The following is a 57,671-nucleotide window of genomic DNA, read 5'->3' as shown; positions in this document are numbered from 1 at the left end:
CGGCATGTTGCCGACGCCGCGCGCGCTGGAACTGGCGCCGCAAATCCACGCGGTGCTGACCGCGCTGGAGTCGGCGCTCGATCCCCAGCATTTCGATCCGGCGAGCGCCGAGCGCACTTTCACCATCGATACCAACGATTACATGGTCAGCACCGCCATGCCGGTGTTGATGGCGCGCCTCGCCGAACTCGCGCCCGGCATCGACGTGCGCGTGGTGCCGCCGGCCGGCAAGGCCTTCGAGCGCCTCGACACGCGCGAGGCCGATTTCGCGCTCGGCACCTATGGCGAGATCCCGGAGCGCTTCGGGGTCTCGATCATCGATGACAACAATTTCTCTTGCGTGATGCGCGCCGGTCACGCGCTGGCGCGCGGCCGCTTCGATCTGAAACGCTATGCCCAGGCCCACCACCTGCTGGTGACGCCGCGCGGCGATCCGAGCGGCTTCGTCGACGAGGCGCTGGCGCGCCACGGCCTGACGCGCCGCATCGCGCTGACGGTCAATCATTTCACCGTGGTGCCGGCGATCATCGCGGCCAGCGATCTCATCACCACCATCCCGCGCCGCATCGCCGAACTCTACGCGCCGCTGTACGGGCTGAAGCTGCGCCCGTCGCCGGTGGCGACACCGCCCAATTACGCCCACATCCAGCTGTTGTGGCACAAACGCTTGGGTCAGCACGCCGCCTACAGCTGGTTCCGCGAACTGTTGTTCGGCATCGTCGCGCGCGAGCGGGGCGGTGCCTGAAGTTGCGCGCGCAGCTCTGGAGCTGGTCGCGAAATGACCGCGATCGCTGAATTTCGAGACCGCTTGCAGGCCTCGCTCGGGTCAGCACAAACCCTGCAGTTGCGCCGCTTCCTCGCGCGCGCGCTCCGCGCTGCCGAGCAGCTGACGGTTCAGGCCGATGCGCTTGAACCAGTAGTGCAGGCCCAGCAGATCGGTAAAGCCCATGCCGCCGTGCACTTCGGTGGCGGTGCGCGCGATGAAGCTGCCGACTTCGGCTAGGTGGGCCTTGGCGTGGCAGGCGTAGAGTTCGGCTTCCGCCGGCAGGGCGCTCAAGGCATGGGCGGCATACCAGGTGAGAGCGCGGCACGGTTCGAGCGCGGCGGCCATCTCCGCGCACAGATGCTTGACCGCCTGGAACGAGCCGATCACGCGCCCGAATTGTTCGCGCGTGCCGGCGTAGGCGACTGCCATGTCGAGCATGGCCTGCGCCGCGCCCAGCGTGTCGGCGGCATGCAATACGCGGCCATGGGCAATGAGCGTCCTGGCATGACGCGCATCGTCGCTGCCGGGCAGCAGCTCGGCAGCCACGCCGTCGAAACGAAGTTCGCCGAGGCGGCGTGTGCGGTCGATGCTGATCAAGGCTTGACGCGACAGGCCCGCCGCATCGGCGTGCACCATGAACAACCGTGCCTCGCGACTCGCGACCAGGTAGACATCGGCCTCGAAGTCGAGCACGAACAGCGCGCGGCCGAACAGGCGGCCGCCTTCCAGTCGCACACCGGCGTCTTCACGCGCGCCGCATAGCTCGGCCAGCGCCGCGCCCGCCACCAGTGCGCCGCTCGCCAGTCGCGGCAACCATTCGGCGCGTTGCGCGGGGCTGCCGGCGCATTGCACGGCCAGCGGCGCCAGCACGGCGGTTGCCACGAAGGGCAGCGGCGCGACGTGCCGGCCCAGGCATTCCGCCACCAGCGCCGCTTCCAGCATGCCAAGGCCGCTGCCGCCGTGCGCCTCGTCGATGACGAGACCGGGCAGGCCGATGTCGGTGACGGCCTGCCACACGTCCTCGGCGCGCGCTTCCAGTTGTTCGGCGAAGCGACGCGTGCGGGTGAGCGGCGCGTGATCGGCGAGCAGTCGCGACACGCTGTCGGCCAGCAGGGTCTGTTGTTCGGACAGTCCGAAATCCATGGTGCTTGCCTCAGGCCAGTTTCGGTTCGCGCGGCATGCCGAGCCCGCGTTCGGCGATGATGTTCTTCTGGATCTGCGCGGTGCCGCCGCCGATGATGAGGCCCAGGAAATACATGTAATGCTGCTGCCACATGCCGTCGTCGCGCAGCAGCGGGCTGCCGCGGTACAGCGCGCCGATCTCACCCAGGGCGTCGATGGCGAGCGCTTCGAGTTCGTGACGGAGCTCGGTGCCGACCAGTTTCACCACCAGGCCGGCGAGACGCGCCGGTGTGTCGTTGACGCCGGCGGACAACAAGCGCAGATCGTTGGCGCGCAGCGCCAGCATGCGGCCCTGGATCTTCATCAGGCGTTCGCGCAGCAGCGGATTGTCGATGAGGCGCGTACCGTCGACGGTTTCGCGCTTCATGAGCTCCACCAGCGCGTTGAAGCGCATCAGCGTGTTGTTCGGATCGCCGAGCATGCCGCGCTCGAAGCCGAGCAGGGTATTGGCGACTTTCCAACCATCGCCGCGTTGCCCGATCATCGAATCACGCGGCACCCGCACATCGGTGAAGAACACCTCGTTGAAGCTCGCGTCGCCGACCATGGTGGTGAGCGGCCGCACTTCGATGCCGGGCGTCGACATCGGGAACAGCAGGAAACTGATGCCCTGGTGCTTGGGTGCATCGGGTTCGGTGCGCACCAGACAGAACATCCAGTCGGCGAGATGCGCGGTGCTGGTCCAGATCTTCTGGCCGTTGACGCGCCAGTGATCGCCTTCCAGCACGGCATGGGTGCGCAGGCTGGCGAGATCGCTGCCGGCGTTCGGTTCCGAATAGCCCTGGCACCAGATCATCTCGCCGTACAGGGTCGGGCGGATGAACTGTCGACGCTGCGCCTCGCTGCCGAAATGCAGCAGGGTCGGGATCAACATCTTGATGCCCTGGCCGGCGAGTCCGGGCGAGACCTGCGCGCGGGCGAATTCCTCGGCGATGATGCGCGCCTCGAGGATGTCGGGCGGCGCGCCATGGCCGCCGTACTCACGCGGGATGGTGCGCCCCGCGTAGCCGTGTTCGATGAGCTCTTGTTGCCAGGCCAGGGTGCGCGGCGCGCGCAGGTCGACGCGCTCGGGCGCCTCGTGGCCATGTTGCTCGATGAAGGCGCGCAACTGCGCGCGGAACGCCTCGTAGGCCGGGCCGAATGACAAGTCCACCAACGACTCTCCCAAGGAATGTGCCGACGAGTGTAACCGCCGACCTTGCGCGACGCTAAAGCGCCGCCGGCGCACCGCCAGCCGTGGTGGTCTAAGGTCTTGCCAGGTGCCGGCACCGTGCGCGCCATGGCCGTCCAACCGCGCCGCTTGTCAGTGTGACAGGCGCTTGATACAAACCCTTTGCCAGGGCGCGATTGCGCGTGTATCCGTCGACCGCGCATCGACGTGCATCTCAGCGGGGAGGATCTCGACATGCGTGCAGCGGTATTCCATCGCGCCGAAGCGGCGCTCACCATCGAACAGGTGCCCGAACCGCGCATCGGCGCGCGCGACCTCATGATTGCCGTCAAGTGCTGCGGCATCTGTGGCTCCGACCTGCACATGGCCGACGTGCATGGTCCGGAAGGCGGCATGCGGCCGCTGCCGGCCGGCACGGTGATGGGCCACGAATTCTGCGGCGAAGTGGTGGAAGTGGGGCGCGACGCAGCACCGAAATGGAAGGTTGGCGATCGCGTCACGGCCCTGCCTTTCATCGGCTGCGGTCAATGCCAGCCGTGCCTGTCGGGCATGGGGCATCGCTGCGCGACGGTGCGCTACACGGGCTTGGGCGATCTGCCCGGCGCTTATGCCGAATACCTGCGCGTCGGCGCCAGCGAAGCCTTGCTGCTGCCGCCCGGCGTCGATTGGCGGCTGGGCGCCATGGTCGAGCCGCTGGCCGTCGGCCTGCACGCGGTGCACGTGGCGCGCATCGCGCCCGGCGAACGGGTCCTGATCATGGGCGCGGGACCCATCGGCCTCGCGGCGACGATGTGGGCGCGCTACTACGGCGCGCAGGCGGTGGTGGTGTCGGACAAGGTGCCGGCGCGCCTCGAACTCGCCATGAAGATGGGCGCGACCGCGACCGTCAACGCCGCCGTCGAAGACGTGGTCGGCACTTGCAAGCGCGCGGCCGGCGGGCGCGCCGACGTCATCCTCGAATGCATAGGCGTGCCCGGCACCCAGCAGCTGGCGATGGACTATGCGCCGTCCAACGGCCGCATCGTCATCGTCGGTGTATGCATGGCGCCGGACACCGTGCTGCCGCCCAAGGCCATCAGCAAGGAGCTGCAGATCAATTACGTGTTCATGTACCGCAAGCGCGATTTCGAAATCGCCATCGAACTGATCGACCAGGGCCGCATCGATCCCTCGCCGCTGCTGTCGGCGGTGGTTGGTTTCGAGGCCTTCCCCGCCGCCTTCACCTCGCTCAAGACCGACAAGAGCGCGTGCAAGGTGCTGCTCGAGCCGGGTTGAGCGTCGCGCCGTGCCGCAGGATGTGCTGGGTCTCGCCGGCGTCGCGGTGTGCGCCGTCACCGGCGTGCTGGAAGCCGGACGCAAGCACATCGACCTGTTCGGCGTGGTGGTGATCGCGCTGGTCGCGGCCCTCGGTGGCGGCACGCTGCGCGACCTGCTGTTGGCGCGGCCGGTGTTCTGGGTGGTCAATCACGATTACCTGGTGGCGGCCCTGCTGGCCGGCGTCGCGACCTTCGTGGTGGCGCGCCTGGTGCGCCTGCCGCAGCGCCTGTTCCTGATCCCCGACGCGCTGGGCCTCGCGCTGTTCACGATACTCGGCACGCGCATCGCGCTGGACCTCGACGCCCATTGGCTGGTGGCGAGCCTGATGGGCGTCATCACCGGCGTGTTCGGCGGCATCGTGCGCGACGTGCTGTGTAACGAAGTGCCGCTGGTGTTCAGCGGCGAACTGTACGCGACGGCCGCCTGGAGCGGCGCGCTGCTGCTGGTCTTGACCAGCGCCTGGCACATGCAAGGCACGCTTGCCGTGGCCGCGCCGACGCTGGCGGTGTTCATGATCCGCATGGCGGGCATTCACTGGCGTATCAAGCTGCCGAAATTTTCCATGCGCTGAACCGCGCGCCATCAAGCAATGGGCGAATGACTCGCGCCCCACGGATCTGGAATCGCTATGACCATCATCACTTCCCTCACCACCACGCCGGTGCTGTCACCCTTGGCGCGTCCCTTGAAAACCGCGTCGGGGCATATCGAACGTTTTCCGCTGGTATTGATCGATCTGCATACCGATGCCGGCATCACCGGTCATGCCTACGCCGAGATCTACCTGCCGGAACTGTTGCCGGCCCTGGAGAGCGCGATCCTGGGCCTCGGCCAGATGGTGGCCGGCTTGGAACTGCAGCCGCGCGACCTGTATACCTTCATGCTGCGGCGACTGCGCCTGTGGGGCGCGAAGAACCTGGTGGGGGTGGCGCTGGGTGCGCTCGACATGGCGTGGTGGGACGCCTACGCACGCAGCCGCGGCGAACCCTTGTACAAGACCCTGGGCTGCGCGCCGCGACCGGTGCCGGTCTACATGAGCGCCGGCATGTACGACGCCGCGGCAGTGGTGGAAGTCGCCCAGGCGGCGGTCGACGAGGGCCATCGCGCGCTCAAGATCAAACTCGGCTTCGACAATTTCGCCGAGGATCTCGCCGCCGTGCGCGCTGCCCGTCGCGTACTCGGCGATCGCGCGCTGATGGTCGACTACAACCAGTCGCTGACCCCGCAGGAAGCACGCCTGCGCTGCCGCGCGCTGGATGACGAAGGCCTGGCCTGGATCGAAGAACCGGTGGCCGCCGACGACTACGCAACCCACGCCGAACTCGCCGCGAGTCTCGATACGCCCATTCAGATCGGCGAGAACTTCAACAGCGCCGATGAAATGCGCGCCGCCATCACCGCGCGCGCCATGGACTACGTGATGCCCGACCCGCAGTTCATCCGCGGCGTGAGCGGCTGGCTGGAAGCGGCGGCGCTGGCGCGCAGCGCGCAGATGGAATGCTCCTCGCATCTTTTTCCGGAGGCCAGCAGCCATCTCTTGTGCGCGACGCCCACCGCCCACTATCTCGAATGGCTGGACGTGGCCAACGGCCTGCAGAGCGAGCCGTGGACCTTGGTCGATGGCACGCTGACGCCGCCGGCGCGGCCCGGCATCGGTATCGAGTGGGATGTCGCGGCCATCGCGCGCCATCGCCTGTGACGCCGTGAACGCCACCGCGCGCGCACGCCGCGGCATGCTGAGCGCGCCCCATCACCTGGCGGCCAGCGCCGGCCTGCGGGTGTTGCACGACGGCGGCAACGCCATCGAGGCGATGGTGGCCGCGGCCGCCGCCATCGCCGTCGTCTATCCGCACATGAACGGTCTCGGCGGCGACAATTTCTGGCTCATCCATGCGCCGGGGCAGGCGCCGATCGCGCTCGCGTCGTGCGGCGCGGCGGCGGCGCTCGCGACGCGCGATCGCTATCGCGAGGCGGGCTTCGATGCGATTCCGGCACGCGGTCCGCACGCCGCGCTGACGGTGGCGGGCGCGGTCGAGGGCTGGCGCGCGGCGCTCGCCGTCAGCGCGCAATGGGGCGGGCGCCTGCCGCTCGCGCGCCTGCTCGAAGATGCCATCGTGCACGCGCGCGACGGCGTGGCGGTCACCGCTTCGCAATTCGACAACACCCAGGCCAAGCGCGAAGAACTGCTGGCCGTGCCGGGTTTCGCGCACGCCTATCTCGACGCCGGAGCGGCGCCGGCCGTCGGCGCCTCGTTCAAGCAGGCGCGGCTCGCCACCAGCCTCGAACATCTCGCCCGTCACGGCCTGGACGATTTCTATCGCGGCGAACTCGCGCGCAGCCTCGCCGCCGATCTCGAGCAGCTCGGCAGCCCGCTGCGCTACGCGGACCTCGCCGCCCATCGCGCGCGGTGCGTGGCGCCGCTGTCGGTGACGGTCGACGGACATCGTCTCTACAACCATCCGCCGCCGACCCAGGGCCTCGCGTCCCTGCTGCTGCTGGCCATCTATGCGCGCATGCCGGCGGCGCGCAGCGAGGGCTTCGATTACGTGCATCGCCTGGTCGAAGCCACCAAGCAGGCGTTCCTGGTACGTGATGCAGAGGTCACCGATCCGGCCTATGCGCAAGGCGACATCGCACGCTTTCTCGACGACGCGTTCATAGCCGCATGCGCGGCGCGCATCGACCCGGCGCGCGCCCTGCCGTGGCCACGGCCGGCGTCCCACGGCGACACAGTGTGGTTGGGCGCGGCCGACGGCGCCGGGCGCATGGTCAGTTTCATCCAGAGCATCTACTGGGAATTCGGCAGCGGCGTGGTGCTGCCGCATAGCGGCCTGTGCTGGCAGAACCGCGGCATGAGTTTCGCGCTGGACGGCGCGGCGCTGAACGCGCTCGAACCCGGGCGCCTGCCCTTCCACACCATTCAACCGGCGCTCGCGCATTTGCAGGACGGGCGCGTGATGGCCTACGGCACCATGGGCGGTGAAGGTCAGCCCCAGACCCAGGCCGCGGTGTTCACGCGCCACGTGATGCACGGCATGGATCTGCAGGCGGCCATCGACGCCCCGCGGTGGCTGCTGGGCCGCACCTGGGGCGCTGACAGCACCACACTGAAACTGGAAGGTCGCTTCGACGCGGAGCTCGGCGCGGCGCTGGCCGCGGCCGGTCACGCGGTCGAAATGCTGCCCGACTACAGCGCGCAGATGGGGCACGCCGGCGCCATCGTGCATGGCCCCGACGGCATGCTGGCGGGCGCCAGCGATCCGCGCAGCGATGGCGCGGTGGCGGCTTACTGAGGGTGAAACAAGGACGCCGGCGCCAGGCCGGCGTTGCGAGGCGGGTGAGGGTGGTCGGTTGCTCGCGCTAGCGCACGATAAGCGGTGCGAACTCGAACTTGCGCGTCAACTGCAGGCGTAGCCTGGCGGTGTTGGGCTGCGTATTGCCGGCATCGCGTACGCTGACCTCGAGCTCGAGATTGGTGCGCGTCGGCAGGTGATCGGGAGCGTTCAACCACAACAGCGTCTTGGAGCGCTCGCCCGGCGCGAAACTGACATTGACGATGCGCTTGAGCAACGCGTGCTCGCGCCGCGCCACGTTCAACTCGACGGCCAGCGACAGCGGTGCGCTCAAGGCCACGTCCTGCTGACCGTCGGCCGGTTCCAGGATCAACTCGGCGTAATACTCGCCGACCTTGGGCAGGCGCAGCGGCGCGCTGAGGGTATCGGTGAGGACCTGGTTGAATACCAGTCGGCCCAGCGCCGGCTCGGCGTAGCGAAACAGGTCGGCGCCGGCCGCGCCCCACGACAGCAGGCACATCAGCGCAAGCGACATCAGGCGCATGATCGATCTCCGGGACGCTGAGAGGCGGGGCATGAATACCGCTCGCGCCCGTCAAAAATAACCATTGTTTACACTGTGCGGCGCCACGCGCGGAATCTCCGCGAGGCGCTGCACACATTGCGACATCGAGCGATCACGGCGCTTGCCGCGCCGACGCGGCGGCTCGATCATGTCGTCTTCGATATCATTGTCCTATCCCCGGCATCGGAGTTCCACCGCATGGCAACGCGACGCGGCACCGCACGCGCGGAGCGACTCGACGGCAGCGCCGCCGCCGACACGCTGTTGGGTCTGGCCGGCAACGACAAGCTGTTCGGCCTGGCCGGTAACGACGTGCTGGACGGTGGCCTCGGCGCCGACCTCATGAGCGGCGGACGCGGTAACGACAGCTACCGGGTCGACCATGCCGGCGACCGCGTCGTCGAGAAACGCGGCGAGGGCACCGACACGGTGCGCGCCAGTGTCAGCCACACGCTCGCCGCCGAAGTCGAGAATCTCATCCTGCTCGGCAGCGCGGCCTTGTCCGCCACCGGCAATGCCGGTGCCAACCAGTTGACCGGCAACAGCGCACGCAACCTCTTGACGGGCGGCGCCGGCAACGATGTCTTGAATGGCGGCGGTGGCATCGACACGCTGCGCGGCGGCACGGGCAACGATACCTACATCGTCAATGTCGGCGCGGTGCGCATCACCGAGGCGGCAGGCGCCGGCATCGACCTGGTGAAGAGCTCGGTGAGCTACACCTTGCCGGCCAACGTCGAGAAGCTCATCGTCACCGGCAACCTGTTCGTGCATGCCATCGGCAACGCGCTCGACAACATCATGATCGGTTCGGCCGCCAGCAACGTGCTGGACGGTAAAGGTGGCGACGATGTCCTCGACGGCCGTGCCGGCAACGACACGCTGAAAGGCGGCGAGGGTAACGACATTTTCTACGTCGATGCCGACGGTGACAGCGTGATTGAAGGCGTCGATGAAGGCCACGACACCGTGCGCACCGCGCTCGACGGCTACGTGTTGCCGGCCAATGTCGAAGACCTCGAGTTGAGCGGCGCGCAGAACCTCGCCGCCACTGGCAACGAACTCGCCAATCACATCAGCGGCAATGCCGGCGCCAACCACCTCGCCGGCGGCGACGGTGGCGATACGCTGGATGGCGCCGCTGGCGCCGATCTCATGGAAGGCGGGCCCGGCAACGATGTCTATTTCGTCGACCATGCGGGCGATGTGATCGACGAGGCCGCCGCCGTGACCTTGCTCAGGTTCAACTTCCAGAACGTGGCCGGTGACACCTTCGCCAACCCCGGCACGGCGCTCAAGGTCGATGCCATCAGCGACGTGGGCGCGTGGACCACCCAGGATGCCGGCACCTTGCTGCCGGACGGCTTGAAAGGATTCGACCTCGAACCCAACCGTGGCCTCGCTCTCGGCGCGACGGGCTTCGATGATGGCGATCCGCTGAGCAGCGCCGACGACGGCAACGCCTTGCTGTTCTCGTTCACGGTCGCGGCGGGGCAGCGCATCGACATCACCGGTTTCAGCTTCGCCGAGCAGTCGTCCAACGGCGCGCGTGGCAACGGCCCCAGCCTCTGGCAGCTGCATATCAACGGCGAACTGGTCGCTTCCGGCAGTGCGACGCTCGGCAATCCGGGCGGACAGCACGCTGGCGCCATCGAACTCGATGCGCTGCTCGGGCTGACCGGCGCCGTGACGGTGTCGGTCTCTGCGAGCGGCACCGATGCCGCCAACGGAAGCTGGCGCATCGACGATTTCATCCTCACCGGCACGGTCGGCGGCGGCGGCATCGATGTCGTCAACAGCAGCGTCGACATCACCTTGAGCAGCGGCGTCGAGCAACTGGTGCTGACCGGCAGCGCGGCGCTGCGTGGCACCGGCAACGAATTTGCCAATGACATCACCGGCAACGGCGCCGCCAACCTGCTGGACGGCGCGGGCGGCGCCGATCGTGTCAACGGCGGCGCCGGCGACGACGTCATCGTCTACGACGCGCTCGATACGCTGCTCGACGGCGGCACCGGCACCGACACGCTGCGCGTCGATGGCAGCGGCGTGACGCTGGACCTCACCCTCGTCGACGATGCGCGGCTGCTCGATTTCGACCATCTCGACATCACCGGCAGCGGCGCCAACGCCTTGATACTCGCGCTCAGCGACGTGCTGGCCATCGGCGCCGACCACGCCACCTTGCGCATCAGCGGCGATGCCGGCGACAGCATCACGTCCAGCGGCCAGGGCTGGATGGCCAATGGCGACGGCGTGCAGACCATCGATGGCGAGCAGTACCAGTCCTACAGTGCCGCCAGCGTGCATCTGCTGGTGGATCTCGAGCTCAGCGCCAGCTTGAGTTGAAGCGGCGCGCGGCGCTGGCTACAGTCGCGTCATCTCGGCGATGGAACGCCCGTCATCGAGTGATGAGCCATGACCAAGCATTCCGTGGATGGCGCCGCCCTGCTGGCGCCCCATGCCGCGTTCGTGACCAGCGGGGTCGCCATCGACCTCGCGGCACGCGATGAGCAGCACCGCCCGCAGCTCGGCGTCGGCGTCGGCTGCCGCGTCGATCTCGCGCGCGGCGAAGTCACGGTGCTGACCCATGTCGACCATTCGCGTGCGCTGCTCGCGGCGCTGGCGCGCGTGCCGTCCATCGCGGTGGTGTTCGGGCGACCGAGCGATCACCGCTCGCTGCAGCTCAAGGGCCACGATGCACGCATCGAAGCGCTGGCGCCCGACGACGAGGCCTTGATGCTGGCCTATCGCGACGCCTTCGCCGCCGACATGATCAAGGGCGGCATGTCGCGGCATCTCGCCCATGGCTATCTCAACATCGACGTGCGCGCCAGCGTGGCACTGCGCTTCACGCCCTACTCAGCCTTCGACCAGACGCCGGGCCCGGTGGCCGGCACGCGCATCGGCTGATGGCGGGCCTCGCTCTCATCGATCTGCGCGCCTGCCTGGAAGGTGGCTTCCCGGCGCTGATCGCGACCTGCGCGGCGGACGGCACGCCCAATGTCAGCGCGCTGTCCGACGTGCGTTACATCGACGAGCGCCACATCGCGCTGTCCTTCCAGTTCTTCAACAAGACGCGCGCCAACATCCTCGCCAATCCGGTGGCGCGCCTGCAGCTGACCGATCCGCGCGACGGTGCACGCTACCTGCTCGGTATCCGTTACCTGCGTACCGAGACCAGCGGGCCGTTGTTCGCCGCCATGCGCGCCAAGCTCGCCGGCATCGCCTTTCACAGCGGCATGAGCAAGGTCTTCGTGTTGCGCGGCGCCGATGTCTACGTGGTCGACGACATCGAGCAGAGCTCCGGGCCGCGCGCGCCGCTGCGCGGTCCGAGTCGCTTGCTGGCGGGGCTGCGCGATTCGCTCACCAGGCTCGCCGCCACGCCGGACCTGCCGCGCTGGGTGGACGCCAGCATCGACGCATTGAGCCGCGGCCTGGGCTTCGCGCACTGCCTGTTGCTGCTGGCCGACGAGCCGCACGCGCGTCTGTACACGGTCGCCAGCCATGGCTATGGGCGGGTCGGCGTTGGTTCCGAAATCGCCTATGGCGAAGGCGTGATCGGCATCGCCGCCGAACAGCGCACCGCCATTCGCCTGACCCACATGGCGCAGGAATACCAGTACGGCGAGGCGGTGCGCGCCGCTTACCTAGCCCGCCATCCCGGCAGCGACATCGAATCGCGCATCGCGCTGCCGGGCCTGGATCGTTCCGGCAGCCAGTTGGCGCTGCCGGTCATCGCCGGAGAACGCCTGGTGGCGGTGCTGTACGTGGAAAGCGCCGAGGATGGCGACATCGATCACGACGACGAGGATGCCTTGACGCTGCTCGCCGAGGCCTGCGCGCGCGCTTTTGGCGCGTTCAGCGAGGGCGACGAGGCGGACGAGGCAGCGACGGTCGATACCAGCGCGCCGCTGGCCGGACCGGCCATGCTGGTCAGTCACGATGAAGATGATCACAGCGTGTTCGTCGACGACGAGTACCTGATCAAGGGTGTGGCGGGCGCCATTCTGTGGCGCATGCTGCGCGACTACGTCGAGCTCGGACGCGTGGAGTTCAACAACAAGGACCTGCGGCGCGATCGCGCGCTGGGCCTGCCGGACGTGGGGGACAACCTGGAAGCACGGCTGGTGCTGTTGCAACGGCGCCTGCGCGAACGGCTGCCGGAACTCGCGCTCGATAAAACCGGGCGCGGACGGTATCAATTGCGCGTGGCGCGGCCCTTGCGTCTGGCCACGCCACGCGGCTGAAGCCCCGGCACACGCCGGCTGGCCGTCAGACGATGGTCGGTGCAATCAGCTTGCCGCCGACCGACACCACCATGTAGACCCAGCCGACCAGCGTGATGATCACGCTGGCAATCAGCGCGCTGCGTTCGGAAATCTGCTTGCTACTGTTCATGCTCATGCTCCTCGTTGGTTCGTCGGGCGGACCGCGTCATGGGTTTGGCGGTCCGGCGTCCGCCGCTATGGCCTGACGCGAGGGGAAGCATAGGCAGGGTGTCGACTTCCGTTTCTTAAAACTTCCGGAAGAAAACCCTAAAAGAATCTTAAGCGCGGAATATTACCGGGCGGGTGGCGCGCGCCGGCGGCGCGAGTGTGCGCGCCGTCACAGGCGCCGTGCCTTCATACCACCACGTAACGGTTACGACCGGCGGCCTTGGCCTGGTACACGCCGGCGTCGGCGGCGCGCAGCATGTCATCGAAGCAGTCGCCGAGCTGGGTGGTGGCGCCGACGCTGACCGTGATCGGAATGCGTTGGCCATCGAAGTCGACTTGCAGGCCTTCCACCGCCTTGCGCACCCGCTCGCACACGATGTCGATGTCGGCAGCGTCCTTGAGAACGGTCAGGCACACGAACTCTTCGCCACCGTAGCGCGCCACGATGTCGCTCATGCGCAGCTCGCGGCACAGGCACGATGCGATGGCCTTGAGCACCACGTCGCCGGCGGTGTGACCGTAGGTGTCGTTGACGGACTTGAAGTGGTCGGCGTCGAGCAGCAGCGCGCCGAGCCGCACGTTGCCGCGTCGCGCGTTGCCGTACAGCGTGGCGGCCACTTCGAACAGGTAGCGGCGGTTGTAGACGCCGGTCAGGAAGTCGCGAATGGCCGAATCGCGGATCTGGCGCACGTAGCCCACCATGTTGGTGTTCTGCGTGACGCGGCAATAGAACTCCTCGACCACGAACGGCTTGGTCAGGAAATCATTACCGCCGAGCTTCAGAAGCTTGGCCGAGATGTCGTGCTTGTTGCTGTCCGACACGCCGATGATGGCCAGGTCCTCGCGCCGGTAACGCTGCCGCAGCGCGGCGATGAGCTCGTAACCGTCCATCACCGGCATGTTGATGTCGGTCAGCACCAGGGTCACATCGGGATGCTGGTCAATGACCGCCAAGGCCTCGCGGCCGTCGCCGGCTTCCAGGGTATGGAAGAAATATTTCTCGAGCAGGGACTTGATGTACAGGCGGAAGCTGCGCGAATCGTCGACCACCAGGATCTTGGTGGCGCGGTTCTCGCGCAGGCGGCCGATGAGATAAGCCACGTGTTCGATTTCGTGGCTGTTCTGCTTGACCACGTAATCGACGATGTTCTTGGCCATCATGCGTTCGCGCACGGCGGGCTCGGCGCTGCCGGTCAACACGATGACCGGCACGCCATGGGCGCGCACCGCGTCCACCACTTCGCCATCGGCGGCGTCGGGCAGGTTCAGATCGAGCGCGGCGCAGAAGAACCGTTCGGGGTTGCTGGCCAGCAAGGCCTCGGCGCCGGCCAGGCTGTCGGCGGTCTCGACCACGAAGCCGCCGATCTGGCGCAGGTAGCCGCACAGCAGTTCGCGTATGGCCTTGCTGTCCTCGACCACCAGCACCGCGTGGCCGGCGGGGCTCGGTGCCTGGGATTTCAAGCGCGACAGTTTGGACAAGGCAGGAGCAGCGGCCGACATCAGAGTCCTTCAATGGGGGCGCAAGTGGATGCTGGCCCCTGTATCGGCGATGGCATTGGCACGCTTGAACACGCCGCGCACAGGTCGTGTACGAGCGGCTACATTAGCCGCCATGGATGCGCGGGCACAGCGGCAAATGGACCAGGCGACGGCCGGCGCTGCGCGCTGGGCGCGGCGCGTGGTGCTGGCCCTGGCGCTGCTGAGCGTGCTGCTCGCGGCCTTCGCGGCGCGCGACGAATCGCTGACCTGGGACGAGCCGGTGTTCATCGTCGCCGGACTGTCCTACTGGCAGACCGGCGATCATCGCCTCAACAGCGAAGCGCCGCCGCTCGCGCAACAGCTGGTCGCGCTGCCGCTGCTCGCCATGGGCTTACCGCGCCCGCCCTACGATACGCCCGCCTTCAGTGCCGCCAACCAGGTCGGCTTCGCGGTCGATTACCTCGCCGGCCAGCGTGAGCATCTGGCCGATATCACGCGCCGCGCGCGCGCGCCGGTGTGGCTCGCGAGTGGCCTGGCCGTGTGGCTGGCCGGCCGTTGGGCGCTGGCGCTGTTCGGCCCGGCCGCGGCGCTGACGGCAGCCTGCGGCGTGGCGCTGTCGCCCACCCTCATGGCCCATGGTCGCCTCGCCACCACCGACACCCTGTGCAGCACCGCCATGCTGGCGGCGAGCTACATGCTGTGGTGCGCGCTCGCGAGCGGCCGTTGGCGCACCTGGCTGGCCTATGGCGCGCTGGTCGGCACGGCGGTGATGATGAAATTCACCGCGCTCCTGCTCGGCCCCCTGGCCCTTGTGCAGGTCGTCCATGCCGTGCTCGCCGAGCGGCGCGCCGTCGCACCCGTGCTGGCGCGCGCGGGCGCCGCGTTCGCCATGTTCGCGCTGGTGGTCGGCGCCTGTTACGCACGTCCCTTCGATCTGCGGCCGTTCCTGGATGGCCTCGGTCACCTCTATGTCAACACCAACAGCGACTACCACAGCTACCTGCTGGGCGCGGTGCTCGATCGCTCCGCCTGGTATTACTACCTCGCGACCTGGCTGGTGAAGACGCCGCCGGCGGCCCTGCTGTTGCTGGCGGCGGCCCTGGTGGGCGCGGCGCGTCATCCGCGCGGGCGTGAAGCGGCGCTGTTCGTGTTGCTGCCGGCGGTGGTGATGATGGGCGTGTCGTGCTTCGACACCATCAACGTCGGCATCCGTCGCATCCTGCCGGCGCTGCCGATGCTGGCGATATTCTCGAGCCTGGCGGCGAGTGCGTGCTTCGCGCGCCGTACGCGCCTCGCGGTGGCCGCGCTGCTGCTGTGGATGCTGGGCGAGACGCTGTATTACTTCCCGTACCAGCTCGCCTACATCACGCCGCTGGCGGGCGGCCCGTCGCGCGCGCCCTACGTGCTGGACGACAGCAACATCGACTGGGGCCAGGAACTGCCGCGGCTCGCGCGCTGGCAGGCGCGCCACGCGCCGGGTGAACCGCTCTACTTGAGCTACTTCGGCACCATTGCGCCGTCACTGTACGGCGTCGAGGCGACGCCCATGAGCGAGGCGCAGTACCGAGCACCGGCGCCCGGTCTGTATGCGCTCAGCACCCATCGCCTGGTGTGGCTGCGCAAGATTGAGCACTTTACCCACGCCGGCGTGGATTGGTTGACGCGCTATGAGCCCGTCGCGCGCATCGGTTATTCGATCTATGTGTACCGATTTCCGGACCCGCGCTGAGCGTGGGCCACAAACTGCGGCGAATTCGCTGTGGGCAATCGACCAGGGCATTGGCTTGCAGGACGCATTTGTCGCTCATCGAAACAAAACTTTCGGCGCCACTCCTTATTCGAAACGCAGCGCCTCTATCGGGTCGAGCCGCGCCGCCTTGCGCGCCGGGAAATAGCCGAACACCACGCCGACCGCCACCGCGAACAGGAACGCCAGCAGGATCATGCCGGGGTCGAGGATGAGCGGCACCGCCAGCATCTTCGACAAGCCCATGGACGCGGCGATGGCAATGAGAATGCCGGCCACGCCGCCGAAACCCGACAGCACCACGGCTTCGATCAGGAACTGCAACAACACGTCGCGTTCGAGCGCGCCGATGGCGAGACGGATGCCGATCTCGCGCGTGCGCTCGGTGACCGATACCAGCATGATGTTCATGATGCCGATGCCGCCGACCAGCAGGCTGACCGCCGCCACCGCGCCCAACAGACCGGTCAGCACCTGGGTGGTGCCGGCCAGGGTGCGCGCGATCTCCTGCAGGTCCATGACCGTGAAGTCATCGTCTTCATGGGGCGCGATGTGGCGCCGTTCGCGCAAAAGATCGGTGATGTCGCGCAGCGCCACCGCGGTCGGCACGCCGTCGCGCGCCGAGATCTGCATGGAAGTGACGTCCTGGTTGCCGGCCACGCGCCGCCAGTAGGTGCGCATCGGTGTCAGCACCATGTCGTCCTGGTCCATGCCGGTGGTGGTCTGGCCCTTGGTCTGCAACAGGCCGATGACGTCGCAGGACACCTTGCCGAAACGGATTTTCTCGCCGACCCCCTGGCGCGCGCCGAACAGGTTCTTGCGCACCGTTTCACCGAGCACGCACACCGCCGCGCCGCCGCGCAGCTCGCCGCTGGTGAATTGGCGGCCGGCGGCCAGCGTCCAGTTGCCGACCTCGAAATAACGGTTGTCGACGCCGTAGATGCTGGAGAGCCAGCTGTTGTTGCCGGCCACCACCGCCAGCGCGCGCGAGGCGGTCGGCGCGACGGTGGTGACGCTGTTCACTTCGCGTGCCACCGCCTCGGCATCGGCCAGTTTGAAATTCGGCGCCTCGGTGCGTTGCATGCCGACGCGCTGACCGGGGCGCACGATCAACAGGTTCGCGCCGAGCTGCGAGATGTCCTGGGTGACGCGCGCGGTGGCGCCCTTGCCAATGGTGACCATGGTGATGACCGCCGCCACGCCGATGACGATGCCGAGCACCGTCAGCGACGAGCGCAGGAGATTGCGCCGGATGGCGCGCACCGCGAGGATGAAGGCGTTCCAGATCATGGCGGCGGCGCGTCCTCGATGAGGCCATCGCGAAAATGGATGGTGTGGCGCGCGTAGTCGGCCATGTCCGGCTCGTGGGTGACCATCACGATGGTGAGTCCCTGCTCGCGATTGAGCGTGGCCAGCAACTGCATCAGCTCATGGCTGCGCGCAGTGTCGAGGTTGCCGGTCGGTTCGTCGGCGAACAGCACGCGCGGCTCGGCGGCGATGGCGCGCGCGATCGCGACGCGCTGCTGTTGACCGCCGGACAGCTCGTTGGGCGCATGATGGGCGCGATCGGCGAGCCCCACGGCGGCCAGCGCCGCGAGCGCGCGTTGACGTCGTGGCTGCGCGCGCAGGCCGCGATAGATGAGCGGCAGCTCCACGTTCTCCAGCGCCGAGGTGCGCGCCAGCAGGTTGAAGCCCTGGAACACGAAGCCGATGCTGCTGCGACGCACGAGCGCGCGTTCGTCCTGGTCGAGCACGCCGACGTTGATGCCCTGGAAGAAATGACTGCCGCTGCTCGGCTTGTCGAGGCAGCCGAGGATGTTCATGCAGGTCGACTTGCCGGAGCCGCTCGGGCCCATCATGGCCAGGAAGTCGCCGGCCGCGATCGCGAGATCCACGCCGCGCAATGCCGCGACCCGCGCTTCGCCATCGCCATACACGCGGCTCACCGCGCGCAACTCGACCAGCGGCGCGGCCGACGCCGAGGCCTCGCTCATCGCGCTGCCTGGCGATAGTCGACGGCGACCTTCATGCCGGCCGCGAGGTCGCCGCCGGTGACGGCGGTGAATTTCTCGTCGGTATCGCCGATGGTGACGTTCACCGCGCGCGGCGTGTCGCCATCGAGCACCCACACGCGGCGTTCGCGGCCGCTCGGTGGCGCGGAGCGCATCGAGGCCTGGCGTGACGGGAAACGCATCATGAGCTTGCCGAGGATGCCGCCTTCGTTGCCGCGGCGAGGCGCCGCCGGCGGCACGAAACGCAGCGCCGCGTTCGGCACCAGCAGCGCGTCCTTCACTTCACGCACCACGATTTCCGCGGTGGCGGTCATGCCGGGGCGCAGCGCGAGGTCGCCGTTGTCGACGCGCAGCACCGTGGTGTAGGTCACCACGCCGTCCTTGGTCTCGGGTGCGTAGCGCACCTGGGTGACGGTGGCGGGGAAGGCGCGTGACGCGTAGGCATCGACGCCGAAGCTCGCGCGCTGACCGGCCGCGACCACGCCGACGTCGGCTTCATCGACCGCCACCTGCAATTCCATCTGCGTGAGATTCTCGGCAAGCGTGAACAACAGCGGCGTCTGCATCACCGCCGCCACGGTCTGGCCGGGTTCGATGAGGCGCTTCAACACGATGCCGTCGATGGGCGAATGGATGACGGCCTTGGCGAGTTCGGTTTCCTTTTCGTCGAGGATGGCCTTGGCCACCGCGACTTCGGCCTTGGCGCTGCCGACCGCGGCCTGGGCGCGCGACAGCGCCGCGCGCGAGGCATCGAGTTCGTCGGCCGAACACATCTGCTTCTCGGCGAGCTTGGCGCAGCGGCCGTTCTTGAGACCGGTCTCGACCACCGTGGCCTCGGCTTCGCGCAGGCGCGCCTCGGCGGAGGCCAGCGAGCCGCGCGCCTGCACGGCGGTCGCTTCGAGACGCTGGGTATCGAGTCGCGCCAGCACCTGGCCGCGTTTGACGGTGTCGTTGAAGTCGACCAACACCTCTTCGACCATGCCCGACAGCTCGCTGCCGACATCGACCTGGGTGAGCGGCTGCAAGGTGCCGGTGGCGGTGACCTTGACGGTGAGAGCGCCGATCCGCGCCTCGGCGCCGACGTACTCGATGGTCGGCGCATCGCTGCGCGCGGCCTCGCGCTGGGCCCATTGCATGCCGCCGGCCAGCAGCGCGACGGCGCCCAACAGCCACCACAGGCGGGCGCGGCGACGCGCGCGGCGGGCGGCGCCGAGTACCGCTTCGAGATCGGCGCCGGGCGCGGGAGACGATGCATTCATGGGCTGTGCTTACGTGGGCCGAACAGGATTGGATGAGTGGGCGTCATCAACGAAACAGGGCGAGCGCCTTGACCAGCGTATTCCAGATGCCCCAGGCCAGGGGCAGGCCGACCACCAGCCACAGGCCTGCCACCGCCAGCGTCGAACTGCTTGCGGCCTGCGTTGCGCCGTGGCTCACCTGTGCGGCCTGCACGTCGTGGGCGAGCTGGCGCTCGGCCGCGAGTTCGGCATCGCTCATGAACCAGTGCGCGGCGAGCGGACGCACCATGAGATTGCACAGGAAGCCGCCCGCCAGCAGCGCGGCCAGCACGTACATGGTGGTGTCGTAGGCGGCGCTCTTGGCGACGCCGGCCTTGATCTGCGCGTCGTTGATGTAATTGACCAGCACCGGTCCGAGGATGCCGGCCACCGACCACGCGGTCAGCAGGCGGCCGTGAATGGCGCCCACCATCTGCGTGCCGAACAGGTCGGCGAGATACGCCGGTATGGTCGCGAAGCCGCCGCCGTACATGGTGAGGATGACGCAGAACAAGGCCACGAACAGCGCCACGCTGCCGGAGGCGCCGGCATGGGGCGCGGCGGCGTAGAGGGCCATGCCGAGCACGAAGAACACGAAGTAGGTCATCTTGCGGCCGATGTAGTCGGAGCACGATGCCCAGCCGATGCGGCCGGCGATGTTGAACAGCGACAGCAGGCCGGTGAAGCCGGCGGCGATGGCCGCAATCTGCCCGAGCTGCGCGGCGTTCAGCTGATCGAATTTCACATCGAGGCCTATCAGGCGGCCGCCGAAGATCTCCTGCAGCATCGGCGACGCCATGCCGATCACGCCGATGCCGGCCGACACGTTGAGGCACAGCACGCCCCACAACAGCCAGAACTGCGGGGTGCGCCAGGCGCGGTTCACGTGAACGTGACGCTGGGTGATCATGCTGTCGCCGACGGCCTGCGGCGGCGGCGTCCAGCCCGCCGGCTGCCAGCCGGTGGGCGGCACGCGGTAGGCGAAGGCGCCGGTGGTCATGAACGCGAAGTAGATGACGGCCAGGGTCACGAAGGTCTGCCACACGCCGACCGAGGTCGGCGTGGCGTAATGCTTCATGAGGATATCGGCGAGCGGCGAACCGATCATGGCGCCGCCGCCGAAGCCCATGATGGCCATGCCGGTGGCCATGCCGCGCCGATCGGGAAACCATTTGATCAGGGTCGAGACCGGTGAGATGTAGCCGAGGCCGAGACCGATGCCGCCGATGAAGCCCGAGCCCAGCCACATCATCCACAGCTGGTGCAGGTACACGCCCGCCGCCGAGATCATGAGGCCGCCACACCAGCACAGCGCCGCCACGAAGCCGGCCTTGCGTGGGCCGACGTGTTCCAGCCAGCCGCCCCACAGCGCGGCGCTCGAGCCCAGGAACACGAAGAACAGGGTGAACATCCAGCCGAGCAGGGGTTTGTCCCAGTCGCAGGTGGTGGTGGTGAGCTTGGCCAGCACGCCCATGTCCGGCGGGCAGGTGATGGGCGCACTGATGCCGACGGCATGCATGAGCGGCAACCAGAACACCGAGAAGCCGTAGGCCATGCCTATGCACAGGTGAATGCACAGCGCGGCGAGCGGCACCAGCCAGCGGTTGAAACCGGGCCGGGCGATGGTGCGTTCCTTGGCCAGCAATGACATCACGACAACTCCCCGACGAGGGCGCACGCGATGGCGCGCGCAGTGGCTTGGTGGCGCGATTCTACGCGCAAAAGCGCAGCGCTCTATGCGCCATGCCCGGCGTGCCGACGTGCAAATTGATCGGGCGCAGGACGCGCCCGGGGCGCGGGCTGGCAGCGGCGCGCAATTCTGCGACAATCCGGCCCACCATGAAAAAGCCCTTCCCGTTTGACTTCTTCTACGCGCTGACGACCCTGCTGCTGAGCTTCACCATGGTGCACATCGCGTACACCCTGGTCATACGTCCGAATGCCGATGCGCAGCTCGCCTACCAGCGCGAGGTGTGGGCCAAGGATCCGATGGTGCACATACCGCGTTCGATCTGGGTCATCCTGCATGACCCCGAACCGGAAACCTGCTGGGTGCTGGCGATATGGGCCGGCTTCATTCTCGGTTACCGCGAATATCGCGTGCTGCGCGAACGCAAGCTCCTGCAACAGGATCTGCTGGGCCTGAAGGAAGGCGAAGTGATCTTTCCCGATTCGGTGCGCGAGTTCTCACGCCAGATCGAAAACCTGCCGGCGCCGGTGCGCGGCCGTCTGCTGCCGCGCACGCTGCGCATGTGCATGACGCGCTTCGGCGCGACCGGCAGCGTGCAACATGCCGCCGAGGCGGCGCGCGATGAATGTGAACTGGAAGCATCACGGCTGGACGCCGAACTGTCGATGATCCGCTTCGCGGTGTGGGCGATTCCGGCGGTCGGCTTCGTCGGCACCGTGCGCGGCATCGGCGCGGCGCTGCAGGAAGCGCAACGCGCGGCGGCCGGCGACGTGACCGGCGTGACGCAAGGCCTCGGCATCACCTTCAATGCGACGCTGGTGGCGCTGACGCTGGCCATCACCATCATGTTCTTCCTGCACCAGATTCAATTGTCCCAGGACCGCCTGGTGCTGGACGCCAAGGCTTACGTCGACAACTACCTCATCCGCCACCTGCGCGAACGCTGAGCCGGCGCGCGCCGAATGTGGTGACTGTCATGGTGCCGGCGCCGGAATGATGTAGGCTGTCGCCTCCGTTATTGCAGGAGCAGCCTGGTGGCCAAGCGCTTTTCTTCTCATCTTCATGCCATGCGCGCCGTGATGGCGCTTGCCCTCACGTTTCTTGCCCTGGGCGCGGTCAGCGCCGACGAAGCCGCCGACAAGCTGCTCGAAGAGAAGATCCTCAAGGTCATACGCGAGCACCCCAAGGAAATCATGCAGGCGGTGGTCGGCTACCAGCGCGCCCAGGCCGAGCAGCGCATGCGCAGCGCCGAGACCAAGCTCAAGGAGCAGGTGGCGCAGCTGAAGAGCGAGGAACTGTTGGGCGATTCACCCGCGCGCGGCAAGGCCGGCAGCAAGCTGGTGCTGGTCGAATTCTCCGACTTCCAATGTCCCTACTGCGGCAAGGCCTTCGAAACGGTACAGCAGTTCATGGCCGCCCATGAGCACGACGTGCTGTTGGTCTACAAGCATCTGCCGCTCGCCGAGATGCATCCCGACGCGACCAGCGCCGCGCTGGCCGCCTGGGCCGCGCAGCAGCAGGGCAAGTTCTGGGAATTCCACAACGCCATGTTCAAGGGCCAGGATCATCTCGGCGAGGCGCTGTACACCGACACCGCCAAGAGTCTCGGCCTCGATCTCGAGCGCTTCAACAAGGACCGCGCCAGCGATGCCGCCACGGCCGCCCTCAAGCGCGACCTCGACCTGGCGCGGAAGCTCGACATCCAGGCCACGCCGCAGTTCCTGCTCAACAGCCACCCAATCACCGGCGCCGCGCCGCTGGAGGAATTCGAGAAGGCGCTGGGCGAGGCGCGCACGGAGGTGAAGTAATCGCGGATCGCCCTGTGGGTGCGCCGCATTGATTCGCAAGTCAGTGAAGCCTGACCCACAAAGGCGCGGCGTGGGTCAGGCTTCAGCCTGCATGCCAATGAATTCGCACCTACAGGAATGACTCTCCGACCCTTCAATCCTCGTCGTCATCCATCCTGAACGGCTGCCACCACAGCACCAGTTGCGGCATCAAGGTCAAGGCTGCCAGCAGCGCCACGCTCATCGCCACCGCCGTCAACAGGCCGAACAGGATGGTGGGGATGAAGTTCGACAGCATCAATATCGAAAAGCCCACCACCACCGTCACGGTGGTATAGAAGCCGGCCTTGGCCACGTTGTTGTGGCAGTAGTGCATGGTCGCGAGCGGATCGCGCAGACGCCGGTATTCGAGCTTGTAGCTGTACAGGTAATGGATGCAGTCCTCGACCGCGATACCGATGGTGATCGAGGCGATGGTGATGGTCATGATGTCGAGCGGGATCTTCGCCCAGCCCATGAAGCCCAGGATCGTGACCGCGCCCAGCAGGTTGGGCAGGATGCCGATGATGGCCGCCTTCAGCGAACGGAACATCACCAGCAGCGGCACCATGATGCAGGCCATGGCCGAGCCGAACGTCAGGATCTGGGATTTGTACAGGCTCTGCAGCACGTTGTTGTAGAGCACCAGCAGGCCCGAGATCTCGTATTCGTCGCTCTTGAGCTTGAGCCGCTCACGCAGGCCGCTGTCGATACGTGCCAGCAGTTCCTTGCGCTGCAGGCCCGGCAAGGTGTCGATGATGCGCGCCGACAGGCGCATCTCGTTGTCGTAGACCGACACGAAGGGCGTGAACAAGTTGGCCTTGGCGGCGTCGGGCATCTGGCGGTAGATGGTCTCGATGCCGTCGGCGCCGAGCGGCTTGCCATCGTTCATGGCCTCGGCCACGCGCAGGGTCGAATCGAGCGACAGCACCTTGCCGATCTCCGGCTGCTTCTCGAGCCAGGCGTGCACCGCCTTCAGGCGCGCAATCTTCGCATCGCTGAACCATGACGACGGCGCCTGTTCGGCCTTGGCGACGTCGTCGAACATCGCCGCCAGATCGCCGGTGCCCTTGTGGGTGGCGTCGACGCTGCCCTCGTCCGGCGGAAATTTGAGCACGATATCCAGCGGCGTGGTGCCACCGAGCTGCTGATCGATGAGCGACAGGCCCTGGTGAATCTCGGTGTCCTTGTGGAAATAGGATACGAAGCTGTTCTCGACTTCGAGCCGGCGTGTGCCGAGCGTCGCCACCACCGCCACCAGCAGCGAGACCACCAGGATGGCCTTGCCATGACGCTCGGTGAGATGCGCCAACCACTCGGTGAAGGCATAGCCCTGGGACTCCGGTCGCGTGAGCGCGCGGCGCCGGGTCATCACCAGCAGCGCCGGGAACAGCATGAAGGTGCTGGCGAAAGCCACCAACAGACCTATCGACATCATCCAGCCGAAATCGATGACGGGCTTGATGTCGCACAGCACGAAGGAGCCGAAGCCGATGATGTTGGTCAGCACCGTGTAGAACGACGGCCGTGCCATTTCCATGGCGGTGCGCCTGACCAACTCCTGCTGGCTCATGTCCGGATGATCGCGCAGCAGTTCGCGATAGCGCACCACCAGGTGGATGTTCATCGACATGGTGAGGATCAGCATCAGCGACACGAAGTTGGTCGAGATGATGGTGACCTTCCAGCCGACCAGGCCGAGCAGGCCGAACATCGCGGTGCTGGCGTACAGGCAGCTCGCGAACGGCAGCGCCACCCAGCGCACTTCGCGGAAGATGATGCCCATCATCACCACCAGGAACAGCAGCACGGCGCCGCCGAAAGTCGCCATGTCGCTGTGGATGAAGGTCATCATGTCGTCGATGATCATCGGCATGCCGCCGAGGTAGAGCGTGGCTTGGCCGCTGTGCTTGGCAAGGATGGCGCGGATCTCGGCGATGGCAGCGCGCGTGGTCGCTTCGTATTCCTCCTTGGCCTGTTCGTAATCGGGGCGCAGGCGCGCCAGCTCCTGCTCTTGCGCGGCGCTGAGACCGCCGTGGATGCGCTTGTACAAGAGCTCGTCGCGCAGGTTCGACAGCCGCGGCAGGCGCGGATGATCCTTCAAGAAGATCTGCATGGCGCCGACCTTGCCGTCGGCGCTCGCCACCAGGTTGCGATACAGCGGACTGGTGGTGAGTTCCTGGCGCGCGACTTCGAGCTTCACTTCATGGGAGCGCAGGGTTTCGAAGTTCATGCCGAGGTCGGCCATGCGGCCGGTGACGGTCGACAACAGCGGCACGTCGAGCACGGTGATGATGTCCTTGACGGCTGCGACCTGGGTCAGCTCGTCGCGCACATCGCTGATCATGCCGAGCGTGGCGGGCGTGAACACATCGCCGTCTTTCGGCACCACGGCGACGAACAGGAAATCGCGCGTCTGGTAGCGCATCGCCAGCTGGCGAAAACTGCGCAGGTCCTTGTCGCTTTCCAGCAGCAGGGCGTCGGTCGAAGCATCGAGCTTGAAGTTGCGCAGGCCCGGCAACAGCGCCGCCATCACGAAACCGAGCAGGGCGAGCGCCAGCCACGGATGGCGCAGCACGACGCGTTCATACAGAGCGGCGATGCGATGAGACATGGGGGCAGCCTGTTGCGGGAGAACGTCCGATGTGGGGCTAGTGTAATGCCCGTCCCACGCGGCCGGCACGCGCCTGGCGCGGCGTTCGTGGTTGCCCTGCAGCATTGTTAAAGGGGGTTTCGGGCAATTCCCCTTTCTGGGAAGCTCGTCCTATAATCGGCCACCGCGTTGGCCGCCCGGCCAACTCATAAGAACAGGCGCCGCCTCTCGAAATAACGGGCCGAGCGCGCATTAAAAGGGATAGCTATGCGATGGGGAGCTGATGGGGTGATGCCCCGGCGATCGAGGGCAGCCCAGGGTGCGGCTGCGTTTATGTTCTTCCTCGCACTCTTGACCAGTCCTGGCGTCTTCGCCCAGGCCGCGCCGGAGGCCGTCAAGCAAGCCGCCAGCGAGGCCGCCGACGCGGCGGCCGATGCCGCCGCCACCGTCGCCGAGCAAGCCGCCAGCGCCGCCGATGCGGTGGTGGAGAAGGCCGCCGAGGTCAATGCCGCCGCCGACCAGGCCGCCGGCGAACGCGAGGGCAACAAGCTCGACATGGGCGTCTCCATGGATCCCCTGTCGTGGTGGACCGGCGTGAAGCGCCTCATCGAACTCGGCGGCAAGCTCGTCATCGTGCAGCTGACGGTGTCGGTGTTCGGTCTCGCCATCGTGATGTTCAAGGTGCTGCAATTCCTGGGCGTGCGCGACGGCCAGTTGCGCGCGCTGCACAAGGCCATCGACACCTGGGAGGGCGGCGACGTCAAGAAAGGCCAGGAGATGATCAAGCGTAACAGCCTCGGCTTTGCCGCCGATGTCGAATACGCCTTGAAGCGCCTGCGTCCGGACAACGTCGAACTGGTGCGCGAAGAGCTCTATCGCCGCGCGCGGGTGTTCCTCGCGCCCTTGCATGCGCACCTGCCGACCATCGAAATCATCTACTACATCGCGCCGCTGCTCGGCCTGCTCGGTACCGTGACCGGTATCATCGCCTCGTTCCAGGCGCTGGAAGCGAGCGGCGCGGCCAACGACGCCGCCAAGCTCGCCGGCGGTATCTGGGAAGCCCTGCTGTGCACCGGCGTCGGCCTGTCGATGGCCATTCCGTTCGCGGTGCTGCATTCGCTGTTGGAAACGCGCCTGAATCACATCGTGGCCGGGGTCGAGGACGTCATCGCGCGGGTCTTCACCACCGAACTCGACATCGGTCAGGCCGACTCAAGCCCACGTGCGTGAACTGCGTCTTCAGCGTCCGCGGCGCGCGCGCCGCATCACGCTCGTGGCGCTGGTCGACCTCGTCATCATCCTGTTGATCTTTTTCATGCTCAGGACCAACTTCCTGCAGCCGCGCGCACTGGGGGTCGGCACCTCGACCCAGAGCCAGTCCGATCAGCCGCCGCCAGTGCCACCCATGCAGGTGGAGCTGCATCGCGACGGCAGCATGTGGCTGGCGGGCCGCCAGCTCGACGACAAGGAGCTGTTCGCGGCCGCCGCGCAGCGCCAACGCGGTGACAAGGACATGGCGGTGGTGGCGGTCGACGATGGCGTCAAGCTGCAGCGCGCGGTGAATGTCATCGACATTCTGAAGAGCACCGGCATCGCGGCGGTCGATTTGCGGCGCGCGCGTTCCTTCGACGCGCCCGAGACTCAGTGAGCGGCGATGATCATCGAACCACCCAATCCCAAGGCCGACCGGCGCTACCTCGGACCGCACGGCAAGCACGGCAACCTCGCCGAACGCGACGCCAACGTCATTCCGCTGATCGACGTGGTGTTCATCCTCATCCTCTATTTCCTGCTGGCCGGCAGCCTCGATCAGGAACTGGTGGAGGCGCTGTTGCCGCCGCAATCGAAGAGCCTGACCCAGGCGCCGCAGAAGGTGCCGTTCGTGACCGTCGACAAGGATGGCAAGGTCACCTATCAGAAGGCCCAGCTCGACGACGCGGCGCTGGTCAAGGCCCTGAACGCCGATGGCCATCCGCCGCCCAAGATAGCCCTGCAGGCGGAAGAACAGGCCGATGCCGGGCGCGTGGCGGACGTCATCGCGCTCATCGGTCGCGCCGGCATCGGCGATCTGTCGTTGATTACCCGGCCGGCCGCCATTCATCGCTGATAGACTCGCCGTCCTGCTGGCCGCGACGCGGCCAAGATTGTCATGAACATGCATTGGAAGACCCTGCCGCGAGACGCGGCCAGCGCCATCGTCACGGCGAGCGTGCGTCACCCCTTCGCGGTTGTGCTGCTCAGCCTCGCGCTGACGCTGGCGGCGGGCTGGTATACGGTCGGCCACGTCGCCATCGATACCGATACCGGCAACATGCTCGATCCCGAGCTGCCGCACATGAAAGCCAGCAACGCGCTGGACGCCGCCTTTCCCCATCTGCCCGGCGACGTGGTGGTGTACACCGAGTCGGCGCACGCCGGCGAAGCGGAGGATGCCGCCGATGCGCTCGGCGCGCGCCTCGCCGAACGCAAGGACATCGCGCGCGCCCTGTCGCAGCCGGGCGGCGGTGAGTTCTTCGCGCGCAACGGCTTGCTCTACCTCGAAACCGACGCGCTGTGGGACCTGTCCGACCGCCTGACCAGCGCCGAGCCGCTGCTCGGCGCGTTGGCCAACGACGCGAGCCTGGGCGGTCTGCTCGATGCCTTGGGCCTGGGGCTCGAAGGCGAACTCGACGACAGCCAGCGCGCCCAGCTGGCGGGCATGTTCGACAAGCTTGGCGTTGCCTTGCAGGCCCATGCCGAGGGCCGCGCCGAGCCCGTGCACTGGCGTGACGAACTGTTCGCGGGGCTGGGCGAGGGCGGGCCGCATCGCGCCTTCGTGCTCATCGACCCTGCGCAAAGCGACGACAGCTTTCGACCGACGGAAGACGCCATCGAGCGGCTGCACGCGCTGCTCGCCGACATGCGCGCGCAGTATCCAGGCGTGAAATTCTTCGTGACCGGCAGCGAAGCGATGGACGGCGAGGAACTGGTGACGGTCGCCGACGATGCGACGCTCACCACCAGCTTGTCGTTCGTGGCGGTGGCGCTGGTGCTGGTGTGGGGCTTGAACGCCGCCGGCCTGGTGGTCGCGGTGCTGCTGACCCTGGCCTGCGGTCTCGCCTGGACCTCGGCGTTCGCGGTCGCCTGCGTCGGCAGTCTCAATCTCATCTCGGTGTGTTTCGCGGTGCTGTTCATCGGCATGGGCGTCGATTTCGGCATCCAGTACGCGATGCGCTACCGCGAAGAACTGGCGCTGCACAGCGAGCGCGGCGCGGCGCTGACGGAGGCCGCGCGCGGCGCCGGCGGCGCGCTGGTGCTGGCGGCGGTCGGCGCCGCCATCTGCTTCTTTGCCTTCGTGCCGACCAGTTACCTCGGGCTCGCGCAGCTCGGCGTCATCGCCGGCTTCAGCATGGGCGTGGCCCTGATTGCCAATCTCACGGTGTTGCCGGCCTTGCTGGCGCTGTTGCCGGCGCCGCGCGCCCTGGCGCGCCGTGCCAGCCCCGCGGCGCGCACTCGGCACGGCGCGCTGGCGCGCTTCGTGGCGCGCGCTCGCACGCCGATCATGGTCAGCGCGCTGCTGGCGGTGGTGGCCGGCGTGGTGTTGTTGCCGCGTGTCGAGTTCGATCTCAACCCGCTCAATCTCAAGGACCCGCACAGCCCCGCGGTCGAAGCCTGGCGGCGCCTCGCCAGCCAGGCCGACAGCTCGCCTTATACCGCCGACGTGCTCGCCGATTCGCTGGACGACGCGGTCAAGCGCGCCGCGCGCTTGCGCGAGTTGAAGGAAGTCGACAAGGCCATCACCCTCGCTGACTACCTGCCAACCGACCAGGACGAGAAACTCGAGATCATCGACGGCATGCGCGCGGCATCGGGCGCACTGCTGGCCACCTCATCGCAAAACGGCGCGCCCGACGTCGCCGCCGAAGCGGCAGCCGTCGAGCGCCTGTTGAAGCGCATCGATGCAGCGGGCCCCAGGCTCGGCGACGGCGCGCTGCGCGCCAGCGCGACGCGTCTCAAGCAGGGCCTGGAACGCCTGCGTGCGGGTGAGGGCTGGCCGACGAGCAGCGTGCCGGCCGTGCGCGCGCTGTTGCTCGGCGACCTGCCGCAGGCCATCGCGCGCCTGCGCAGCCTGCTCGACGCGGGGCCGGTGTCGATGAAGGACATTCCGGCCGATCTCGCGCAGCGTTACCTGGCCGCCGACGGCCGCGCGCGCGTCGAGATCTATCCGAGCGAGAATCTCAACGACAACGCCGCCATGCGCCGCTTTGCACGCGCCGTCACCGCGCTCGAACCCCAGGCCACCGGCGCGCCGGTGGAACTGGTGGCCGGCAGCCATGCCGTGATCCAGGCCTGCGTCGAAGCCTCGGTGCTGGCGCTGGTGTTGACCATCATCATGCATGTGTTCGTGTTGAGCGGCGTGCTCGACGCCGTGCTGGTGGCGGCGCCGCTGGTGCTCGCCATGTTGCTGACCGTCATCACCTCGGTGCTGTGCGATGTGCCACTCAACTTCGCCAACATCATCGCGCTGCCGCTATTGATCGGATTGAACAATGCTTACGGAGCCTACCTCGTGATTCGACGCGGCCATGCCGATGACATTCATCATTTGCTCGATACCAGCACGCCGCGCGCGGTGCTGTTCAGCGGGCTGACCGCGGTGGCGTCTTTCGGCACGCTGGCGGCGTCCAAGCATCCCGGCATGGCCGGCATGGGCGTGTTGATTGCGCTGTCGCTGGGCTATGCCCTGCTGTGCGCGCTGGTGGTGTTGCCGGCGCTGATGGCGGCGCTGGAAGGCCGTCGCCAGACGGCGCCCTGAAGCGGCCATGGACGTTCTGTACTGGAAGGCCCTGATCCTCGGCATCGTCGAAGGCCTGACCGAGTTCCTGCCGATCTCCTCCACCGGTCACCTGATCCTGGCGGCGGACCTGCTGCACTTCAACGACGACAAGGCCAAGGTTTTCCAGATGGTGATCCAGACCGGCGCCATCCTGGCGGTGATCTGGGAATACCGCGCGCGTTTTCTCGGCGCCCTCACCGGCCTCGGTCGCGAGCCCGCCGCCAACCGCTTCGCCGTCAATATCCTCGTCGCGTTCCTGCCGGCGGTGATACTCGGCCTCGCCTTCGGTGACTACATCAAGGAGATGCTGTTCAAGCCCATGCCGGTGGCGGTGGCCTTCATCGTCGGTGGCATCGTGATCCTGTGGGCCGAGCGCCGCGAGCATCGCATTCACTGCGAATCGGTCGACGACATGGGCTTCATGGACGCTCTCAAGATCGGCCTCGCGCAATGCTGTGCACTGATTCCCGGCACGTCACGTTCCGGCGCGACCATCATCGGTGGCCTGTTGTTCGGCCTGTCACGCCGCGCCGCCACCGAGTTCTCGTTCTTTCTCGCCGTGCCGACCCTGGTCGGCGTGGCGGCCTACGATCTGTACAAGCATCGCGCGCTGCTGGCGTGGTCCGACATGGGGCTGTTCGCGGTCGGTCTCGTCACGTCCTTCGTGGTCGCCTTCCTGTGCATACGCTGGCTGTTGCGTTACATCATGCGCCACGACTTCACGGTGTTTGCCTGGTATCGCATCGTGTTCGGCGTGGTGGTGCTGGTCACCGCGCACACCGGACTGGTGGACTGGACAGTGCATTGAAGCGCGTGCGCGCGCTCACCCGGTAATTTGCAAAACTGTCGACGAGTAGTCATTTCCACGTCACAAGCTTGGGTCACGATACCGGACAGATGAAAGTCCGGCGCGCCGTGATGCGGCGCGGCGGTTTCTGTTTGGCAACCCGGAGCGAAGTAGCATGGACGACTTGGTGGATGAATTGTGCGCGGCGGCACGCCGGCACGAAAGCGCCTTGCATGCCCTGCGCGAACCTGGCCACCGCGCCACCCCCGACGAAGTTCAGCGCCTGGAGCACAAGCTCGAATGCTGTGAGCAATGGCTCAAGCTGATCCACGCCGATGACGCCCTGGAACGCAGCCGCCGCGGCGCCGTGCGCCCCTCGATACGCGTGACGGCGCGCCTGCCGGCGCCCACCGATCTGCCGGTGCAGCACAACGACAAGAGCCGCGTGCGTCGCGCGTCCTGAGTCGCCCGGCGTGGCGCACCGCGACAATTAGTCGCAGCCGGATTCCCGCCAAGACGTCTAGACTGTAGGTGCGAATTCATTCGCACAGCGGCTGACCGGCGTTTCAAGCCGGACCGCAAATCAATTCGCACCTGGAAGGGGAAACGTCGCTGGCGCGGAGCCTTCTTCTGGTGCGCGAGCTGCCGGCATGCGTCCTGCCGTGCCTGGGTCGGCGGCGGCAGGCTTGCGACGGACAGGGACAAAGGCTCTGAAATCCCGCCGATTTCGGTCCTGGCATGGAACTTGTCTATTGTCCGAGAGCAACCACGAGAACGTAGTGCCGTGGTGGGCGGATGAATGCAGGGATGGGCACGGCGCCGCTGCGCCCAGTTACCGGCATTCCACTAGCGACGAGGGTTAATCATGCGCGACATCATCCAGGATCTGTGCGCGAATCTGCGTGAATACGAGGCGGCGCTGTGCCAGCTGCGCGCCTCGGGCAAACCGGGCCGCGCGGACGAAATGGCGCGCATCAAGCGCGACGTCGAACTGATCGAGCGTTGGCTGCGGGTGGCGGGCGGTGAAGAAGCCCTGGCGCGCATGCGCGCCGAGCCCGCGCCGCTCTACCGTTCCCGAGTCAGCGCTTGAACTTCGCTCAGCCCAATACGCCGCGCGCGCGCAGCTCGGCCACCACCCTGTCGGCGGCTTCGGCCGGCGTGCAGGTGGTGGTGTCGATGCGGATCTCGGCGGCTTCGGGCGGCTCGTAGGGCGAGTCGATGCCGGTGAAATTGCGGATCTCGCCGGCCCGCGCCTTGGCGTAAAGTCCTTTCACATCGCGCTGCTCGGCGACCTTGAGCGGCGTGTCGACGAACACTTCGATGAATTCGCCGTCCTCGAGCAGCGCGCGCGCGGTCTCGCGTTCGCTCCTGAACGGTGAGATGAAGGCCGTCAGCACGATGAGGCCAGCATCGACCATGAGTTTCACCACTTCCGCCACGCGCCGGATGTTTTCCACGCGGTCGGCATCGCCGAAGCCGAGATCCTTGCACAGGCCGTGACGCACGTTGTCGCCATCCAGCACGTAGGTGCGATGGCCGAGCGCATGCAGTTGCTTCTCGACCAGGTCGGCGACGGTTGACTTGCCCGCCCCCGACAGGCCGGTGAACCACAGGCAGGCCGGCTTCTGTCGATTCTGCGCGGCGCGCGCCGCCTTGGTCACGGACAGGTCCTGCCACTTCACGTTGTGCGAGCGGTGCAGGGCAAAGTGCAACATGCCGGCGCCGACCGTGTTGTTGCTGATGCGGTCGATGAGGATGAAACCGCCGGTGTCGCGGTTCTCGCGATAGGGGTCGAAGGCGATCGGCCGGTCGAGCTCCAGTTCCACCACGCCGATCTCGTTCAGCGCCAGCTGCTCGGCGGCCACGTGTTCCATGGTTTCGATGTTGAGCTTGTGCTTGACCGGCGCGACCGTGGCGGTGACGGTCTTGGTGCCGATCTTGAGCAGGTAATTGCGCCCGCGCAGCAGCGGCGCATCGCTCATCCATACCACCGTCGCCTCGAACTGGTCGGCGGCCTGGGCCGGCAGTTCGGCGCTCGAGATCACGTCGCCGCGCGAGGCATCCACCTCGTCGGTGAGCGTGAGAGTGACGGACTGGTTGGCGACCGCCTGTTCGAGAAAGCCATCGGCGCTGACGATGCGCGCCACCGTGGTGTCGCGTCCCGAGGGCATCACCACCACCGGATCGCCGGGGCGGATCACGCCGCCGGTCACGGTGCCGGCAAAGCCACGGAAATCGAGGTGTGGACGGTTCACCCATTGCACCGGCATGCGAAACGGCTGCTTGTGCAGGCGCATCTCGTCGATTTCTATGGTTTCCAGCAAGGTCATGAGCGGCAAGCCCGTGTACCACGGGGTATTGGCGCTGGGCTCGGTGATGTTGTCGCCGCGCACGCCCGAGATCGGAATGGTCAGCACCTCGGGCAGACCGATGTGCGCCGCGAGTTCGCGGTATTGCTGGTCGATGCGCGCGAACACCTGCTCGGAATAATCGACCAGGTCCATCTTGTTGACCGCCACCAGCACGTGGCGGATGCCGAGCAGGCCGACGATGTAACTGTGCCGGCGCGTCTGCGGCAGGAGGCCCTTGCGTGCATCGATGAGGATGATGGCCAGATCGGCGGTCGAGGCGCCGGTCACCATGTTGCGCGTGTACTGCTCATGGCCGGGAGTGTCGGCGACGATGAACTTGCGCTTGTCGGTGGAAAAGAAGCGGTAGGCGACATCGATGGTGATGCCTTGCTCGCGTTCGGCGGTGAGTCCGTCTAGCAGCAGCGCGTAGTCGATTTCTCCGCCGCGCGTACCGACGCGCCGCGAATCGGCTTCCAGCGCCGCGAGCTGATCCTCGAACAGCATCTTCGACTCGTACAGCAGGCGGCCTATCAGCGTGCTCTTGCCGTCGTCGACGCTGCCGCAGGTGATGAAGCGCAGCAGGCTCTTGTTCTCGTGCGCCTTGAGATAGGCGTCGATGTCGGTCGCGATGAGGTCGGATACGTGGGCCATCAGAAATACCCCTCCTGCTTCTTCTTCTCCATCGAACCGGCTTCATCGTGGTCGATGAGACGCCCCTGGCGCTCCGAGGTGGTGGTCAGGAGCATTTCCTGGATGATCTCGGGCAGCGTGGTGGCGTTCGATTCCACCGCGCCGGTCAGGGGATAACAGCCGAGGGTGCGGAAGCGCACGTTCTTGATCATGGGCTGTTCGCCCGGCCTCAAGGGCAGGCGCTCGTCATCGACCATGATCAGCATGCCATCGCGTTCCACCACCGGCCGCGGCGCCGAGAAGTAGAGCGGCACGATGGGGATGTTCTCGAGATGGATGTATTGCCACACGTCGAGCTCGGTCCAGTTCGAGATCGGAAACACGCGCATGCTTTCGCCACGCGCCTTGCGCATGTTGTAGACGCGCCAGAGTTCCGGGCGTTGGTTCTTCGGGTCCCAGTGATGCTGGGCGGTGCGGAACGAAAAGATGCGCTCCTTGGCGCGGGATTTTTCCTCGTCGCGGCGCGCGCCGCCGAACGCGGCGTCGAAGCCGTGCTGAGTCAAGGCCTGTTTCAGGCCCTGGGTCTTCCACATGTCGGTATGCACCTGCGAGCCATGCTCGAAGGGATTGATGCCCAGCGCCTTGGCTTCGGGATTCTGGTGTACCAGGAGTTCCATGCCCATCTGCGCCGCCATGCGCTCGCGCAGCGCATACATGTCGCGGAATTTCCAGGTGGTGTCGACGTGCAGCAGCGGGAAGGGCGGCGGCGCCGGGTAGAAGGCCTTGCGCGCCAGGTGCAGCATGCAGGCGCTGTCCTTGCCTATCGAGTAGAGCATGACCGGCTTGTCGGCCTCGGCCACCACCTCGCGCATGATGTGGATGCTCTCGGCCTCGAGGCGTTGCAGGTGCGTCAGTGTGTTCATGGTGAGCGTCTCTCGAAATCGTCGGGCGCGAGCGCCATCACGACGGCGTGGCGTGCGAGGCCCCGGGGCGACGGGTGACACGCAGTTTACGCATCCGTGCGCGCAGGGTGTGGGGATTGATACCGAGCAGCAGCGCCGCGCCGTGCGGGCCTTCGATGCGTCCCTGGGTGAGCGTGAGGGCGCGTTCGATGTGGGCGCGCATGGCTTCGTCCAGCGTCGCGATGGCGCCGTCGCGTGCGCCGGGCGTGGCCGCGCCGTGCGGGCTCGGCAGGCCGTTGGTGGCGCCGGCCGGCGTGGCGCCCAGCGCCGTCGCGACCTCGAGGCCGTGGCCGTCGCCGAGTATGGCGGCGCGATCCATGACCGCCGCCAGTTCTCGCACATTGCCCGGCCAGTGGTAGTCACCGAGCAGGACGAGATCCGCGGCGCTCGGCAATTGCAGGCGCAGGCCGAAACGCGTGGCGGCGCGGCGCGCGAAATGCGCGGCGAGGGCCGGAATGTCGGCCGGCCGTTCGCGCAAGGGCGGCAACACGATCGGAAAGGTGGCGAGGCGATACCACAGGTCTTCGCGGAAATGACCCTGCTGGATCAACAGCGGCAGGTCGCGGTGGGTGGCGGCGATGATGCGCACATCGACCTTGATGTCATCGTCGCCGCCCACGCGCCGAATCAGGCCGTCCTGCAGCACGCGCAACAGGCGCACCTGCGCGGCCGGCGGCAGGTCGCCGATTTCGTCCAGCAGCAAGGTGCCGCGGTCCGCGCGTTCGAACCAGCCGCGGCGCTGGCTGGTGGCGCCGGTGAAGCTGCCGCGTTCGTGGCCGAACAGTTCCGAGTCGATGAGCTCGGGCGGAATCGCGCCACAGTTGACGCGTATGAACGCCGCGTCGCGACGCCGTGAACGCTGGTGGATCTCGCGCGCGACCATTTCCTTGCCGGCGCCGGTTTCACCCAGGATCAGCACCGGCACGTCGGACTTGGTAACCAGTGCAATGCGCTCGAAGGCGGCTTTCAAGCCGCCTTCGGTGCCGACCAGCTCATCGAGGCCGGGGCCGCCGCCGCGACGCGCGCGCAACTGCTCCGAGGCAGCCTCGGCGGCATTGCGCAGGGTGGTCAGTTCGCGCAAGCAGGCGGCGGCGGCGAGCGCCGCCGAGAACGGCTCGAGCAGGGCGGCGAAGCGTTCACGCTCGAGCGGCGTGAAAGCCTTGTCGGGTACCTGGCTGCCGACCAGCAGGCCCACACCACCATGTTCATCGGCGAGACCGCCAACCAGGCAATCGGGCCCGGCGGCGGCAGTCAGCGCCCGCATCACCAGCGGCTCGGCCGCGGCCAGCTCGCCGCGCGCCATCACGCGCTTGCGGTCGGCCCAGCGTTGCAGCCGTTCGAGCATGTCATCGGTGCACAGCAGGGCTTCCGGCTGTGGCGGGCCGGCATGGCTTTCGCCCAGCGTCATCACCCCTGTCGCCGCGCGGTCGATGCCGCGCACGGTCAGTCGCAGGTCCGGCCACACGGGTGCGAGCCGGGCCGCCATGGCGGCCACCGTCGCGCTCGGGTCGACGCCGCGCGCGGCTTCTCGCCACACGCCGAGCAGGGCGGATTGGAAGGCTGATTCCGTCATATATGCTGGTTTCGGCAAAAAATAGAAACGTTTTCCATTTTCATATCACGGCTTTGAGATCGGGAAGTTCATAAGCAACTGTCTTTAAGAATTATTTCTTAATGGCACTAAAACTGCAATTGCTATTCAACTATCGCATTAGAAGGCATGGGCAAGGCGTGAGCAATTCCACCAATCCGCGTTCGCGGCTCCTCGACCCGTTGCTCGTCGAGGCCATTGCCAGCATTCGTTACGGCGCCGTGGAGATAAGCATCCACGACGGCCGCATCGTGCAGATAGAAAAGCGCGAGAAGCTGCGTCCCGCCGAGCCGTCCGACAACGGCCGCAACGCCGCTTGACGGCGACCCGTCACGCCGACCGCGCTGTCGATTTCAACCCGTAGCTGACCGGACCACCGGAAGTGTCATCACCCCACTCCCCAAGTCATGGAATCGGTCCTATGAAGTCACTCCGTTCCTCATTCGTGGCACTGGCCCTCGCGCTGGCGGCGCCGGCCCATGCCGAGGCGCCACCGGCGCCCGCCGATCTTGCCGCGCAACTCGCCGAGCTCAAGGCGCGCGTGCTGCAACTCGAAGCGGCTCTTGCCGCGCAGGGCCAGGACGCGGCGCCCGCCGCCGTTGCGCCAGCGGCGCAGCCGGCGCTCGCGCAGAAAGTCGCCGCCATCGAACGTCGTCTCGAAGTGCAGGCCGAGGAGGCCGCCGCCAACCGCGTCAAGACGCCGCTGGTGGCGCTCGGTGACAAGGGTCTCTCCGTCACCACGCCCGACGGCAACTTCGAAATGAAGTTGCGCGGCTACGTGCAGTTCGATGGCCGTTACTACCTCGCCGACAATGCCGACGACGATACCGACACCTACCTCTTCCGGCGCGTGCGGCCAATCATCGAAGGCACGGTCTACAAGAACTTCTATTACCGCCTGATGGCGGACTTCGCCAGCAGCGCCGTGAGCCTGCAGGACGGCTACGGTGAGTGGCGCCAGTTTCCGTTCGCGCGCATCGGCTTCGGTAAGATGAAAACGCCGCTCGGTCTCGAGCAGCTGGCATCGGCCTCGGAACTCGAGTTCGTGGAACGCGGCCTGCCGCGCAATCTCGTTCCCAACCGCGACTTCGGCGTGGTGCTGAGCGGTGACCTGTTCGGCGAACGACTGAGTTATACGGTCGGTGCGTTCAACGGCGTGCAGGATCTCGCCAGCATCGGCGCCTCGGACAACAACGACGACAAGGACTTCGTCGGCCGCGTGTTCGCGCTGCCGTTCAAGAACTGGTACGGACCGCTGCAAGGCCTCGGGCTCGGCATCGCCGGCAGCTATGGCAAGGAGGAATTCTCGCTGGCGTCGAACAGTGTGTCATCGGCGCTCGGCAGTTACCTGACGCCCGGTCAGCAGCGCTTCTTCCGCTATCGCAGCACCAGTGCCAGCACCGAGGTGGTGGCCGCCGACGGCAAGACCGTCAGCGTGCCTCTGACCACGGTGCTGGCCAATACCACGGTCGCCGACGGCACCCGCTATCGCATCATGCCGCAGGCTTACTGGTATTGGCGCCAGTTCGGCTTAAGCGGCGAATACGTGCGCTCGGCCCAGGAAGTCGCGTTCGGCGCCCATCGCGACACCCTCGCCCATGACGCCTGGCAAGTGCAGGGCTTGTGGGTGCTGACCGGTGAGGATGCGAGCTATCGCGGCGTCAAGCCGTCACGCAATTTCGATCCGCTGGCCGGCGCCTGGGGCGCGTGGGAAGTGGTGGCGCGGGTCAGCGACCTTGCCATCGACAAGGACAGCTTTCGCGGTGTGAGCGCCAGCGGCGCAGGCAGCGCCTTTGCCGATCCGCGCCAGTCCGCACAGCGCGCCAGCGCGTGGGCGCTGGGCGTGAACTGGTATCTGAATCGCAATTTCAAGATCAACGTCGACTACGAGAACACCTGGTTCAACGGCGGTGGCGGCGGTAGCCCGCGCGCGCCGCTCGATCGTGAAACCGAACGCGTGCTGTTCACGCGTTTCCAGGTCGCCTATTGATGTCCCGCTGCGAGGAGCACACAACCATGAAGACATCTTTTACCCAGGTAGTGGCGCTGGCGGCGCTGCTGTTGAACGGCGCGGCACGCGCCGACGTTACCTTGCTGAATGTCTCCTACGACCCGACCCGCGAGCTCTACCAGGAGTACAACGCGGCGTTCGCCAAGCATTGGGCGGCACAAGGCGGTGAAGCCGTCACCGTCAACCAGTCCCACGGCGGCTCGGGCAAGCAGGCGCGCGCCGTCATCGATGGCCTGGAAGCGGATGTCGTGACCCTGGCGCTGGCCTACGACATCGACGCCATCGCCGAGAAGTCCGGCCTGCTCGCCAAGGATTGGCAGAAGGCCTATCCCCACAACAGCTCGCCCTACACCTCGACCATCGTGCTGTTGGTGCGCAAGGGCAATCCCAAGGCCATCAAGGACTGGGACGATCTCGTGCGCAAGGATGTTTCCGTGGTGTCGCCCAATCCCAAGACCTCGGGCGGCGCACGCTGGAACTATCTCGCGGCCTGGGCCTACGCCAGGCACACGCTTGGCAGTGACGCCGCGGCGCAGGACTTCGTGGGCAAGCTGTTCCGCAATGTCGCGGTGCTGGACACCGGTGCGCGCGGCGCCACCACCACCTTTGTCGAACGCGGCATTGGCGACGTGCTGGTGGCGTGGGAGAACGAAGCTTACCTCGCGCAGAAGGAACTCGGTCCCGAGCAGTTCGAAATCGTGGTGCCATCCTTGAGCATCCTCGCCGAGCCGCCGGTGGCGGTGGTGTCCAAGGTCGCCGATCGCCATGGCGCGCTCAAGGTCGCGCAGGCCTACATCGACTATCTCTACAGCAAGGAAGGGCAGGAGATCGCGGGCCGCAATTTTTATCGTCCGCGCGATGCCGAGGTGGCGGCGAAATTCAGCGGCACGTTCAAGGACACCCGCTTCGTGACGGTGGACGAGGCGTTCGGCGGCTGGAAGAAGGCGCAGGCCACGCACTTCGCCGACGGCGCGCTGTTCGACCAGATCTTCCTCAATCCCTAGTCGCCGCGGCGGGCCCGGAAACATGAGTCTGTCCAACAGCGATAGCGCGGCCGCGCAACCGTGGTTGAACCGCGCGTACTTTCGCGGCCGCGCGTGGCGCGAGCATTTTCGTCGCCACAGCGCCTTGCCCGGCTTCGGGCTGACGCTGGGAGTGAGCCTGTTCTACTTGAGCCTCATCGTCCTCATCCCGCTGTCGGCGACCCTGGTGAAATCCCTGCAGCTCGGCATGGACGCGTTCTGGGCGGCGGCCACCGCGCCGCGCGTGCTGGCCGCCTACCGTGTCAGTGTCGGCTGCGCGCTGCTGGCGGCCGCCATCAACCTGGTGTTCGGCCTGCTGGTGACCTGGGTGCTGGTGCGTTATCGCTTTCCCGGCCGGCGCGTGCTCGACGCGCTGGTCGACCTGCCGTTCGCGCTGCCGACCGCGGTGGCGGGCATCGCGCTCACCGCGCTGTACGCGCCGAAAGGCTGGATAGGCCAGTACCTCGTCGCGCACGGTTTGAAGGTCGCCTTCACGCCGCTCGGCATCGTGGTGGCGCTGGTGTTCATCGGCCTGCCGTTCGTGGTGCGCACCGTGCAGCCGGTGCTGGAAACCCTCGAGCCGGCATTCGAAGAAGCGGCGGCCACGCTGGGCGCCACGCGCCTCGAAACTTTCGCGCGCGTGGTGCTGCCGGTGCTGGTGCCGCCGCTCCTGACCGGCTTCGCGATGGCCTTTGCGCGCGGCATCGGCGAGTACGGCTCGGTGATCTTCATCGCCGGCAACATGCCGATGGTGTCGGAGATCGCGCCGCTGCTGATCATCACCAAGCTCGAGCAATACGACTACACCGGCGCCACCGCCATCGCCGTGACCTTGCTGACGGCGTCGTTCGTCATGCTGCTCGCCATCAACCTGTTGCAGGCGTGGACGCGCCGTGCCGGAGACCGTCGATGAATATCGCGCCGGGCATCGCCGTCAGCGAGCCGCGTTGGGTACGCCTGGCGCTGATCGCGCTGGCCTGTGCGTTTCTCACGGTGGTGCTGGTATTGCCGCTGGCGGTGGTGGTGGGCCAGGCCTTCGCCAAGGGTTTCGCGCCGTGGTGGGCGGCGCTGCAGCAGGCCGAGACCCTCGCCGCGCTGCGCCTGACCTTGCTCGCCGCCGCCATCGCGGTGCCGGCCAACCTGGTGTTCGGCGTATGCGCGGCGTGGGCAGTGGCCAAGTTCGAATTCAAGGGCAAGCAGCTTTGATTTCGCTGATCGATCTGCCGTTCGCGGTGTCGCCGGTGATCGCGGGCCTCATCTACGTGTTGATCTTCGGCGCCCATGGCTGGTTCGGGCCGACGCTCGCCGAGCACAATCTCAAGGTCATCTTCGCGGTGCCCGGCATCGTGCTCGCCACCATCTTCGTGACGTTTCCGTTCGTCGCGCGTGAACTCATTCCGGTCATGCAGGAGCAGGGCACGGACGAGGAGGAAGTGGCGGCGACGCTGGGCGCGAGCGGCTTTCAGACCTTTTGGCGGGTGACGCTGCCCAACATCAAGTGGGCGCTGCTCTATGGCGTCATCCTGTGCAACGCACGAGCGATGGGCGAGTTCGGCGCGGTGTCGGTGGTCAGCGGTCATATCCGCGGTCTCACCAACACCTTGCCCCTGCATGTCGAAATTCTCTACAACGAATACAACTTCGTCGCGGCGTTCGCCAGCGCATCGGTCCTCATGCTGCTGGCGCTCGCCACCCTGCTGTTGAAATCCATCGTCGAAGCGCGCGCCGCGGCCGCGGAGCGCGCCGCCAGCCTCACCCGGGAAGCCACACCATGAGCGTCATCATCGACAACATCAGCAAACACTTCGTCGGCTTCCATGCCCTGGACGACGTCAGTCTCGAAGTGCCGAGCGGCGGCCTGGTGGCGCTGCTCGGGCCGTCGGGCTGCGGCAAGACCACGCTGCTGCGCATCGTGGCGGGCCTAGACCAGGCCGATCACGGCCGCATCCTGTTCGACGGCGAGGACATGACCGCCGTGCATGCGCGCGATCGCCGCATCGGTTTCGTGTTCCAGCACTACGCGCTGTTCAAGCACATGACGGTGCGCGACAACATTGCCTTCGGGCTGACCGTGCGGGCGCGCCGCGAGCGGCCGTCCAAGGCGGTGATCAAGGCGCGCGTCGACGAGCTGTTGCACCTCGTGCAACTCGACAAGCTCGGCGCGCGCTATCCCAGCCAGCTGTCGGGCGGTCAGCGTCAACGCGTGGCGCTGGCGCGCGCGCTGGCGGTCGAGCCGCGCGTGCTGCTGCTGGACGAACCTTTCGGCGCGCTCGATGCGCGCGTGCGCAAGGAGCTGCGGCGCTGGCTGCGCGAGCTGCACGACTCCCTGCATGTCACCAGCCTGTTCGTCACCCACGATCTCGACGAGGCGCTGGAAGTGGCGGACCAGGTGGTGGTGATGAACGCCGGGCGCATCGAGCAGCAGGGCTCGCCACGGCAGCTTTGCGCGCAGCCGGCCACGCCTTTCGTGCGTGAGTTCCTGGACGGCGCGTTGCCGCGGGCCAGGGATGAGCGCAGCGCGCCGGCGAACTCAGTCGGCGGCGTCGAGCCGCGCGTCGCGTTTGCGTGAGGAACGGCGCGTCGGCGCGCCGGGCGGCTTGGTGTTTGTCGGCGTTACGTTGATCGCGCCGCAGGCGAACAGCGCCGCCGGGATCAGTACCAGCGCCTGCGGCACCAGCAGCAGGCGCGTCTCCGCCAGCACCGCCATCAGCGCGTGGATCAACAGCCACAGCGGCACCAGGGTCCAGAAAAACGCGCGCAATGACGGCGGCCACGCGCGGTAGCCGAGCGCCGCGACCAGCGGTATCACGCTCACGGTGGCCAGCACCTGTTGCCAGGTCACCGCGCGCATCAGGTTGTAGGCCAGCATGTCGAGACCGGGCTGGTGGGCGTAGGGCAGTAACAGTTCCTGGGCGCCGTACAGCAGGCGCAGGCCGAGCAACACACCGATGTAACAGGCCAGCGCCAGGGCCACGGTCGGCAGCGCATCGCGCCAGCGACTGACCGGCGTGGCGACGTAGGCCGCCGCCAGCAGCAACAGCGGCAAGAAGCCGCTGGTTTCGCGATTCAAGGCCGCCAGCACCACGAGTGGCGTCAGCCAGCGCCACCAGCCACGCACGATCACGAGTCCCCCCAGCAGGTAGAACAACAGATCGAAAAACGTGTTGAACTGGAGGTCGCTGTCGAAGTTCGAATGGCTCATGCCCCACGCCAGTATGGCCATGCCGAGCAGCGCCGCCGCGGTCGACAAGTTGAGACTCCGGTAATAGGCATAGGCGACGAGCAGCACCGCCACGTCCTGGGCGTAGCGAAAGTAGATGAACGCGTGCGCGCGCGGGTAGGGCACCGCGAAACCCTCGCCGAGGGCAATCACGCTTTTCAACAGGTAGGGCGCGAGCACGCGGTATTGCCACGGATCGCCGGCATGACCTTTGAGGATGGCGGCATGGCGCAACCATTGGTTGCCGCGCTCGAGGTAATCCAGGCCCAGCGCCGCGACGTAGGTGAAAGTGGTGAAATGGGCGAGGGCCACGGCCAGCGCCACCAGCAGCAGGCCGCGCGCCAGCGCGCGCCCGTCGATGCGGTAGAGGACGTCGTGGGGGGAACTCATGCGCCGCCAGTATGCCGTAAAGCGCTGGCACTGGCAGCGCACGCTCGCGTCGGCCTGTGTCGCATTGCGTCGCGCCGACCGTTGAAGTGCCCGCGCCGGCGTCGCACCATACAGCCCCTTTTCATTGTTTACGGAGCGTCATCCATGTCCATGGACGTCATCGACTACGAAATTTTTGGCGACGACATGCAGTACGTCGAAATCGAACTCGACCCGGGCGAAGCCGCCATCGGCGAAGCCGGCGCCATGATGATGATGCAGGACGGCGTCGAGATGGACACCGTGTTCGGCGACGGTTCGCAGGCCAGCAACTGCAGCGGCTTCATGGGCAAGCTGCTCGGCGCCGGCAAACGCCTCATCACCGGTGAATCGCTGTTCACCACGGTTTATCACAACGAATCACAGCTCAAGCGTCGCGTGGCGTTCGCGGCGCCTTACCCGGGCCGCATCGTGCCCATCAACCTCGCCGAAATGGGCGGCACCTTCATCTGCCAGAAGGATGCCTTCCTGTGCGCGGCGCGCGGCGTGAGTCTCGGCATCGCCTTTCAGCGCAAGCTCGGCACCGCGCTGTTCGGCGGCGAAGGCTTCATCATGCAGAAGCTCGAAGGTAACGGCCTGGCCTTCGTGCATGCCGGCGGCACGCTGGCCGAACGCACGCTCGGCCCGGGCGAAGTGCTGCGTGTCGACACCGGCTGCGTGGTGGGCTTTCAGCCCAGCATCGATTTCGATATCCAGTATGTCGGCAAGTTGAAGTCGGCGATCTTCGGTGGCGAGGGCCTGTTCTTCGCCACGCTGCGCGGGCCGGGCAAGGTATGGATGCAGTCGCTGCCAATCTCGCGCCTGGCCGGCCGTGTGCTGGCCTATGCACCGCGCGCCGGCGCCGGCGGTCGCGAGGAAGGTTCGCTGCTCGGCATCCTCGGCAACGTGCTGGACGGCGACAACCGCTGATGGGACCGTGGCGGGCGCGCCTGTTCGGGCCTGGCGCGGCGCCGGCCGGCAGCGAGGTCGAACTGGCGCTGGAGGGCGACGCGGTGGTGGTGCGCATGCACGGCGCCGCGCCGCGCCGCGTGGCGCTGACGGCGCTGCGCCTGTCGCGTACCGGCTTCAACCTCGGACGTCTCGAACTGGCCTGGCAGGACGCCGAGGGCGCATGGGCCTGTCATCTCGACAGCGCGGCCGACATTGCCGCCCTGCTCGAACACTGGCCGCGCGAGGAATTGCCCTTGCCGCGCGCGGTGCTCGGCGCGCGGCGCCGCGCGCTCATGCCGTGGGCGGCGGTGGCGCTCGCCATCGCGTTGCCGGTGCTGCTGCTCGGCGCCCTCATCGGTAGCCAGGATCGCGTGGTGGATTTCATCGCCGCGCGCATTTCGCCCGCCATCGAACGCCAGATCGGCGCCATGACGATCGCCCAGATCAAGGCCAGCACGCCCTTCATCGAGGACGGCGCCGAGGCCGAGGCGCTGCGTTACGTGGCGCGCCAACTGGTGGACGCGGGCGACGATCGCTACCGCTTCCATCTCGCCGACGACGAGCTCGTCAACGCCTTTGCCGTGCCCGGCGGCGACATCGTCGTGCACGTGGGCCTGCTGCGCGCCACGCGCAGCGCCGATGAGCTGGCCGGCGTGCTGGCCCACGAAATCCAGCACGTGGCGCTGCGCCACAGCCTCAAGGGCATGATACGCAGCGCCGGCTTGAGCGTGATGGTGTCATTGGTGGTGGGCGATCCGGACGTGGCGCTGGCCGGCCGCATGGCCGACCAGCTGCTGACACTGAAGTTTTCGCGCGATGCCGAGCGCGAAGCCGATGACAAGGGCTTCAGCCTGCTCATCGAGCGCGGCATCGATGCCAAGGGCATGGTGGATTTCTTCGCGACGCTCGCCAAGCAGCAGGACAAGGCGCCGCCGGCGCTGCTGTCCACCCATCCGGCCAGCGCCGAGCGCCAGGCCGCCCTCGCGGCGCGCCTGCAGTCCGTCCCGGCGGGGTGTTGCAAGTCGATCGATACCGGCGGTGCGTGGCCGCCCCGGTAGTTGATTGTCCATTGTGGGTCAGGCTTCAGCCTGACATTCGAGTCGCATCTGACGCGGTCGCCGGTCGCGCCAATGTCAGACTGAAGTCTGACCCACAGACTCGGCGGACCACGCGCTTGCGCAATCCCGGGCTGGCAGCGTCGCTGCCTAGCCACCATACTAGCGAGCCATCCCAGAACGACCCATTTCACGGCGCGCGCCGGCATGACCGACCTTTCCAAATTGAGCATAGACCGCGACGCCAAGCGCAGCGCGGCGCCGGCGCGGCGCGGCCGTGGCCGCATGAAATGGATGGCGCTGGCGGCGGCGCTGCTGGGCGCCTTGCTGTGGTATCGCAGTGGCGGTTTCAAGAGTGTTGCCGAGGTCGAAGTCGGCACGGTCACGGCCGCCTACCCGTCCGCCGCCGTCACGCTCTTCAATGCCACCGGTTACGTGGTGCCGCAGACGCGCGCCGATGTCGCGTCCAAGGCCACCGGTCGCTTGCAGACCCTGGAAGTGGTGGAAGGCAGCGTGGTCAAGAAAGACCAGGTCCTTGCCCGGCTCGAAAGCGCCGACGTCGAAGCCAGCCGCCATCGCGCCGAGGCCGACGTGATCGCCGCCGACGCGGCCATCGCCGAAACGCGGGCGCGGCGCAGCGAGGCCGAGGCACGCGTGCTGGAAAGCAAGGCTGAACTCGATGACGCCGAGCGCGCCTTGCGCCGCGCGCGGCAATTGAAGGACAAGCGCTTCGTCAGCGATGACGTCTACGACGCGGCGCTGGCGCGTCGCGATCGCGCGCTGGCGGTCAAGGCCAGCACCGAGGCGGCGGTCGGCGCCAGCGCGGCTGGCATCGCCGCCGCCGAGGCGCGTTTGAACGCCAGCCGCGCGGCGCTCGACGAAGCGCGCGTGGCGGTCGAATACACCTTGATACGCGCACCCTTCGACGGCGTGGTGCTGAAGAAGGAAGCCGACGTCGGCGACGTGCTGGCGCCGTTCGCCGCCGCCAATTCCTCCAAGGGCGCGGTCGTGACGATGGCCGATCTCGACACCCTCGAGGTCGAAGCGGACATCGCCGAGTCCAATCTCACCTCGGTCAAGGCCGGCCAGCCCTGCGAGATCCAGCTCGACGCGCTGCCGGATGTGCGCTTGCTCGGGGAAGTGGGCATGGTGGTGCCGACCGTCGACCGCGCCAAGGCGACCTTGATGGCCAAGGTGCGCTTCCTCGAACGTGACCCGCGCGTGCTGCCCGACATGAGCGCGCGCGTGGCGTTCCTGTCGCAACCGCTCGATGCCCGCGATCAGCGTGCGCGCAATGCCGCGCCGGCCAAGGCCATCACGCAGCGCGATGGTCACGAGGTGGTGTTCCGCATCGACGGCAAGCACGTGGCGATGGTGACGCTCGGCCCCGGCGCCGCGCTCGGCGAGCTGCGCGAAGTGGGCGAAGCGCTGAAGGTCGGTGACAAGGTGGTGATCAATCCCGACGCCACCTTGCGCGACGGCGCCGAGGTGCGCAGCGGCGCCGCCGGCGATTGAGCGCCCAGCGCCGCGCGGCTCGCCCACGCCCATGAGTGTGATTGTCGAAATCGCCAACTTGCGCAAGTCCTACCGGCGTGGCGATCAGCGCGTGTCGGTGCTGGAAGACATCAATCTCGAGCTCGGGCGCGGCGAGTTCGTGGCCCTGATGGGGCCCTCCGGTTCGGGCAAGTCGACCTTGCTCAATCTCATCGCCGGCATCGATACGCCCGACAGTGGCAAGCTCGAGATCGAAGGCATCGACATCACCGGCATGCGCGAAGCAGAGCTCGCGCGCTGGCGCGCCGAGCATGTCGGCTTCATCTTCCAGTTCTACAACCTGATGCCGGTATTGTCGGCCTTCGAGAACGTCGAGTTGCCGCTCCTGTTGACGCGCCTGAATGGTCGTGAGCGCCGCGAACACGTCGAACTGGTGCTGGACCTGGTCGGCCTCGCCGACCGTTCCGATCACTACCCCAGCCAGTTGTCCGGCGGCCAGCAGCAGCGCGTGGCGATTGCGCGGGCGCTGGTCAGCGACCCGACCATCATCGTCGCCGATGAACCGACCGGCGACTTGGACCGTGTGTCGGCGCGCGAGATCCTCGACCTCATGGAGTCGCTCAACGAGCGGTTCGACAAGACCATCATCATGGTCACCCATGATCACGTCGCCGCGCAGCGCGCGCACGTGGTGCGCCATCTCGACAAGGGCGTGCTGACCGACCAGGTGGAAAGGCCGCGATCGCGCGGCGGCGCTTGAGGCCATGGGCGCCTTCCTGTTCCGCCTGGTGCTGCGCAATTGCCTGCGCCACCCGCTGCGCACGGTCCTGACCGTCACCGGCATCATCGTCGCCATCACCGCCTTTGGCCTGCTGCGCACCACCGTCGACGCCTGGTATGCCGGCGCCAACGCGTCGTCCGCCTCGCGCCTGGTGGTGCGCAACAAGAACTCGCTGAACTTCACGCTGCCGCTCTATTACCGCGATCGCATCGCGCAGATCGAGGGTGTGAAGTCGGTGAGCTACGCCGACTGGTTCGGCGGCATCTACATCGTGCCCAAGAATTTCTTTCCGCGCTTCGCGGTCGAGCCGCGCAGTTATTTCGAGCTCTATCCCGAGTTCGTGCTGTCGCCCGATCAAATGAAGGCTTTCCTGCTCGACAGGCGCGGCGCGGTCATCGGGCGCAAGACCGCCGACAAGTACGGCTTCAAGATTGGCGACCAGATCCCGCTCATCGGCGACATCTTTCCCGGCAACTGGACGTTCGTGGTGCGCGGCATCTACCACGGCGCCGACAGCAAGACCGACGAAAGCCAGATGTTCATGCAGTGGGAAAATCTCAACGAGACCATGAAGAAGCTCATGCCGGATCATGCCAACGAAGTCGGCATCTTCCTCGTCGGCCTCGAGCATCCCGAGGACGCGGCCATGATCGCGCAGCAGGTCGACAAGACCTTCGCCAACTCCCGCGCCGAAACGCTCACCGAAACCGAGAAGGCCTTCCAGTTGAGTTTCGTCGCCATGACCGAGGCCATCCTGCTGGTCATCCAGGTGGTGTCCTTCCTCATCATCGTCATCATCATGGCGGTGATGGCCAACACCATGGCCATGACCGCGCGCGAGCGGCGCGGCGAGTACGCGACGCTGAAGGCCATCGGCTTCAACGATCGCCACGTGATCGCCCTCATCGCCGGCGAGTCGCTTTTGATTTCGCTCAGCGCCGGCGCCCTCGGCACCTGGTTGATCTACCCGGTGGCCGACTGGGTCGGGCATCGTTTCGGTTCGATATTCCCGATCTTCCTGGTCTCGGCCAAGACACCGTGGCTGGCGGCGGCGATGGCGCTCCTGATCGGGGTGGTGGCGGCGGTCGCACCGGCCTGGCGTGCCGCCACGCTCAAGGTCGCGGAGGGCTTCCGTGGTATCGGTTGAGCGCCCTTCAGGGCGGAGAATCACGCCATGACCGGCGTGCCGCTGTCCTACATTTTCCGCAACCTGTGGGTGCGCAAGCTCACCACCGCCTTGACCGCCGGCGGCATGGCGCTGGTGGTGTTCGTGTTCGCGGCGGTGTTGATGCTCGCCTCCGGCCTCGAGAAGACCCTGGTCGAAACCGGCAGCTACGACAACGTGGTGGTGATCCGGCGCTCGGCGCAGACCGAGATCCAGAGCGGCGTGGCACGCGAACAGGCGGCGCTGGTCGCCGCGCGCGGCGAGATTGCGAGCGCCGCCGACGGCAGCGCCGAAGTCTCCAAGGAATTGCTGGTGCTGGTGGTGATGCCCAAGCGCATCAGCAACCAGCCCGCCAACGTCACCATCCGCGGGCTGTCGGAACGGGGCATCGCCCTGCGCCCGCAGGTCAGGATCACCGCCGGCCGCATGTTCCGCCCGGGCAGCGCCGAAGTGGTGGCGGGTTCGCGCGTGGCCAAGGGCTTTCGCGGCGCCGGCATCGGCGAGACGCTGTCGCTGGGCGGCAAGACCTGGACGGTGGTCGGCACATTCGATGCCGCCGGCAGCGGCTTTGCCTCGGAACTGTGGGGCGACGTCGACCAGATGATGCAGGCTTTCCGGCGCAGCGCCTATTCGTCGGTGATCTTCCGCCTGGCCGACGGCGCCGACTTCGAAAAGCTGCGCGGCGACCTGGAAGACGAACAACGCCTCACGGTCGAAGCGCAGCGTGAAACCCTGTTCTACGCCAAGCAGTCGGAAATGATGTCGAGTTTCCTGTCGGTGCTGGGCACCATCCTGTCCGTGATCTTCTCCATCGGCGCCATCATCGGCGCGATGATCACCATGTACGCCGCGGTCGCCAACCGCACCAACGAGATAGGCACGCTGCGCGCGCTCGGCTTCAGACGTCGCAATATCCTCGCCGCCTTCCTCATGGAGTCGCTGTTGCTGAGCCTCCTGGGCGGCGTGCTCGGTCTCGCGCTCGCATCCTTCCTGCAGTTCTACACGGTCTCGACCATGAACTGGCAGACCTTCTCGGAACTCGCCTTCACCTTCAGCATGAACACGCGGGTGGTGGTCGAGGCGCTGTTGTTCGCGCTGTTCATGGGGCTGGCGGGCGGCTTTCTGCCGGCCATACGCGCCGCGCGCCTGGATATCGTCGAGGCGCTGCGCTCGGTGTGAATGCGCCATGACGGCGCGGCCGCACGTTTTGTGGGCAAGGCGCGCAACCGCCCTGCGCGCGTTGCGATGGGCGCCGTCGGCGCTGCTACCATGCGCGTCATCACCGTGATTGCCGAGCCCAGCCCCTCGAGGTCTCCATGACGAAAGCCAGCGCGCCGTCCCGCCCGCGTCAAAGCGCCAAAGACAAGGCGGATGCCGCCGCCAAGAACCGGCCGCTGGTGGAGGACATCCGCCTGTTGGGCCGCATACTCGGCGAGGTCATCCACGAGCAGGAAGGCAAGGGCGCTTTTGAACTCGTGGAACGGGTGCGGCAGCTGTCGGTGGCCTATCGCCTGAAGAGCGATGCGCAGGCCGGGCGCGCGCTCGATCGCCTGCTCAAGAACCTGAGCGCCGATCAGACCGTCAGCGTGATTCGTGCCTTCAGCTATTTCTCGCACCTCGCCAACATCGCTGAAGACCGTCACCACGTGCGGCGTCGCGAACACCACGAGCGCCAGGGGCATCTGCAGGAAGGTTCACTGGCGCTGTGTTTCGAACGCCTGGCCAAGGCCGATGTGCGCGCCGTCGACATCGTGCGGCTGCTTAACGGCGCGCATATCTCGCCGGTGCTGACCGCCCATCCGACCGAGGTGCAGCGCAAGAGCATCCTCGACGCCGAGCACGCCATCGCCGAGTTGATCGGCGCGCGCGACGGCCTCAAGACCGCGCGCGAATGCGCGGACAACGAAGCGTTGCTGCGCGCGCGCGTCACGCAGCTGTGGCAGACGCGCATGCTGCGCACCGCGAAACTCACCGTCGCCGATGAAATCGAGAACGCGCTGTCCTACTACCAGACCACCTTCCTGCGCCAGATCCCGCGCCTCTACCGTGAGCTCGAACACGCGCTGCCGGGCTTCGAGGTGGCGCCGTTCTTCCGCATGGGCAACTGGATAGGCGGCGACCGCGACGGCAATCCCAATGTCTCGGCCGCGACTCTGGCCATGGCCCTGCGCCGCCAATGCGAGACGGTGCTGCGTTTCTACCTGACGGAGCTGCATGAGCTCGGCGCCGAGCTGTCGCTGTCGGCCATGCTGTGCCCGGTCAGCGCCGAACTGGTGGCGCTGGCGGCGCGCTCGCCCGATCACAGCGCGCATCGCGAGGACGAGCCCTATCGTCGCGCGCTGATCGGCATGTATGCGCGCCTCGCGGCCAGCCTGCACGCGCTGACCGGCACCGAGGCGCTGCGCCACGCGGTGTCACCGCAGGAGCCCTACACCGATGCCGCGCAACTGTTGGCCGATTTGCGCGTGCTGGAAGCGTCGTTGCGGTCCCATCACGCCGAGGCCTTGATCGCGCCGCGCCTGCGGCCCTTGATGCGCGCCGTGCAGGTGTTCGGCTTTCATCTCGCCACGGTGGATCTGCGCCAGAGCTCGGACAAGCACGAGCAGGTGGTGGCGGAACTGCTCGCGGTGGCGCGCATCGAGCGTGATTACGCGGCGCTCGATGAACAGGCCCGGTGCAGCCTCCTGCTGCGTTTGCTGGCGGAGGCGCGGCCGCTCCGGGTGCGCGCCGCGCATTACAGTCACCATGCCGAGGACGAGCTCGCGATCTTCGAGGCCGTCGAGACCTTGCGCACGCGCTACGGCGCGGCGGCGCTGCGCCACTACATCATTTCCCACACCGAGGACGTCAGCGACCTGCTCGAAGTGCTGCTGTTGTTCAAGGAGGCCGGCATCTTGCGCGGTGCCGTGGGCGAAGATGCCGAGAGTTCACTCATCGTCGTGCCGCTGTTCGAGACCATCGGCGACCTGCGCCGCGCGGCCGCCATCATGCAGCGCTTTTACGCGCTGCCGGGCGTGGTGGCGATGATGCAGGCCTCGGGCCGCGAACAGGACGTGATGCTGGGCTACAGCGACAGCAACAAGGACGGCGGCATGTTCACCAGCAACTGGGAGCTGTACCGCGCCGAGGAGGGCCTCGTGGCCTTGTTCGCCGGGCTCGAGGCCGCGCACGGCATTCGCCTGCGCCTCTTTCATGGCCGCGGCGGCACGGTGGGGCGCGGCGGTGGCCCGAGCTACCAGGCCATCCTCGCGCAGCCGCCCGGCACCGTGAACGGCCAGATCCGCCTGACCGAGCAGGGCGAAGTCATCGCCTCGAAATACGCGCACCCGGAAATCGGCCTGCGCAATCTCGAGACGCTGGTGGCGGCCACGCTCGAAGCCTCGCTGCTGCATCCGACGCGCAGCGCACCGCGCGATTATCTCGACGCCGCCGAGCGCCTGAGCAACTTGAGCCAGGCCGCCTACCGGCGCCTGGTCTACGACACGCCGGCCTTCACCGATTATTTTTTCAGCGCCACGCCGATACGTGAAATCGCTGAACTCAACATCGGCTCGCGGCCGGCCTCGCGCAAGGCCACCCGCGCGATTGAAGACCTGCGCGCGATACCCTGGAGCTTCTCCTGGGGCCAGTGTCGCGTGGCCTTGCCGGGCTGGTACGGCTTCGGCTCGGCGGTGGAAGCCTTCCTCGGCGCCAAGGCCGGCGAACGCAAGGCGCGCCTCGAACTCCTGAAAACCATGCACAAGCGCTGGCCGTTCTTCCGCACCCTCTTGTCGAATCTCGACATGGTGCTGGCCAAGACCGACCTCGGCATTGCCGCGCGTTACGTGGAACTGGTGGAAGACAGGAAGACGGGCAAACGCATCTTCGGCGAAATCGAAGCCGAATGGACGCGTACCGGTGAGGCCTTGTCACTCATTACCGGCGAGCGGCAGCGCCTGGAATCGAACCCCTCGCTCGCGCGTTCCATCGAGCATCGCTTTCCCTATCTCGACCCGCTCAATCACCTGCAGGTGGAGCTGATGCGCCGCTACCGTCAGCGCCGCGAAAGCGACGCCGACAGCGAGCGCGTGCAGCGCGGCATCCACATTTCCATCAACGGCGTGGCGGCGGGTTTGCGCAATACGGGATGAGCGGTAGCGAATTCGGCGACGCCGCGCCAGCTAGAACGGGTTCTGCGACTCCAGCCCCAGGCTGATGCGGCCGAGCTGTTCGGTGATGCGATCGACGTGGCCGTTGATGTGCAGCGGCATGGCCTGGAAATCGCGGTAGCGGCGCTCGAAGTCGGTGCCTTCGCGCAGGCCGTTGCCGCCCAGTACGCGCAGCAGGAGATGCATGGCCTCGTCGCACAAGAGCACGCACTGCATGCCGGCGGCGGTCTGGCGGAAGTAGTCGCCCTCGTTGGGCATGACGCCGGCGGCAATGCGCGCGTCGGTTTCGGCCAGCGCCGCGAACACGGTGTCGGTGGCGGCGTTGATGAGGGCGCGCGCGCGGCCGAGATTCACGTGAATGGTCGGGCGCTCCACCATCCTGGTGCCGAAGATGGCGATGCGTTCGCGGATGCCGGCGGCGGTCTCGTTGAACGAGATCTCGGCCACACCGCTCGCCATGGTGCCGAGCCACAGCACCGACATCGCCACCCAGTCCTCGCGGTAGCGCTGGTGAATCATGGGGTGGGCCGGATCGCGATGCAGCACGCGGTACTTGGGCGCCCACGGCGTGATGCGCGCGTTCGGCACCGGGTAGCCCGCGTAATGGATGTGATCGGTGGCCGAGGCGCGCACGCTCATGGCGTCCCAGGTCGCTTCGATGCGCACGCGCGGATCGCGCAGGTCCGCCATCGAGAAGCGCGGCGTGGCCTGGCCAGGTTCGCTGAAGGCGACGCCGGCCCATTCCGCGTAGCGCGCGCCGGAGCCGAAAGCGGCGACGCCGGTCAGGTAGGTCTCCTCGCCCTGGCATTCGGAAGTGATCTGGGTCGAGGCGCCGGCCGGAAAGCACACCCATTCGCGACGCTCGATGATGCCCCTGAAGAAATCCGTATGGTCGGGCCCGAGCAGGCCGGCGAAGTGATGGAAGGTGCACAGGTGATTCCACAGACACCAGCCGGTGGAGGTGCAGCGCGCGGCGATTTCGCGCAGCTCGCAACCGATCTGCAGCATCGATTCGTCGAGGCCGCCGAGTTCGGGGCTGGCCGACAGCTTGAGGATGTCGTTGCGCTTGATGGCGGCAATCACATCGCTGGCCACCGAGCGGCTGCGGTCGGCGGCGGCGGCCTGCGCGCCGATGTCGTCGAGCAGCGGCGTGATGTAGCGAGCGGGGCGGAAATTTCTGCCGGTGCTGGAATAAAGTTCGGAATCGATCACCGCCATGCTCCTCACGCGATAGTGCCTGCCTCGCCCGCAGAATACTCCGGACCGTGGACCGATCTACAGCCTGCGTACAGCCGTCAGCCTGCGCAATGTCATGGCCAGGCGGCGCCTGTGATAGTCTGCAGGTGAGATCCACACGGACTGGCTCGACGAAGGTGGCGTGCATGTGCTGATGCCGCCGCGCGGTGGTCCCGACATCGGCGGGACGGATACCCGCGCGGCGATGTCGTGACGGCTGCGCATCGACGGACCCGGGACGCCATCTTCCACCCTCGGCCTGTGCACCGTGTCCAGATGCCTATCATCGATGTGCTCTTCGCCCACCCGTCGTCCATCCAGGTCGGGCTCTACGCCTGCCTGATTTCGCTGCTGTGGCTGTGCGAATGTCTGCGCATGCCGCAGACGCTCGGCTCCAAGTGGCGCCATACCTCGCTCAATTCACTGTTCATACTCTCGGCGCTGCCCATCCAGCTCATGATGATGGTGCCGTGCCTGTACCTCGCGCGCTGGACCGCCGAACACGACTTCGGACTGGTCTACCTGCTACCCGACCCGGAGCGCCCGCTGTTCAAGTTCGCCCTGATGTTCGTGGTGCTGGACCTGCTCGACTATGTCTACCATCGCACCGCGCATCGGGTCGGTTTCATGTGGCGCTTCCATAGCGTGCATCACTCCGACCTGGCGGTGGATGTCACCACCACCGTGCGCGAGCATCCGGGCGAGACCGTGATGCGCAATTGCTTCCTGATTTTTTACGTGCTGCTGTGCGGCGCTTCCATCGAGGTGCTGGTGCTGCGCCAGACCGCGCAGACCGTCGCCAACCTGTGTTCCCACACCGCGCTCAGACTGCCGGACCGCGCCGCGCGCGTGGTGGCCTGGCTGTTCATCACGCCCAACCTGCATCACGCCCACCATCACTTCATGTTGCCGACCACCAATCGCAATTTCGGCGATGTGTTCAGCCTGTGGGACCGCCTGTTCGGCACGCTCGTGCACCGCAAGCGGGAAGACACCGTGTTTGGTCTGAACGGACGCATGGATGGAGCGCTCGATGCGCGCCTGCGCGCCAAGGCCGCGGAGCTGTGGAATGCGCTGCTGCGCCGGCCGGCCGCGGACCAGGTGAAAGCCGCGCTGTTGCCTTGAAGGCGCTCAGCGCGTGGCGGTGCAGGCCGCGCGCAGGGTGGTCGACAGGGTATAGAGATTGATCTTGCGGTCACGCGCATAACCGCAATACACCTCGGTCGCGACCTGCATCACGCCGGTCGCCTGCGACACCAGGAACGTGAAGCTCGGGTCGCAGTTGCCACCGCATTGCGTGTAAAGCAGCTTGCCGTCTTCGCCCTGGCCCTGGGCGAAGGCCATCAACCATGCATCGAACTGTTCAACGCTGGTGAACGAACGATCGGCGTATTTCAGCGGCCGCGACGCGGTCTCGGTCGCGAGCGTGGTGCACAGCGGTTGCTGCTGGCTCAGCGGCAGGTAGGTGGTCGGCGAGACGCGGAATACCACGGCCGGCGCCTGCGCTTTCGCCGCCGATTGCAGGGCTGCGCCGAGCAGGCTGCGCGCCACGCCCCGAATGGAATCTTCGGTCTCGGCCAGGTTGACCATGATGCCCGCCGAACCCTGCGCACTTTGCAAGGGCGTTTCGTGCCTGGTCGCGGCGCACTCTTCGGTGCCGGTCGCCACAGCGTTCACGGCGAACAACGCGAAGGCGGCACAGGCGAGGGCATGATGCGGGCGCATGGGTGTGGCTCCGTGGCGGATCGGGTAAGCGCGGCTTAGCAGCAGCGCCGCACGCCGTTCCAGCGCCTGTCGGTTTCCATGCGATGGAATGCCGCGCGACTCGGCAGTGCGCGCTCGGGGTGATGCTCGCGCTGGTGGGCGATGTAGCGCTGGTAGGCGGTGTCGCCGTTCAGGAAGTCGAGCCACTCACGCAGCGCTGTCCACATGCGACGGGCCACGCCGCGCTCAGGCGCTGAGCTGGGTGCGTGCATAAGGCACCTCCGAGAACGGTGGCGTGGACAGGCCACGCAGGTAACGCGAACAGACGCGCAAGGTGTCGAGCACCAGCACCCAGGTCAAGAGCAGGAACAGCGCGGTCAGGGCCGCGTTCAAATGCGCGTTGAACAACAGCTGCGGCGCCTGCTTGACCATTTCCGGCGGCAGCGTGCCGGCGGCGAGCTTGGCTTTCAGATCCGCCGCCTGCGCCAGGATGCCGATGCGCGGCGCCGGGTCGAACAGCTTGGCCCACGCCGCGCTGGTCGTGATGATCACGAGCCACGCGAGTGGCGCCGCCGTCACCCATGCGTAACGTGCGCGGCCCGACTTCACGATGATGGTGGTCGCCACGCACAGCGCGATGGCGGCCAGCATCTGGTTGGCGATGCCGAACAAGGGCCACAGGCTGTTGATGCCGCCCAGCGGGTCGATGACGCCTTGATACAGGAAGTAGCCCCACGCCAACACCACCAGGCCGGACGATAACAACACGCCCGGCATCCAGCTCACGCGGCCGAGCGGCGCGTAGAAGTTGCCGAGCAGGTCCTGCAGCATGAAGCGCGCGACGCGCGTGCCGGCATCGAGCGTGGTGAGTATGAACAGCGCCTCGAACATGATGGCGAAGTGGTACCACAGCGCCAGCAGGCCATCGCCCGACAGCCGCGCGAAGATGTTGGCCATGCCCACCGCCAGCGACGGCGCGCCGCCGGTGCGCGCGAACAGCGTCGCTTCACCCATCTGCGTGGCGAGGTGCTGCATCTGTTCTACCGTCACCGGGAAACCCCAGCCGCTGATGGTGGCGACGGCGGTGGCGGCATCGGCGCCGACCACGCCGGCCGGGCTGTTGATGGCGAAGTACACGCCCGGGTCGAGCACGCAGGCCGCGATCATCGCCATCACCGCCACGAAGGACTCCATCATCATGCCGCCGTAGCCAATCATGCGCGCGTCGGCCTCGTTGCTGAGGAGCTTCGGCGTGGTGCCCGAGGAGATCAGCGAATGGAAGCCCGAGATCGCGCCGCAGGCAATGGTGATGAACACGAAGGGGAACAGCTTGCCGGCGAAGATCGGACCGGTGCCGTCGATGAACGGCGTCAAGGCCGGCATGTGGATGTCGGGCCGCAGCACCAGCAGCGCCACGGCGAGCGCGGCGATGGTGCCTATCTTCATGAAGGTCGAAAGATAATCGCGCGGCGCCAGCAGCAGCCACACCGGCAGCACCGCCGCCGAGAATCCGTAGGCGATGATCATGAGCGCCAGCGCCTTGGCATCGAAGTCGAACCACGGCCGCACGCTCGGCATGTGATCGACCACGCCGCCGCCCGCCACCGCCGCCAGCAGCAGCACCACGCCGATGACGCTGGCCTCCAGCACCTTGCCGGGCCTGAGCATGCGCAGGTAGACGCCCATGAACAGCGCGATGGGAATGGTCATGGAGACCGTGAACGTGCCCCACGGGCTGTGCTTCATGGCGTTGACCACGATCAGCGCCAGCACCGCGATCAGGATCACCATGATGGTCATCACCGCCGCCAGCGCGGCGAAGCCGCCCAGCGGCCCGAGTTCATCGCGCGCCATCTGTCCGAGCGAGCGGCCGTTACGGCGCAGCGAGGCGAACAGGATCACGAAGTCCTGCACGCAGCCGCCGAGCACGCCGCCGATCAGGATCCACAGCGTGCCGGGCAGGTAACCGAATTGCGCGGCGA

Annotated in this window: 48 protein-coding genes and 1 pseudogene (2 of these 49 cut by a window edge); 32 read left to right on the top strand and 17 right to left on the bottom strand. The window is 67.0% G+C overall.

Annotated features, from left to right (window positions below):
- Positions 1-745 carry the 3' portion of a LysR family transcriptional regulator gene (locus IPM80_09720; GenBank protein MBK8958695.1) on the top strand. Its footprint begins 173 nt before the window's first position, so 745 of the gene's 918 nt are visible here — the last part of the coding sequence; its start codon lies off the left edge, out of view; its stop codon occupies positions 743-745.
- Positions 746-826: 81 nt separating this feature from the next.
- On the opposite strand, the gene IPM80_09715 is transcribed toward IPM80_09720, so the two are convergent.
- Together IPM80_09715 and IPM80_09710 are read right to left on the bottom strand one after the other, a co-directional pair.
- Entirely contained in the window at positions 827-1,909 is a 1,083-nt protein-coding gene (locus IPM80_09715) for an acyl-CoA/acyl-ACP dehydrogenase (protein ID MBK8958694.1), read from the bottom strand.
- A 10-nt stretch (positions 1,910-1,919) separates the two neighbouring features.
- Positions 1,920-3,101, bottom strand: a complete 1,182-nt coding sequence (locus tag IPM80_09710) for an acyl-CoA dehydrogenase family protein (GenBank protein MBK8958693.1) — start codon at positions 3,099-3,101, stop codon at positions 1,920-1,922.
- Positions 3,102-3,353: 252 nt separating this feature from the next.
- Between IPM80_09710 and IPM80_09705 the strand changes: the two genes are divergently transcribed.
- Genes IPM80_09705 through IPM80_09690 form a run of 4 tightly spaced genes read left to right on the top strand, consistent with a single transcriptional unit; the run spans position 3,354 to position 7,729 of the window.
- Positions 3,354-4,394: an alcohol dehydrogenase catalytic domain-containing protein gene (locus IPM80_09705; protein ID MBK8958692.1), complete on the top strand. Its 1,041-nt coding sequence runs from the start codon at positions 3,354-3,356 to the stop codon at positions 4,392-4,394.
- Between the two features lie 10 nt (positions 4,395-4,404).
- Positions 4,405-5,007 carry a trimeric intracellular cation channel family protein gene (locus IPM80_09700; protein ID MBK8958691.1) on the top strand — a complete coding sequence of 201 codons (603 nt, stop codon included), beginning with the start codon at positions 4,405-4,407 and terminating at the stop codon, positions 5,005-5,007.
- A gap of 57 nt (positions 5,008-5,064) precedes the next feature.
- The gene (locus IPM80_09695) at positions 5,065-6,135 is read left to right on the top strand and encodes a mandelate racemase (protein MBK8958690.1); all 1,071 of its coding nucleotides are present in this window, start codon (positions 5,065-5,067) and stop codon (positions 6,133-6,135) included.
- Between the two features lie 4 nt (positions 6,136-6,139).
- The gene (locus IPM80_09690; GenBank protein ID MBK8958689.1) at positions 6,140-7,729 is read left to right on the top strand and encodes a gamma-glutamyltransferase; all 1,590 of its coding nucleotides are present in this window, start codon (positions 6,140-6,142) and stop codon (positions 7,727-7,729) included.
- A gap of 67 nt (positions 7,730-7,796) precedes the next feature.
- Here IPM80_09690 and IPM80_09685 read toward each other — a convergent pair whose 3' ends face one another.
- Entirely contained in the window at positions 7,797-8,273 is a 477-nt protein-coding gene (locus IPM80_09685; GenBank protein MBK8958688.1) for a hypothetical protein, read from the bottom strand.
- Between the two features lie 219 nt (positions 8,274-8,492).
- On the opposite strand from IPM80_09685, the gene IPM80_09680 reads away from it, so the two are divergent.
- The 3 genes from IPM80_09680 to IPM80_09670 all read left to right on the top strand — a co-directional run bounded on the left by IPM80_09680 (position 8,493) and on the right by IPM80_09670 (position 12,544).
- The gene (locus IPM80_09680) at positions 8,493-10,643 is read left to right on the top strand and encodes a hypothetical protein (protein MBK8958687.1); all 2,151 of its coding nucleotides are present in this window, start codon (positions 8,493-8,495) and stop codon (positions 10,641-10,643) included.
- A 69-nt stretch (positions 10,644-10,712) separates the two neighbouring features.
- Entirely contained in the window at positions 10,713-11,207 is a 495-nt protein-coding gene (locus IPM80_09675; protein ID MBK8958686.1) for a hypothetical protein, read from the top strand.
- Positions 11,207-12,544: a GAF domain-containing protein gene (locus IPM80_09670; protein ID MBK8958685.1), complete on the top strand. Its 1,338-nt coding sequence runs from the start codon at positions 11,207-11,209 to the stop codon at positions 12,542-12,544. The genes IPM80_09675 and IPM80_09670 overlap by 1 nt, the downstream gene beginning before the upstream one ends.
- A gap of 375 nt (positions 12,545-12,919) precedes the next feature.
- Here IPM80_09670 and IPM80_09665 read toward each other — a convergent pair whose 3' ends face one another.
- Complete coding sequence (locus IPM80_09665; GenBank protein MBK8958684.1) at positions 12,920-14,233, bottom strand: diguanylate cyclase; 1,314 nt, start codon at positions 14,231-14,233, stop codon at positions 12,920-12,922.
- 136 nt (positions 14,234-14,369) lie between these two features.
- Here IPM80_09665 and IPM80_09660 point away from each other — a divergent pair, with 136 nt between their 5' ends.
- Positions 14,370-15,941 (top strand): glycosyltransferase family 39 protein, encoded by a 1,572-nt coding sequence (locus IPM80_09660; protein ID MBK8958683.1) that lies wholly within the window; start codon positions 14,370-14,372, stop codon positions 15,939-15,941.
- A 105-nt stretch (positions 15,942-16,046) separates the two neighbouring features.
- On the opposite strand, the gene IPM80_09655 is transcribed toward IPM80_09660, so the two are convergent.
- Genes IPM80_09655 through IPM80_09640 form a run of 4 tightly spaced genes read right to left on the bottom strand, consistent with a single transcriptional unit; the run spans position 16,047 to position 20,899 of the window.
- Complete coding sequence (locus IPM80_09655; GenBank protein ID MBK8958682.1) at positions 16,047-17,249, bottom strand: ABC transporter permease; 1,203 nt, start codon at positions 17,247-17,249, stop codon at positions 16,047-16,049.
- Positions 17,246-17,953 (bottom strand): ABC transporter ATP-binding protein, encoded by a 708-nt coding sequence (locus IPM80_09650; protein MBK8958681.1) that lies wholly within the window; start codon positions 17,951-17,953, stop codon positions 17,246-17,248. The genes IPM80_09655 and IPM80_09650 overlap by 4 nt, the downstream gene beginning before the upstream one ends.
- Positions 17,950-19,230, bottom strand: a complete 1,281-nt coding sequence (locus IPM80_09645; GenBank protein ID MBK8958680.1) for an efflux RND transporter periplasmic adaptor subunit — start codon at positions 19,228-19,230, stop codon at positions 17,950-17,952. The genes IPM80_09650 and IPM80_09645 overlap by 4 nt, the downstream gene beginning before the upstream one ends.
- A gap of 46 nt (positions 19,231-19,276) precedes the next feature.
- Positions 19,277-20,899, bottom strand: a complete 1,623-nt coding sequence (locus IPM80_09640) for an OFA family MFS transporter (GenBank protein ID MBK8958679.1) — start codon at positions 20,897-20,899, stop codon at positions 19,277-19,279.
- Positions 20,900-21,087: 188 nt separating this feature from the next.
- Here IPM80_09640 and IPM80_09635 point away from each other — a divergent pair, with 188 nt between their 5' ends.
- Both IPM80_09635 and IPM80_09630 read left to right on the top strand, forming a co-directional pair.
- Entirely contained in the window at positions 21,088-21,885 is a 798-nt protein-coding gene (locus tag IPM80_09635) for a MotA/TolQ/ExbB proton channel family protein (protein MBK8958678.1), read from the top strand.
- A gap of 87 nt (positions 21,886-21,972) precedes the next feature.
- The gene (locus IPM80_09630; GenBank protein MBK8958677.1) at positions 21,973-22,746 is read left to right on the top strand and encodes a thioredoxin domain-containing protein; all 774 of its coding nucleotides are present in this window, start codon (positions 21,973-21,975) and stop codon (positions 22,744-22,746) included.
- 133 nt (positions 22,747-22,879) lie between these two features.
- Here IPM80_09630 and IPM80_09625 read toward each other — a convergent pair whose 3' ends face one another.
- Complete coding sequence (locus IPM80_09625) at positions 22,880-25,378, bottom strand: MMPL family transporter (protein ID MBK8958676.1); 2,499 nt, start codon at positions 25,376-25,378, stop codon at positions 22,880-22,882.
- Positions 25,379-25,690: 312 nt separating this feature from the next.
- Between IPM80_09625 and IPM80_09620 the strand changes: the two genes are divergently transcribed.
- From IPM80_09620 to IPM80_09590, 7 genes are all read left to right on the top strand, one after another.
- On the top strand, positions 25,691-26,587 hold the full coding sequence (locus tag IPM80_09620) for a MotA/TolQ/ExbB proton channel family protein (GenBank protein MBK8958675.1): 897 nt from the start codon (positions 25,691-25,693) through the stop codon (positions 26,585-26,587).
- Complete coding sequence (locus IPM80_09615; GenBank protein ID MBK8958674.1) at positions 26,580-27,005, top strand: biopolymer transporter ExbD; 426 nt, start codon at positions 26,580-26,582, stop codon at positions 27,003-27,005. The genes IPM80_09620 and IPM80_09615 overlap by 8 nt, the downstream gene beginning before the upstream one ends.
- Positions 27,006-27,011: 6 nt before the next feature.
- Positions 27,012-27,464 carry a biopolymer transporter ExbD gene (locus IPM80_09610; protein MBK8958673.1) on the top strand — a complete coding sequence of 151 codons (453 nt, stop codon included), beginning with the start codon at positions 27,012-27,014 and terminating at the stop codon, positions 27,462-27,464.
- A 42-nt stretch (positions 27,465-27,506) separates the two neighbouring features.
- On the top strand, positions 27,507-30,152 hold the full coding sequence (locus IPM80_09605) for an MMPL family transporter (GenBank protein ID MBK8958672.1): 2,646 nt from the start codon (positions 27,507-27,509) through the stop codon (positions 30,150-30,152).
- A 7-nt stretch (positions 30,153-30,159) separates the two neighbouring features.
- Positions 30,160-30,981, top strand: a complete 822-nt coding sequence (locus IPM80_09600) for an undecaprenyl-diphosphate phosphatase (GenBank protein MBK8958671.1) — start codon at positions 30,160-30,162, stop codon at positions 30,979-30,981.
- Between the two features lie 154 nt (positions 30,982-31,135).
- Complete coding sequence (locus IPM80_09595) at positions 31,136-31,423, top strand: hypothetical protein (GenBank protein ID MBK8958670.1); 288 nt, start codon at positions 31,136-31,138, stop codon at positions 31,421-31,423.
- 402 nt (positions 31,424-31,825) lie between these two features.
- Positions 31,826-32,050, top strand: a complete 225-nt coding sequence (locus IPM80_09590) for a hypothetical protein (GenBank protein ID MBK8958669.1) — start codon at positions 31,826-31,828, stop codon at positions 32,048-32,050.
- Between the two features lie 7 nt (positions 32,051-32,057).
- Here the strand turns inward: IPM80_09590 and cysN are convergent, their stop codons facing one another.
- From cysN to IPM80_09575, 3 genes are read right to left on the bottom strand one after another with little or no spacing between them, the layout of a single operon-like run.
- Positions 32,058-33,962 (bottom strand): sulfate adenylyltransferase subunit CysN, encoded by a 1,905-nt coding sequence (cysN, locus tag IPM80_09585; protein ID MBK8958668.1) that lies wholly within the window; start codon positions 33,960-33,962, stop codon positions 32,058-32,060.
- Positions 33,962-34,864 carry a sulfate adenylyltransferase subunit CysD gene (gene cysD, locus IPM80_09580; protein MBK8958667.1) on the bottom strand — a complete coding sequence of 301 codons (903 nt, stop codon included), beginning with the start codon at positions 34,862-34,864 and terminating at the stop codon, positions 33,962-33,964. The genes cysN and cysD overlap by 1 nt, the downstream gene beginning before the upstream one ends.
- Before the next feature lie 37 nt (positions 34,865-34,901).
- The gene (locus IPM80_09575; GenBank protein MBK8958666.1) at positions 34,902-36,389 is read right to left on the bottom strand and encodes a sigma-54-dependent Fis family transcriptional regulator; all 1,488 of its coding nucleotides are present in this window, start codon (positions 36,387-36,389) and stop codon (positions 34,902-34,904) included.
- Between the two features lie 188 nt (positions 36,390-36,577).
- On the opposite strand from IPM80_09575, the gene IPM80_09570 reads away from it, so the two are divergent.
- The 6 genes and pseudogenes from IPM80_09570 to IPM80_09545 all read left to right on the top strand — a co-directional run bounded on the left by IPM80_09570 (position 36,578) and on the right by IPM80_09545 (position 42,096).
- Positions 36,578-36,814: a YezD family protein gene (locus IPM80_09570; GenBank protein ID MBK8958665.1), complete on the top strand. Its 237-nt coding sequence runs from the start codon at positions 36,578-36,580 to the stop codon at positions 36,812-36,814.
- Between the two features lie 101 nt (positions 36,815-36,915).
- On the top strand, positions 36,916-38,484 hold the full coding sequence (locus IPM80_09565; GenBank protein ID MBK8958664.1) for a porin: 1,569 nt from the start codon (positions 36,916-36,918) through the stop codon (positions 38,482-38,484).
- A 26-nt stretch (positions 38,485-38,510) separates the two neighbouring features.
- Positions 38,511-39,509 (top strand): sulfate ABC transporter substrate-binding protein, encoded by a 999-nt coding sequence (locus IPM80_09560; GenBank protein MBK8958663.1) that lies wholly within the window; start codon positions 38,511-38,513, stop codon positions 39,507-39,509.
- A 22-nt stretch (positions 39,510-39,531) separates the two neighbouring features.
- Positions 39,532-40,440: a sulfate ABC transporter permease subunit CysT gene (gene cysT / locus IPM80_09555; protein ID MBK8958662.1), complete on the top strand. Its 909-nt coding sequence runs from the start codon at positions 39,532-39,534 to the stop codon at positions 40,438-40,440.
- Positions 40,437-41,302 (top strand): annotated as a pseudogene (gene cysW, locus IPM80_09550) (sulfate ABC transporter permease subunit CysW). The gene cysT and the pseudogene cysW overlap by 4 nt, the downstream one beginning before the upstream one ends.
- Positions 41,299-42,096: a sulfate ABC transporter ATP-binding protein gene (locus IPM80_09545; protein ID MBK8958661.1), complete on the top strand. Its 798-nt coding sequence runs from the start codon at positions 41,299-41,301 to the stop codon at positions 42,094-42,096. Before cysW ends, IPM80_09545 begins: the two are co-directional and overlap by 4 nt.
- Here IPM80_09545 and IPM80_09540 read toward each other — a convergent pair.
- Complete coding sequence (locus IPM80_09540) at positions 42,058-43,137, bottom strand: hypothetical protein (GenBank protein ID MBK8958660.1); 1,080 nt, start codon at positions 43,135-43,137, stop codon at positions 42,058-42,060. The genes IPM80_09545 and IPM80_09540 overlap by 39 nt on opposite strands.
- A 144-nt stretch (positions 43,138-43,281) precedes the next feature.
- Here IPM80_09540 and IPM80_09535 point away from each other — a divergent pair, with 144 nt between their 5' ends.
- From IPM80_09535 to ppc, 7 genes are all read left to right on the top strand, one after another.
- Positions 43,282-44,085: a TIGR00266 family protein gene (locus IPM80_09535; protein MBK8958659.1), complete on the top strand. Its 804-nt coding sequence runs from the start codon at positions 43,282-43,284 to the stop codon at positions 44,083-44,085.
- The gene (locus IPM80_09530) at positions 44,085-45,164 is read left to right on the top strand and encodes a M48 family metallopeptidase (GenBank protein MBK8958658.1); all 1,080 of its coding nucleotides are present in this window, start codon (positions 44,085-44,087) and stop codon (positions 45,162-45,164) included. The genes IPM80_09535 and IPM80_09530 overlap by 1 nt, the downstream gene beginning before the upstream one ends.
- A 204-nt stretch (positions 45,165-45,368) precedes the next feature.
- Positions 45,369-46,676, top strand: a complete 1,308-nt coding sequence (locus tag IPM80_09525) for an efflux RND transporter periplasmic adaptor subunit (protein MBK8958657.1) — start codon at positions 45,369-45,371, stop codon at positions 46,674-46,676.
- A gap of 31 nt (positions 46,677-46,707) precedes the next feature.
- Positions 46,708-47,415 (top strand): ABC transporter ATP-binding protein, encoded by a 708-nt coding sequence (locus tag IPM80_09520; protein ID MBK8958656.1) that lies wholly within the window; start codon positions 46,708-46,710, stop codon positions 47,413-47,415.
- Between the two features lie 4 nt (positions 47,416-47,419).
- Positions 47,420-48,583: an ABC transporter permease gene (locus IPM80_09515; GenBank protein ID MBK8958655.1), complete on the top strand. Its 1,164-nt coding sequence runs from the start codon at positions 47,420-47,422 to the stop codon at positions 48,581-48,583.
- Between the two features lie 27 nt (positions 48,584-48,610).
- Positions 48,611-49,780 carry an ABC transporter permease gene (locus tag IPM80_09510; protein ID MBK8958654.1) on the top strand — a complete coding sequence of 390 codons (1,170 nt, stop codon included), beginning with the start codon at positions 48,611-48,613 and terminating at the stop codon, positions 49,778-49,780.
- A 137-nt stretch (positions 49,781-49,917) separates the two neighbouring features.
- The gene (gene ppc / locus IPM80_09505; GenBank protein MBK8958653.1) at positions 49,918-52,731 is read left to right on the top strand and encodes a phosphoenolpyruvate carboxylase; all 2,814 of its coding nucleotides are present in this window, start codon (positions 49,918-49,920) and stop codon (positions 52,729-52,731) included.
- 30 nt (positions 52,732-52,761) lie between these two features.
- On the opposite strand, the gene IPM80_09500 is transcribed toward ppc, so the two are convergent.
- Positions 52,762-53,961, bottom strand: coding sequence for a hypothetical protein (locus tag IPM80_09500; protein MBK8958652.1), 1,200 nt, complete (start codon positions 53,959-53,961; stop codon positions 52,762-52,764).
- Positions 53,962-54,261: 300 nt separating this feature from the next.
- On the opposite strand from IPM80_09500, the gene IPM80_09495 reads away from it, so the two are divergent.
- The gene (locus IPM80_09495; GenBank protein ID MBK8958651.1) at positions 54,262-55,110 is read left to right on the top strand and encodes a sterol desaturase family protein; all 849 of its coding nucleotides are present in this window, start codon (positions 54,262-54,264) and stop codon (positions 55,108-55,110) included.
- Between the two features lie 6 nt (positions 55,111-55,116).
- Here IPM80_09495 and IPM80_09490 read toward each other — a convergent pair whose 3' ends face one another.
- The 3 genes in view from IPM80_09490 to IPM80_09480 are tightly spaced (at most 35 nt apart) and all read right to left on the bottom strand, a layout consistent with a single transcriptional unit that may run on beyond the window.
- Complete coding sequence (locus IPM80_09490) at positions 55,117-55,710, bottom strand: hypothetical protein (GenBank protein MBK8958650.1); 594 nt, start codon at positions 55,708-55,710, stop codon at positions 55,117-55,119.
- A 35-nt stretch (positions 55,711-55,745) separates the two neighbouring features.
- Positions 55,746-55,916: a YbdD/YjiX family protein gene (locus IPM80_09485; protein ID MBK8958649.1), complete on the bottom strand. Its 171-nt coding sequence runs from the start codon at positions 55,914-55,916 to the stop codon at positions 55,746-55,748.
- 19 nt (positions 55,917-55,935) lie between these two features.
- Positions 55,936-57,671: the 3' portion of a carbon starvation protein A gene (locus IPM80_09480; GenBank protein MBK8958648.1), read on the bottom strand. Its footprint extends 346 nt past the window's final position; only the last 1,736 of its 2,082 coding nucleotides appear in the window; its start codon lies beyond the right edge, outside the window; the stop codon is at positions 55,936-55,938.

The organism is Pseudomonadota bacterium (assembly GCA_016719885.1).
Taxonomy (GTDB): domain Bacteria; phylum Pseudomonadota; class Gammaproteobacteria.
The sequence above is the reverse complement of the archived record's forward strand: the minus strand, read 5'-3'. Positions and strand labels throughout refer to the sequence as shown.

Coding starts and splice junctions, on each gene's coding strand:
- IPM80_09715 (MBK8958694.1), bottom strand. CDS start 1,909: ATGGATTTCGGACTGTCCGAACAACAGACCCTGCTGGCCGACAGCGTG.
- IPM80_09705 (MBK8958692.1), top strand. CDS start 3,354: ATGCGTGCAGCGGTATTCCATCGCGCCGAAGCGGCGCTCACCATCGAA.
- IPM80_09695 (MBK8958690.1), top strand. CDS start 5,065: ATGACCATCATCACTTCCCTCACCACCACGCCGGTGCTGTCACCCTTG.
- IPM80_09685 (MBK8958688.1), bottom strand. CDS start 8,273: ATGCGCCTGATGTCGCTTGCGCTGATGTGCCTGCTGTCGTGGGGCGCG.
- IPM80_09680 (MBK8958687.1), top strand. CDS start 8,493: ATGGCAACGCGACGCGGCACCGCACGCGCGGAGCGACTCGACGGCAGC.
- IPM80_09675 (MBK8958686.1), top strand. CDS start 10,713: ATGACCAAGCATTCCGTGGATGGCGCCGCCCTGCTGGCGCCCCATGCC.
- IPM80_09670 (MBK8958685.1), top strand. CDS start 11,207: ATGGCGGGCCTCGCTCTCATCGATCTGCGCGCCTGCCTGGAAGGTGGC.
- IPM80_09665 (MBK8958684.1), bottom strand. CDS start 14,233: ATGTCGGCCGCTGCTCCTGCCTTGTCCAAACTGTCGCGCTTGAAATCC.
- IPM80_09660 (MBK8958683.1), top strand. CDS start 14,370: ATGGACCAGGCGACGGCCGGCGCTGCGCGCTGGGCGCGGCGCGTGGTG.
- IPM80_09655 (MBK8958682.1), bottom strand. CDS start 17,249: ATGATCTGGAACGCCTTCATCCTCGCGGTGCGCGCCATCCGGCGCAAT.
- IPM80_09650 (MBK8958681.1), bottom strand. CDS start 17,953: ATGAGCGAGGCCTCGGCGTCGGCCGCGCCGCTGGTCGAGTTGCGCGCG.
- IPM80_09645 (MBK8958680.1), bottom strand. CDS start 19,230: ATGAATGCATCGTCTCCCGCGCCCGGCGCCGATCTCGAAGCGGTACTC.
- IPM80_09640 (MBK8958679.1), bottom strand. CDS start 20,899: ATGTCATTGCTGGCCAAGGAACGCACCATCGCCCGGCCCGGTTTCAAC.
- IPM80_09635 (MBK8958678.1), top strand. CDS start 21,088: ATGAAAAAGCCCTTCCCGTTTGACTTCTTCTACGCGCTGACGACCCTG.
- IPM80_09625 (MBK8958676.1), bottom strand. CDS start 25,378: ATGTCTCATCGCATCGCCGCTCTGTATGAACGCGTCGTGCTGCGCCAT.
- IPM80_09620 (MBK8958675.1), top strand. CDS start 25,691: ATGTTCTTCCTCGCACTCTTGACCAGTCCTGGCGTCTTCGCCCAGGCC.
- IPM80_09610 (MBK8958673.1), top strand. CDS start 27,012: ATGATCATCGAACCACCCAATCCCAAGGCCGACCGGCGCTACCTCGGA.
- IPM80_09605 (MBK8958672.1), top strand. CDS start 27,507: ATGAACATGCATTGGAAGACCCTGCCGCGAGACGCGGCCAGCGCCATC.
- IPM80_09600 (MBK8958671.1), top strand. CDS start 30,160: ATGGACGTTCTGTACTGGAAGGCCCTGATCCTCGGCATCGTCGAAGGC.
- IPM80_09595 (MBK8958670.1), top strand. CDS start 31,136: ATGGACGACTTGGTGGATGAATTGTGCGCGGCGGCACGCCGGCACGAA.
- IPM80_09590 (MBK8958669.1), top strand. CDS start 31,826: ATGCGCGACATCATCCAGGATCTGTGCGCGAATCTGCGTGAATACGAG.
- cysN (MBK8958668.1), bottom strand. CDS start 33,962: ATGGCCCACGTATCCGACCTCATCGCGACCGACATCGACGCCTATCTC.
- cysD (MBK8958667.1), bottom strand. CDS start 34,864: ATGAACACACTGACGCACCTGCAACGCCTCGAGGCCGAGAGCATCCAC.
- IPM80_09575 (MBK8958666.1), bottom strand. CDS start 36,389: ATGGCGGCCCGGCTCGCACCCGTGTGGCCGGACCTGCGACTGACCGTG.
- IPM80_09570 (MBK8958665.1), top strand. CDS start 36,578: ATGGCACTAAAACTGCAATTGCTATTCAACTATCGCATTAGAAGGCAT.
- IPM80_09565 (MBK8958664.1), top strand. CDS start 36,916: ATGAAGTCACTCCGTTCCTCATTCGTGGCACTGGCCCTCGCGCTGGCG.
- IPM80_09560 (MBK8958663.1), top strand. CDS start 38,511: ATGAAGACATCTTTTACCCAGGTAGTGGCGCTGGCGGCGCTGCTGTTG.
- cysT (MBK8958662.1), top strand. CDS start 39,532: ATGAGTCTGTCCAACAGCGATAGCGCGGCCGCGCAACCGTGGTTGAAC.
- IPM80_09545 (MBK8958661.1), top strand. CDS start 41,299: ATGAGCGTCATCATCGACAACATCAGCAAACACTTCGTCGGCTTCCAT.
- IPM80_09540 (MBK8958660.1), bottom strand. CDS start 43,137: ATGAGTTCCCCCCACGACGTCCTCTACCGCATCGACGGGCGCGCGCTG.
- IPM80_09535 (MBK8958659.1), top strand. CDS start 43,282: ATGTCCATGGACGTCATCGACTACGAAATTTTTGGCGACGACATGCAG.
- IPM80_09530 (MBK8958658.1), top strand. CDS start 44,085: ATGGGACCGTGGCGGGCGCGCCTGTTCGGGCCTGGCGCGGCGCCGGCC.
- IPM80_09525 (MBK8958657.1), top strand. CDS start 45,369: ATGACCGACCTTTCCAAATTGAGCATAGACCGCGACGCCAAGCGCAGC.
- IPM80_09520 (MBK8958656.1), top strand. CDS start 46,708: ATGAGTGTGATTGTCGAAATCGCCAACTTGCGCAAGTCCTACCGGCGT.
- IPM80_09515 (MBK8958655.1), top strand. CDS start 47,420: ATGGGCGCCTTCCTGTTCCGCCTGGTGCTGCGCAATTGCCTGCGCCAC.
- IPM80_09510 (MBK8958654.1), top strand. CDS start 48,611: ATGACCGGCGTGCCGCTGTCCTACATTTTCCGCAACCTGTGGGTGCGC.
- ppc (MBK8958653.1), top strand. CDS start 49,918: ATGACGAAAGCCAGCGCGCCGTCCCGCCCGCGTCAAAGCGCCAAAGAC.
- IPM80_09495 (MBK8958651.1), top strand. CDS start 54,262: ATGCCTATCATCGATGTGCTCTTCGCCCACCCGTCGTCCATCCAGGTC.
- IPM80_09490 (MBK8958650.1), bottom strand. CDS start 55,710: ATGCGCCCGCATCATGCCCTCGCCTGTGCCGCCTTCGCGTTGTTCGCC.
- IPM80_09485 (MBK8958649.1), bottom strand. CDS start 55,916: ATGTGGACAGCGCTGCGTGAGTGGCTCGACTTCCTGAACGGCGACACC.